The sequence below is a fragment of the Shewanella sp. Isolate7 genome, assembly GCF_022398425.1.
Classification (GTDB): Bacteria; Pseudomonadota; Gammaproteobacteria; order Enterobacterales; family Shewanellaceae; genus Shewanella.
Genome location: NZ_JAKEVJ010000020.1, coordinates 1 through 49,222, shown reverse-complemented (window position 1 = coordinate 49,222; position 49,222 = coordinate 1). Strand labels below are relative to the sequence as shown.

General features: G+C 54.0%; 40 protein-coding genes. 27 read left to right on the top strand and 13 right to left on the bottom strand.

What is annotated here, in order from left to right:
* Positions 1-155 (top strand): transposase (locus L1D47_RS06955; RefSeq protein WP_239883442.1); only part of this gene is annotated, 155 nt, incomplete at its 5' end.
* Between the two features lie 71 nt (positions 156-226).
* Here L1D47_RS06955 and L1D47_RS06950 read toward each other — a convergent pair.
* The 4 genes from L1D47_RS06950 to L1D47_RS06935 form a co-directional block, all read right to left on the bottom strand.
* Positions 227-3,274, bottom strand: a complete 3,048-nt coding sequence (locus L1D47_RS06950) for an efflux RND transporter permease subunit (RefSeq protein ID WP_239883438.1) — start codon at positions 3,272-3,274, stop codon at positions 227-229.
* Positions 3,271-6,519 carry an efflux RND transporter permease subunit gene (locus tag L1D47_RS06945; RefSeq protein ID WP_239883435.1) on the bottom strand — a complete coding sequence of 1,083 codons (3,249 nt, stop codon included), beginning with the start codon at positions 6,517-6,519 and terminating at the stop codon, positions 3,271-3,273. The genes L1D47_RS06950 and L1D47_RS06945 overlap by 4 nt, the downstream gene beginning before the upstream one ends.
* Positions 6,520-6,533: 14 nt before the next feature.
* Positions 6,534-7,598: an efflux RND transporter periplasmic adaptor subunit gene (locus L1D47_RS06940; protein WP_041511552.1), complete on the bottom strand. Its 1,065-nt coding sequence runs from the start codon at positions 7,596-7,598 to the stop codon at positions 6,534-6,536.
* A 583-nt stretch (positions 7,599-8,181) separates the two neighbouring features.
* Positions 8,182-9,468, bottom strand: coding sequence for a citrate synthase (locus L1D47_RS06935; RefSeq protein WP_041511551.1), 1,287 nt, complete (start codon positions 9,466-9,468; stop codon positions 8,182-8,184).
* A 412-nt stretch (positions 9,469-9,880) separates the two neighbouring features.
* On the opposite strand from L1D47_RS06935, the gene sdhC reads away from it, so the two are divergent.
* The 8 genes from sdhC to sucD all read left to right on the top strand — a co-directional run bounded on the left by sdhC (position 9,881) and on the right by sucD (position 19,504).
* Entirely contained in the window at positions 9,881-10,276 is a 396-nt protein-coding gene (sdhC, locus tag L1D47_RS06930) for a succinate dehydrogenase cytochrome b556 subunit (protein WP_041511550.1), read from the top strand.
* Positions 10,270-10,617 (top strand): succinate dehydrogenase, hydrophobic membrane anchor protein, encoded by a 348-nt coding sequence (gene sdhD, locus L1D47_RS06925; RefSeq protein ID WP_041511549.1) that lies wholly within the window; start codon positions 10,270-10,272, stop codon positions 10,615-10,617. The genes sdhC and sdhD overlap by 7 nt, the downstream gene beginning before the upstream one ends.
* On the top strand, positions 10,618-12,384 hold the full coding sequence (gene sdhA, locus L1D47_RS06920) for a succinate dehydrogenase flavoprotein subunit (protein WP_041511548.1): 1,767 nt from the start codon (positions 10,618-10,620) through the stop codon (positions 12,382-12,384).
* Between the two features lie 10 nt (positions 12,385-12,394).
* The gene (locus L1D47_RS06915; RefSeq protein WP_041511547.1) at positions 12,395-13,102 is read left to right on the top strand and encodes a succinate dehydrogenase iron-sulfur subunit; all 708 of its coding nucleotides are present in this window, start codon (positions 12,395-12,397) and stop codon (positions 13,100-13,102) included.
* A gap of 214 nt (positions 13,103-13,316) precedes the next feature.
* A complete protein-coding gene (gene sucA / locus L1D47_RS06910) occupies positions 13,317-16,139 on the top strand; it encodes a 2-oxoglutarate dehydrogenase E1 component (protein ID WP_041511546.1) in 2,823 nt (940 codons plus the stop codon).
* A gap of 32 nt (positions 16,140-16,171) precedes the next feature.
* Entirely contained in the window at positions 16,172-17,362 is a 1,191-nt protein-coding gene (gene odhB, locus L1D47_RS06905; protein ID WP_041511545.1) for a 2-oxoglutarate dehydrogenase complex dihydrolipoyllysine-residue succinyltransferase, read from the top strand.
* Between the two features lie 103 nt (positions 17,363-17,465).
* Positions 17,466-18,632, top strand: coding sequence for an ADP-forming succinate--CoA ligase subunit beta (sucC, locus tag L1D47_RS06900; protein WP_239883433.1), 1,167 nt, complete (start codon positions 17,466-17,468; stop codon positions 18,630-18,632).
* Entirely contained in the window at positions 18,632-19,504 is an 873-nt protein-coding gene (sucD, locus tag L1D47_RS06895) for a succinate--CoA ligase subunit alpha (RefSeq protein WP_011865457.1), read from the top strand. The genes sucC and sucD overlap by 1 nt, the downstream gene beginning before the upstream one ends.
* A 70-nt stretch (positions 19,505-19,574) precedes the next feature.
* Here sucD and L1D47_RS06890 read toward each other — a convergent pair whose 3' ends face one another.
* Complete coding sequence (locus tag L1D47_RS06890) at positions 19,575-21,248, bottom strand: FMN-binding glutamate synthase family protein (protein ID WP_239883431.1); 1,674 nt, start codon at positions 21,246-21,248, stop codon at positions 19,575-19,577.
* Positions 21,249-21,467: 219 nt separating this feature from the next.
* Between L1D47_RS06890 and L1D47_RS06885 the strand changes: the two genes are divergently transcribed.
* Positions 21,468-21,968: a GNAT family N-acetyltransferase gene (locus L1D47_RS06885; protein WP_239883429.1), complete on the top strand. Its 501-nt coding sequence runs from the start codon at positions 21,468-21,470 to the stop codon at positions 21,966-21,968.
* A 104-nt stretch (positions 21,969-22,072) separates the two neighbouring features.
* Here the strand turns inward: L1D47_RS06885 and fur are convergent, their stop codons facing one another.
* Entirely contained in the window at positions 22,073-22,504 is a 432-nt protein-coding gene (gene fur, locus L1D47_RS06880) for a ferric iron uptake transcriptional regulator (RefSeq protein WP_041511619.1), read from the bottom strand.
* A gap of 311 nt (positions 22,505-22,815) precedes the next feature.
* On the opposite strand from fur, the gene cobB reads away from it, so the two are divergent.
* The 4 genes from cobB (at position 22,816) to L1D47_RS06860 (ending at position 25,169) form a co-directional block, all read left to right on the top strand.
* A complete protein-coding gene (gene cobB, locus L1D47_RS06875) occupies positions 22,816-23,562 on the top strand; it encodes a Sir2 family NAD+-dependent deacetylase (protein WP_239883427.1) in 747 nt (248 codons plus the stop codon).
* Between the two features lie 146 nt (positions 23,563-23,708).
* Positions 23,709-24,128, top strand: coding sequence for an ATP-binding protein (locus L1D47_RS06870; RefSeq protein ID WP_239883441.1), 420 nt, complete (start codon positions 23,709-23,711; stop codon positions 24,126-24,128).
* Between the two features lie 40 nt (positions 24,129-24,168).
* Positions 24,169-24,456 carry an antibiotic biosynthesis monooxygenase gene (locus tag L1D47_RS06865; RefSeq protein ID WP_239883425.1) on the top strand — a complete coding sequence of 96 codons (288 nt, stop codon included), beginning with the start codon at positions 24,169-24,171 and terminating at the stop codon, positions 24,454-24,456.
* 53 nt (positions 24,457-24,509) lie between these two features.
* On the top strand, positions 24,510-25,169 hold the full coding sequence (locus L1D47_RS06860) for a Type 1 glutamine amidotransferase-like domain-containing protein (protein WP_239883423.1): 660 nt from the start codon (positions 24,510-24,512) through the stop codon (positions 25,167-25,169).
* A 31-nt stretch (positions 25,170-25,200) separates the two neighbouring features.
* Here L1D47_RS06860 and L1D47_RS06855 read toward each other — a convergent pair whose 3' ends face one another.
* Positions 25,201-26,427 (bottom strand): alpha/beta hydrolase-fold protein, encoded by a 1,227-nt coding sequence (locus L1D47_RS06855; RefSeq protein ID WP_239883413.1) that lies wholly within the window; start codon positions 26,425-26,427, stop codon positions 25,201-25,203.
* A 472-nt stretch (positions 26,428-26,899) separates the two neighbouring features.
* Between L1D47_RS06855 and L1D47_RS06850 the strand changes: the two genes are divergently transcribed.
* From L1D47_RS06850 to L1D47_RS06805, 10 genes are all read left to right on the top strand, one after another.
* Positions 26,900-28,090: an acetyl-CoA C-acyltransferase gene (locus L1D47_RS06850; protein WP_239883404.1), complete on the top strand. Its 1,191-nt coding sequence runs from the start codon at positions 26,900-26,902 to the stop codon at positions 28,088-28,090.
* 136 nt (positions 28,091-28,226) lie between these two features.
* Positions 28,227-29,732: a CoA-acylating methylmalonate-semialdehyde dehydrogenase gene (locus L1D47_RS06845; RefSeq protein ID WP_239883401.1), complete on the top strand. Its 1,506-nt coding sequence runs from the start codon at positions 28,227-28,229 to the stop codon at positions 29,730-29,732.
* Positions 29,733-29,873: 141 nt separating this feature from the next.
* The gene (locus tag L1D47_RS06840; RefSeq protein ID WP_239883399.1) at positions 29,874-31,031 is read left to right on the top strand and encodes an acyl-CoA dehydrogenase family protein; all 1,158 of its coding nucleotides are present in this window, start codon (positions 29,874-29,876) and stop codon (positions 31,029-31,031) included.
* Positions 31,032-31,046: 15 nt separating this feature from the next.
* On the top strand, positions 31,047-31,820 hold the full coding sequence (locus tag L1D47_RS06835) for an enoyl-CoA hydratase (protein WP_239883389.1): 774 nt from the start codon (positions 31,047-31,049) through the stop codon (positions 31,818-31,820).
* A complete protein-coding gene (locus tag L1D47_RS06830) occupies positions 31,820-32,950 on the top strand; it encodes an enoyl-CoA hydratase/isomerase family protein (protein ID WP_239883387.1) in 1,131 nt (376 codons plus the stop codon). Before L1D47_RS06835 ends, L1D47_RS06830 begins: the two co-directional genes overlap by 1 nt.
* Before the next feature lie 35 nt (positions 32,951-32,985).
* Positions 32,986-33,885: a 3-hydroxyisobutyrate dehydrogenase gene (gene mmsB / locus L1D47_RS06825; protein WP_239883385.1), complete on the top strand. Its 900-nt coding sequence runs from the start codon at positions 32,986-32,988 to the stop codon at positions 33,883-33,885.
* Positions 33,886-33,889: 4 nt separating this feature from the next.
* Positions 33,890-34,648 carry an SDR family oxidoreductase gene (locus L1D47_RS06820; protein ID WP_011865472.1) on the top strand — a complete coding sequence of 253 codons (759 nt, stop codon included), beginning with the start codon at positions 33,890-33,892 and terminating at the stop codon, positions 34,646-34,648.
* A 121-nt stretch (positions 34,649-34,769) separates the two neighbouring features.
* The gene (locus L1D47_RS06815) at positions 34,770-35,027 is read left to right on the top strand and encodes a hypothetical protein (protein WP_239883379.1); all 258 of its coding nucleotides are present in this window, start codon (positions 34,770-34,772) and stop codon (positions 35,025-35,027) included.
* A gap of 9 nt (positions 35,028-35,036) precedes the next feature.
* Positions 35,037-37,088, top strand: a complete 2,052-nt coding sequence (locus tag L1D47_RS06810) for a S9 family peptidase (protein ID WP_239883377.1) — start codon at positions 35,037-35,039, stop codon at positions 37,086-37,088.
* 214 nt (positions 37,089-37,302) lie between these two features.
* Complete coding sequence (locus tag L1D47_RS06805; protein ID WP_041511532.1) at positions 37,303-38,898, top strand: ABC-F family ATPase; 1,596 nt, start codon at positions 37,303-37,305, stop codon at positions 38,896-38,898.
* 117 nt (positions 38,899-39,015) lie between these two features.
* On the opposite strand, the gene L1D47_RS06800 is transcribed toward L1D47_RS06805, so the two are convergent.
* The 3 genes from L1D47_RS06800 to L1D47_RS06790 all read right to left on the bottom strand — a co-directional run bounded on the left by L1D47_RS06800 (position 39,016) and on the right by L1D47_RS06790 (position 41,495).
* Complete coding sequence (locus tag L1D47_RS06800; protein ID WP_239883375.1) at positions 39,016-40,377, bottom strand: leucyl aminopeptidase family protein; 1,362 nt, start codon at positions 40,375-40,377, stop codon at positions 39,016-39,018.
* Positions 40,378-40,449: 72 nt separating this feature from the next.
* Positions 40,450-40,878 (bottom strand): LETM1 domain-containing protein, encoded by a 429-nt coding sequence (locus L1D47_RS06795; RefSeq protein ID WP_041511530.1) that lies wholly within the window; start codon positions 40,876-40,878, stop codon positions 40,450-40,452.
* 59 nt (positions 40,879-40,937) lie between these two features.
* On the bottom strand, positions 40,938-41,495 hold the full coding sequence (locus tag L1D47_RS06790; protein ID WP_239883373.1) for a TetR/AcrR family transcriptional regulator: 558 nt from the start codon (positions 41,493-41,495) through the stop codon (positions 40,938-40,940).
* Positions 41,496-41,566: 71 nt separating this feature from the next.
* On the opposite strand from L1D47_RS06790, the gene L1D47_RS06785 reads away from it, so the two are divergent.
* Positions 41,567-42,037 (top strand): HPP family protein, encoded by a 471-nt coding sequence (locus tag L1D47_RS06785; protein ID WP_239883371.1) that lies wholly within the window; start codon positions 41,567-41,569, stop codon positions 42,035-42,037.
* 196 nt (positions 42,038-42,233) lie between these two features.
* A complete protein-coding gene (locus L1D47_RS06780) occupies positions 42,234-43,724 on the top strand; it encodes a sensor domain-containing diguanylate cyclase (protein ID WP_239883369.1) in 1,491 nt (496 codons plus the stop codon).
* Between the two features lie 23 nt (positions 43,725-43,747).
* Here the strand turns inward: L1D47_RS06780 and L1D47_RS06775 are convergent, their stop codons facing one another.
* The 3 genes from L1D47_RS06775 to L1D47_RS06765 are packed head-to-tail and all read right to left on the bottom strand — an operon-like array spanning position 43,748 to position 45,760.
* Positions 43,748-44,536: a ribonuclease H family protein gene (locus tag L1D47_RS06775; RefSeq protein ID WP_239883368.1), complete on the bottom strand. Its 789-nt coding sequence runs from the start codon at positions 44,534-44,536 to the stop codon at positions 43,748-43,750.
* 19 nt (positions 44,537-44,555) lie between these two features.
* Positions 44,556-45,131 carry a DUF1415 domain-containing protein gene (locus L1D47_RS06770; protein ID WP_345778759.1) on the bottom strand — a complete coding sequence of 192 codons (576 nt, stop codon included), beginning with the start codon at positions 45,129-45,131 and terminating at the stop codon, positions 44,556-44,558.
* A gap of 32 nt (positions 45,132-45,163) precedes the next feature.
* Positions 45,164-45,760, bottom strand: a complete 597-nt coding sequence (locus L1D47_RS06765; protein ID WP_239883365.1) for a LysE family translocator — start codon at positions 45,758-45,760, stop codon at positions 45,164-45,166.
* Positions 45,761-46,120: 360 nt separating this feature from the next.
* On the opposite strand from L1D47_RS06765, the gene L1D47_RS06760 reads away from it, so the two are divergent.
* Entirely contained in the window at positions 46,121-49,027 is a 2,907-nt protein-coding gene (locus L1D47_RS06760; RefSeq protein WP_239883364.1) for a M9 family metallopeptidase, read from the top strand.
* Positions 49,028-49,222: the final 195 nt, after the last annotated feature.

Below are 49,222 nucleotides of genomic sequence, written 5' to 3'. Positions count from 1 at the left end.
GAAAGAAGAAGTTGTGGGGTAATCATTTCTGGCAACGTGGTTACTTTGTGGATTCGGTAGGAGCGAATGAGGAAATAATTAGGCGATACGTGCGGCATCAAGACAGACAAGAGAAGGAAGAGGCCGAGCGTCAATTACAATTGAACGTTGATTAATAAATAAGCCCCCTTATAGGGGGCCAATCAAAGCCACCTTCTATGAAGGTGGATTCTTTACTGGGGAGTCTTTAGTGCGCCCAGGGCATGATGCGCCGGGTGAACCTGTCGGCGTTACCTAGCTTGATCGCAGCCTGATGTCGCATGCGATACAAGGCCTGATAGCAGAGTGGCACCAGATAGAGACTGGTAAGCGTCGAGAAGCACAAGCCGCCAATGATGGCGATCGCCATAGGCGAATAGGGTGGGCCACCACCACCAATCTGGGTATCACCCATGGCCAGTGGGATAAGGCCCAGCACTGTGGTACCCACAGTCATGAGTACGGGACGCAGACGTGTGATACACACGGCCTCTATGGTGGCCGACAGGCGATCCAGCTCGGGTGTCTTCTGGTTGATCTGGTCGACTAACACTATGCCGTTGTTCACCACGATACCCATCAAGATCAGAATCCCTATCATCGCCATGATCGACATATTGGTGCCCGTCAGCAGCAGCGCCCAGAACACCCCAGTGATGGAGAAGAGGATAGAGGTGATGATGGCCGTTGGCAGCAGCAGTGATTCGAACAGGGCGGCCATGACGATATAGATCATGGCGATGGCCAAGATCATGTTAGTTGCCATGATGGCCTGATCTTCATCCTGACGCTGGAATCCACCGCGTAGCGAGTAACCATAGCCTGCGGGGAACTGCACCGCATCCATCACTTGGGTGATTGCTTTTTGGGCCTCTTCCGTGGTCATCTCATCCAGGTTGGCGCCGATTGAGAGCGCGGTCTGACGATCATAGTGACGGATAGTATCGAAGCGCGGACGAATCGAGATCTCGGCCAGACTCTGCAGGGTATAGACGCGATTGTCCTGACGCACTATGGGCAACTCTTTCAGTCTTTCGAGCGACTCACGCCACTGTTTATCGTAGGCCAGCTCGATACGCAGCTCACCGCTGGGATCGTGTCTGAAGGAGCGCAGCGGCGATCCCCGCAGGGCCATGGACACGCTGCGGGCAAGCTCACTCAGGCTGAGATCCAGTCTCGCCGCCATGGTGCGGTCGAGCTCGATGATCACCTCCTGCTGTGTGCTGTTAAGCTCAGAGCGCACATCGATGAGGCCATCTATTTTAGAGAGTAGAGGTACAACTTGCTCACTGATGGTGATCAGTTCGCTAGTGGAGCGGCCCGTGAGGGTGACGCGTATGCCGTTGTTGTCGTTACCCCAGCCAAATTGTGGCTTGGCGATGGAGAACTTGGGGAACCCGTCGCGGATCTTGCGCTTAAGCGCCTTGATATCTATGTCGGCATCTTCCTGCAGCAGCAGGGTCGACTGACCTCTGTCGGCCGAGAAGTAGCTGTAGACAGAATCGATATAGAACTCCTCTTTATTGGCGTAGAGGTAATCTTCCATGTGGTTGATCATCGCCTCGGTGACGTCCAGGCTGTGACGCCCCTCCACCTGATAGTTGATGTAGAGACGGTTGTTGCCCTCGCCGTCGCTTTGATCTTGTTGGACCATGCTCAGCGGTAGCGCCGTCGAGGCCAGGATGATCACGGCAATCAGCCCTGAGCGTTTGGGTCTGTGTAAGATCCACGCCAGGCTGCGCTCGTAGAAAGACTCGAGCTTGCTCTGCTTTGGGTTGGTGTCGATGTCAAAATGCAGCTTAGTTAACATCAAGGGGATTAATGTTTTCGCCACTAACAGCGATGCTGCCAGCGAGATACAGATGGCAATGGCCACATGCTCCAGGAAGATGGTCAGCTCTACCTTGACGCCGAAGATATTAGGCAGAAACACAATGGCCGTGGTGAGTGTGCCGGCCAGTACTGCCAGGGCAACCTTATTCACCCCTGTGAGTACGGCTTCGGATGTCGAGGCCTTGCCTTGATGCTGTTTCTCCTGCAGCACGCTCTCACTGACCACCACCGCATTGTCGATCAGCATACCCACCGCCAGCAGTAGCCCCATCATGGAGAGAATGTTCAGGCTGTAACCTAAGAAATACATGCCCGCCAGTGTCATACACAGGGAGATGGGCACAGAAGAGACCACAACCAGGGTCATCTTAAGGTTGCGCAAAAACAGATAGAGCACGGCAAAGGAAAGCAGGGCGCCGATAAGACCGGCCGCCAGCAGATCCGATAGCGAGGATTTCACCCCATAGGCCTGATCTTCCATGATGAACAGCTTGATGCCATTGAACTGCTGATCTTGTTTGGCCGCCTCGATCACCTTGAGCACACGCTCAGAGACATCCACCAGGTTGGCACCAGACTCTTTGAACACATCCAGGCCAACGGCGTACTTTTGATCTAAGTGTCGACCGTCTAGGCGCTCGGGCTGGGCATAGCGAATACTGGCGATTTCGCCCAGGGTGACGCCAGGGGTGAGCACTAGGGCAGAGATATCGTCGAGATCGCGAAACTCACCCTTTGGCGATACCTGATACACTCGGGTGTTGGCCCTGAGTGTCCCCGCGCTGACGATAAAGTTCTCCTGTCCCAGTCTCTGCTGCAGCATGGCACTGCTTATTCCTGTGGCACTGAGCTTATCGGCATCGATTCTGATCTCTATCTGTTTCTGCTCGACGCCATACAGGCTCACCTGAGAGACACCTTCGACTCTCTCTAACGGCTTCTTCAGCTGTTTATCCAGCAGATCGAAGGCGCCAGAGAGCTCTCGTTCACTTGAGATACGTATGGTCAGCACCGGCATGTCGGCGGTCGAGAACTGACGGATAAAGACGCGTTCGACATCTTTAGGCAGTAGGTGGCGCACCGCATCCACCTTTTCCCTGGCCTCCAGGCTCTTGGTGGAGACATTCTCGCCCCACTTCATTCTGAGTTCGATCTCTGCGCCGTTTTGCGACGAGCGGGATCTCAACTCCTCGATCCCCCCCATGGTGGCGAGGGACTCTTCTAGGACGTTGGTGATCTCACGTTCGACTTCAGCAGGGGTAGAGCCCTTGTAGGGGACTTCAATCAACACCTGGGGCATCTCGATGCCGGGAAACATCTCCAGCGGTAGCAGGCGACTCGAGGCCAGACCAAAGAGCAGTATGGCCACGAAGAACATGCTGGTGGTCACGGGTCTGGCAAGGGCTAATCGGGTGATATTCATGCTGATTCTCCCTCTTGAGCCACTTCGGCCGGCGCGTCAAAGGCCTTGCGATCGAACAGGGCGTATAGCGCCGGGATCACCACTAGTGTCAGCAGGGTGGCCAGTGACAGACCGAAGATAACGGTGATCGCCATGGGCGCGCGTACTTCGCTGCCATCGCCTAAGCCCAGTGCCATTGGCGCCAGACCCAGAGCCGTCGTCATAGTGGTCATGACGATAGGGCGCAGACGTGACTTGGCGGCCTCTTCGATGGCGCTGAGTTTTTCGATGCCTTGCTGACGGAGCTGATTGATGCGATCGACCAGGACGATGGCGTTGTTAACGACGATACCCGCCAGCATGATAAGCCCGATGAAGACCACCACACTCAGGTGGGTCTGAGTAATGAACAGGCCAAAGATGCTACCACCTACCGCCATAGGCACGGCGATAAGAATAAGCAGCGGATGTACCAGGGACTCGAACTGACTCGCCATCACCAGGTACACCAGGAAGACGGCCAAGATCAGCGCGATCTGTAGCGACTGGAACGAGTGCTCCATCTCTTCATTTTGGCCGCCGAAGCGTACCTGAATCGAGCTAGGCAGGTTCTGTTGATCTATGATGCTTCTCGCCTCCAGCACGGCGTCGTTAAGATCGCCATAGGCGAGGTTAGCCGACACGATAGCCACGCGTTGCTGGCTGATACGGTTGATCGCTGATGGTCCCAGGTTTAGCGAGACATCGGCTACCGCGCTCAGCGGGATAGGCTGATTGCTGTTGGGGTTGATGATCATCGAATCGATATCGCTTATCTGGTCGCGCTCCTCGAGTTCGCTGCGCACCAGGATGTCGATCTTTCTGTCGCGTACCGTGTATTGGCTGGCCACAGTGCCACCGATGCGCTGGGCGATGCGGTTAGCGACGGTTGGCGCGTCCATGCCCAACGCGGCGAGACGAGCATGATCGAAGCGGATGCTAAGCTCTGGCTGGCCATCACGCAGGCTGGTGTTGAGGTCGGCGAAACGATCCGAGTCCGACAGGGCGCTGATGAGGTTATCCGCGGTCTGTTTTAGCTGGGTTAGATCATAACCAATCACTTCAATCTCCAGCGGTGTCTTGAAGCTAAACAGCTCTGGATGTTGGATCTTAGCCTCCAGCTCAGGGATACGCATAGCCGTGGTGCGCAGCACATGGGTGACTGCATCGAAGGCTTGATGATCGGCAAGCACCACCTGCAGACGGCCCCAGTTTTCGCCGCCGCGCGAGGTATCTGAGGTCATCAGACCGCCGCTACCGGCTTGGCTGTAGGCATGTTTAACATCCTCTCTGTCCTTGATGGACAACGCCAGCTTCTGCAGGACTCTGTCTGTCTCACTCACCTCTGTGCCCGGTGGCAACAAGACCTCGACATAAAACTCACCCTGGTTCATGGGGGGAATTAGCTCCATGCCCAGTTTTGGCACTAGGCTCATGGTGCCCACAGTGAGAGTGAGGGCGATGGCCATTGTTAGCCAGCTGAATTTCAGCGCCTGGCGCAGCAGCTTGTGATAAACACTCTCGAGCAAATTATAGAACCAGTTAAATGCCGCGCTGATAGGGCGCATCACCAGGCCTGCAAGCCAGGAGAATGCGCGGCTAAGCATCAATACCAGCGTCAGCAGTAGTGATGGTAAGTAGCTAAACAGCAGCACGAAGGGGAAAGAGCAGACGGTGGCGCCATAGTGTTTTACCTTGGCAAACTTAGTGTCGAGAACCGGCTTTTCGCGTTTCTGCACCAGATGCGGCAGAGACTTAAAGCCTTCGCGCGATGCCAGCATAGGAATCGTGGTCAGCGCAACCAGCAGCGAGGCGAGTAGGGCAAAGGTCACTGTTAAGGCTTGGTCAGAGAAGAGGGCGCCGGCAACACCGTCGACAAATACCAGTGGCACAAATACCGCCAGCGTCGTCATGGTGGAGGCGAAGATAGCCCCAGCCACCTCTTTAGTGCCTGTCACCGCGGCGTCGAGCTTGTTCATGCCTAGCTTGCGGCAGCGGTCGATGTTTTCCAGCACCACGATGGCATTATCTACCAAAAGGCCCACCGCCAACGCGATACCGCCCAGCGACATGATGTTGAGACTGATGTCGGCGAAATACATCATGTTAAAGGTGGCGATAACCGAAAACGGAATCGAGATGGAGATGATAAGGGTCGGCACTATGTCCCTGAGGAACAGGTAGATCACCAGCATAGACAGCAGACTACCTATCAGCGCCGCCGAGGTCACCTCGCTCACGGCGCTCTCGATAAACTCTGACTGGTCATAGATCACCTTAAGCTCCGCCTTCTCGTTGAGCTTCTTCAGGGCATCGAGCTTATCGGTGACTTTGCGGGCCACGGCAACCGTGTTGGCATCACCCTCCTTATAGATGGCCAGCTCGATAGACTCGGCCGAGCCGATACGGGTGATGTCGTTGCGCTCCTTATGGGCGTCGATGATGTCGGCCACCTCGAACAGGCGTACCAGAGTCTGGTTATCGCGATAGACGATGATCTGACCCAATTCATCTAAGGAGTTGAACTGGTTGAGGGTACGAACCAGGTACTCTTTCTCGCCCTGTACTACCTTACCGGCAGAGAGGTTGATATTTTCGGCAGCGATACGCTCGCGGATCTTGTCGGCGTTCAGATTAAGCTGAGTTAGCTTCTCCTGATTGAGCTGAATATGCACCTCTTGCTCCAGACCGCCCGAGAGTCTGACGGCGGCGACACCGCTGAGTGACTCCAGCTGACGCTTAAGCTCCTCCTCGGCAAAGGTGCGCATCTGCTTGAGTGACTGATCATCGGCGTCGGGTAGGGAGAGCGCCAGACGCACGATTGGGTCTAAGTTAGGGTTAAAGCGCAGCAAGAGTGGCTTCTTCACATCAAGTGGCAGCTCTATGGTATCTAGCTTTTCCCTGACCTCTAGGCTGGCCATATCCATGTCTGTGCCCCATTCAAATTCGAGCACCACATCAGACATGCCTGAGCGGGAGATGGAGCTAATCTTGCGCAGCCCCTTAACGATACCGGCGGCTTCTTCGATAGGCTTAGAGACCAGCTGTTCTACCTCTACCGGCGCTGCGCCTTCATATTGGGTGCGTATGGTGATGGTGGGATAGCTGAGATCCGGCAGCAGTTTCACCGCCAGGCGAGAGAAGCCCACCATGCCAAACAGGATCACCGCCAGCATAAACATCCACACGGATACCGGCCGTTTAACGGAAGTATTAATAATCGACATAAGCTAAGTTCCCGTTATTGTTGTGCGCGAGCAACGTCTAGTTGGCTGATCACTTCAACTAACGACTGATCTTTCAGGTTTTGTTGACCGCGGATCACTATCTGCTCGCCCGGCTCTAGCCCTGAGACCACCTCAACGGTATCGGCCTCGCGATAACCCAGGGCGACTTCGCGGCGCAGGGCATTCTCACCCTGCACGACATACAGGGCGTATTGGTTGTCCTGATTGACTACGGCGTTGTAGGGCACAGTGATCACATTGCTGTGGGTGTCGTATCGCAACTCTACGCGAGTAAACATACCCGCCTTAAGCTGTGCGTTTTGGTTGGGAACCGATAGAGTGACCTTAAAGGTACCGCTTTGGGGATCCACTATGGGGCTGATCCGCAGCACCTTGGCATGTATGGTTTCTTTGGTATGCTTGTTGGCATAAAGCTCCGCCTCTTGGCCTAAACGCAGGCTTTGCAGCTGCGCCTCTGGCAGGTGCACTATGCCGTATAGCTCGTCTTGATTGACCACATAGAATAGCTGCTCAAACTCTTTAGCCATGTTGCCGGCCTTTACGTAGCGCTTGGCGACTACACCGTCGATAGGGGAGCGTACCATGCTCTCCTGAACCTGAAGTGCGGCAAGGTCGCGCTTGGCAATGGCGGCTTGTAGGTTATATTCGAGTTTGGCCATGGAGTCGGCGCTGATGAACTCTTTATTGCTCATCTTCTTCAAACGGTTGAGCTCCTGCTCGATGATCTCCACTTCGGCCTGCGAACGGGCCAGATCGTAGCGTTGGCGCTTGGCATCGATAACCGCTAACAGCTGTCCCTTGGTGACGCGATCGCCCTCTTCTACCTTAATGGATTCGATAAGCCCGGCAATGCGGCTGACCACGTCGGCTTCTTGAGGGGCTTCCAGGGTAGCTGTAGTGCTATAAAAAGAGGAGACATCACCTTGTATGACGGTCGTGGTTTCAACGGGGACGGCGTACTTTTCTTCTTCTTTCTTTGTTTCCTCATTACCACATGCACTGAGTACGGCAACAAAAAGTAGGGGGAGTGCCAACTTAAACTTTGAAAAAGATTCCATGTGAGGATACCTATGTTATTTATCCAATTAGCCTTAGTAAGCACAAGATGTGCCAAAATGTTAAATCCATTTATATCAATTTCTTACGTTAAAACCTGCCAGGGTGCGGTGAGTTTGTTAACTGGTTTGTAGCGAAAATGTTTAACATGTGATGCTTTTGACTAATCTACAGTTAAGACCTATTGCCAAGGTCAGTGCAAATTGGATTTGATACAAAATGTATCTCAAGTGTTAACCCTATCTTGCATGGCGACGATGACACAAACCAAAGGACGCACGGGAGTCAGTCGTCGATAAAACTCAAGGCACCAAATTTTAGTCATTTAACTTTAGTCATATAACTTTAGTCATATAAAGTGGGGGTTTAACACTCGTCATATAAGCATCGGCGTTTAAGGCCAGGTATAAAAGGTCAGCGATAGAAGGGCCGGCATCAGAAGGCGCGGAAGTCAGGACGATGTGGGATGAAAGGGGAGAAGAAGGAGGGATGAAGGTGCCAAGCGGGCCGAGCGGGATACGGGATGAAAGAGAGGCATAAAAAAAAGCACCCCTAGGGATGCTTTTTAAGATTAGGCCGCAGTGATTAACGCTGGTCCAGTTTGACGAAGTCACGTTCTGCTGAACCTGTGTAGAGCTGGCGTGGACGGCTGATCTTGTGACCAGGCTGATCCAGCATCTCTTTCCAGTGAGCAATCCAACCAACGGTACGCGCAAGGGCGAACAGTACGGTGAACATGCTTGTTGGAATGCCGATAGCCTTCATGATGATGCCTGAGTAGAAATCGACGTTTGGATAGAGCTTCTTCGATACGAAGTACTCATCTTCCAGTGCGATACGCTCAAGTTCCATCGCGACATCCAGTAGTGGGTCATTAACCTTAAGCTCTGCAAGTACTTCGTGACAGGTTTCGCGCATCACCTTGGCGCGAGGGTCGAAGTTCTTGTAGACGCGGTGACCGAAGCCCATCAGACGGAAAGGATCTTCCTTATCTTTAGCACGAGCGATGAACTCAGGAATACGATCGACAGTACCGATCTCTTCCAGCATGTTCAGGCAAGCTTCGTTAGCGCCGCCGTGTGCAGGGCCCCATAGTGAAGCTATACCCGCTGCGATACATGCAAATGGGTTGGCACCCGATGAACCGGCTAGACGCACGGTAGAAGTCGAGGCGTTTTGCTCGTGATCTGCGTGCAGAATAAAGATACGGTCCATGGCGCGCTCAATGATTGGGTTAACCTTGTACTCTTCACAAGGTACCGCAAACATCATGCTGAGGAAGTTGCCCGCATAGCTTAGGTCGTTACGTGGGTAAACAAATGGCTGACCAATTGAATACTTGTAACACATGGCGGCGATAGTCGGCATCTTAGAGACTAAACGGAACGCCGCAATTTCGCGGTGATGTTCGTCGTTAACGTCAAGAGAGTCTTGGTAGAATGCAGACAATGCGCCTGTCACACCACATAGCATGGCCATTGGGTGAGCGTCACGGCGGAAACCACGGAAGAACGAAGCCAGTTGCTCGTTAACCATAGTGTGAGTCTTAACCGTGTAAACAAATTTGTCGTATTGAGCCTTGTTAGGTAACTCACCGTAAAGCAGTAGATAACAAAGATCTAAATAGTCTGAATCGACGGCAAGTTCGTCGATCGCGTAACCACGGTGTAAAAGTATACCTTGGGCGCCATCAATGTAAGTGATAGCTGATTCGCAGGATGCTGTCGCTAGGAATCCTGGGTCAAATGTAAAATGACCTTTGCTACCGAGTTTGCTGATGTCGATAACATCAAATCCCGCCGTTCCTTTCTTGATTGGCAGGTCAATCGAATCGTTCCCTGGTAGTTCCAATTTGGCTATATTATCAGCCATACCCCGTTCTCCTTACTTCATTCTTATGTGAGTGCGGCTTTGTCAAACGCCAATACTTTACAGTGAATCTAGATCACATTTCAATTTAAATAAGCGTTTAAATTCGTTAGACCATGGTCTTAATTTGACGTAAGTGCCCGCCAATACAGTGACTTGGCAGATTTTTTTACCAAAAAAACAAAATTTGCATAATGTGATGTTTGTATTTGACATTTGTGGGGCGTATACTTGCTTCGGCTCGAAAGAGCTGCAAACAAACCAATTCGAAGACCATTATTTACATACTTATTTAGTGATTTTTGAATTAGTTAACTGTTTGTTTCAACTTTCCTTTTGAGGCGAGAGGAGGTGGTAAGTTTGCTTGCTGGTCAAATTTCGTTCGAAAGAGGTTCAATAACAAAAATAATGCTCAATGGAGCAGAGTGAGCAGAACGTGAAAAAGCAAAGACCTGTCCATCTAGATCTGCAGACCATTCGCTTTCCTGCAACAGCGATTGCGTCAATCCTACACCGTGTCTCCGGTGTCATCATGCTGTTTGCCGTCGGCATTCTTATCTGGATGTTGAGTGAATCACTCGCATCTGCTGAGAGTTTCGCAGGCATTCAATCTCTATTTGATACCTTTATCGTTAAGTTCGTTGTCTGGGGAATTCTGACCGCACTGGGTTACCACCTGATTGTTGGCGTACGCCATCTGATTATGGATACCGGTCGTTGGGAAGAGTTGGAATCGGGTAACGCTTCAGCGAAAGCCGCCTTCGTTATTGCTGCGGCATGGTCAATCATTGCGGGGATTTGGGTATGGTAACAAATGCAGCGAGTCTTGGACGCAGTGGCGTTCATGATTTTATTCTTCTTCGTGCTAGTGCCGTGATCCTTACTTGTTACACCATTTTCTTAGTAGGATTCATCGCAGCTAGTTCGCCTCTCACTTATGACGTATGGCACGGTTTGTTCAGTGCTTTGCCGATGAAAGTGTTTACGCTTCTTGCCCTGGTGGCCATCCTGGTTCACGCCTGGATCGGTATCTGGCAGGTGCTTACCGACTATGTTAAGCCGGTAGCCCTTCGTGGCGTACTCCAATTCGTCTTCGTCGTAGCAGCACTTTCTTACCTGGCTGCTGGCATTGTTATTGTGTGGGGTGTTTAAGTGAGTATTCCAGTACGTGAGTTTGATGCAGTCGTCATTGGCGCCGGTGGCGCGGGTATGCGAGCTGCACTACAGATTTCTAAAGAAGGTAAGAGCTGCGCGCTGTTATCTAAAGTATTCCCAACCCGTTCTCATACGGTTTCGGCCCAGGGGGGTATTACCGTCGCCCTAGGCAACGCCCATGAAGACCATTGGGAACAACACATGTACGATACCGTTAAGGGGTCCGATTTCATCGGCGACCAAGACGCGATCGAATTTATGTGTCAAACCGGTCCTGAAGCCATTATCGAGCTAGAGCATATGGGTCTGCCATTCTCTCGTTTCGAAAACGGTAAAATTTATCAGCGTCCTTTCGGCGGCCAATCGAAAAACTTCGGTGGCGAGCAGGCGGCACGTACCGCTGCGGCGGCTGACCGTACCGGTCACGCCTTGCTGCACTGCCTATACCAGCAGAACGTTAAGCATAAGACTGAAGTCTTCTCTGAGTGGTATGCACTGGATTTAGTGAAGAACGAAGACGGCGCCATCGTAGGTTGTACTGCAATCGAAATCGAAACCGGCGAGATCGTTTACTTCAAGTCTAAGGCCACTATTCTGGCTACTGGTGGTGCGGGTCGTATTTACGCCTCTACTACCAACGCCCACATCAATACCGGTGACGGTGTTGGTATGGCGATGCGCGCTGGCGTGCAGATGCAAGACATGGAGATGTGGCAGTTCCACCCAACCGGTATCGCCGGCGCGGGTGTACTGGTTACCGAAGGTTGTCGTGGTGAAGGCGGATACCTGCTGAACAAAGATGGCGAGCGCTTCATGGAGCGTTATGCGCCAAACGCGAAAGACCTGGCATCACGTGACGTGGTAGCACGTTCTATGATGACCGAGATCCGTGAAGGTCGCGGCCTTGACGGCCCACTAGGCCCTCACTGTCTACTTAAGCTAGATCACTTAGGTAAAGAGACCCTGGAAGCACGTCTACCAGGCGTTTGCGAACTGTCTCGTACCTTCGCGCACATCGATCCGGCTGACGGTCCAATCCCTGTACTGCCAACCTGTCACTACATGATGGGTGGTCTGCCTGCTAAGGTTAGCGGTCAGGTGATCCGTAAGAACGAAGATGGCAGCGAAAGCGATGTGGTTGGTCTGTTTGCCGTGGGTGAGATTGCCTGTGTATCGGTACACGGTGCGAACCGCCTAGGTGGTAACTCACTACTCGACCTCGTGGTCTTCGGCCGCGCAGCTGGTCAGCACCTGGGTAAGGCGCTGGATGAGACTGCAACACCGAAAGATGCGAGCGATGCAGATATTGCTAAGTCACTTGAGCGTCTTAATCGTTGGGAAAGCAACAAAGACGGTGAAGACCCTGCGCAGATCCGTAAAGATCTTCAGCTTTGTATGCAGCTTAACTTCTCGGTATTCCGTACCGGTGAGGCGATGGCAGAAGGCCTCGAAGAGCTTAAGGCGATTCGTGAGCGTCTGGCTAATGCCAAGCTGTCTGACAACTCGAAAGAGTTCAATACTCAGCGTATCGAGTGTCTAGAGCTAGACAACCTGATGGCGACAGCGATTGCAACGGCCTACGCGGCGAACTTCCGTCAAGAGAGTCGTGGTGCGCATTCACGTGAAGACTTCCTCGAGCGTGATGATGAGAACTGGTTATGCCACAGCCTATTCAATCCTGAGACTGAGCAGATGACCAAGCGTGCGGTGAACATGGAGCCTAAGCTTCGTGAAGCCTTCCCGCCGATCAAGCGTACCTACTAAGGAAGATAAGATGAATTTGAAGATTGCTATTTATCGCTATAATCCTGAAGTAGACGCAAAGCCTTACATGAAGGATTACACGCTGGAAGTGGCAGAAGGTACCGATATGATGGTGCTGGATGTCCTGATGCAGCTAAAGATACAAGACCCAACGTTGGCGTTCCGTCGCTCATGCCGTGAAGGTGTATGTGGTAGTGATGGCGTTAACATGAACGGTAAGAACGGTCTGGCCTGTATCACGCCTATTTCTACCTTCAAGGGTAAGAAGCTGGAGATACGTCCACTACCTGGTATGCCTGTGGTTCGCGACCTGATTGTTGACCTGACTCAGTTCTACAAGCAGTACGAGAAGATCAAGCCATACCTGATCAACGATGACAAGACACCAGCCCGTGAACACCTGCAATCGCCAGAAGAGCGTGCGCACCTGGACGGTCTGTATGAATGTATCATGTGTGCTTGTTGTTCGACGGCTTGTCCATCATTCTGGTGGAACCCAGACAAGTTCGTCGGTCCAAGCGGCCTGTTGCACGCCTATCGTTTCCTTATCGATAGCCGTGACACCGCGACCGAAGAGCGTCTGTCTGAGCTCGATGATGCTTACAGCGTATTCCGTTGCCATGGCATCATGAACTGTGTTGACGTTTGTCCAAAAGGACTCAACCCGACTAAAGCAATTGGACACATCAAGTCTATGTTGCTTAAGCGAGCTGTATAAATGCAACACACTGAGCTGATTTTAATAATTATATAGCTCATTGAGAGTCACTTCTCCCATGTGAGAAGTGGCTCTTTTATGTAATGGAACTACACATGCCGTGAAATCTGGACTCTAGGGGCGGCAGATATTTTGCAATTGCAGTACATTTGACTGAATTGCATTTTCAATACTTTGGCTAAAAACACGTGTATAAAGTTTGAAAGGAATAGAAATGCACCAAGGCATCATGAAAGCCTGGCTCGAATCGTCTCATTTAAACGGGGCTAATTCGACCTATGTAGAAGAGATGTATGAAGCCTATCAAGAGGACCCTCAGTCAGTATCAGACGACTGGCGAGCGGTGTTTGATAACCTCCCATATGCCAACGGTGCAACAGCAGATGTGCCCGAAGCTGCCCACTCTAAAGTACGTGAATATTTCCGTAGTTTGGCGCTAGACGGTCGTCATAAGAGCGCTGCTCGTGTGACCGATCCCGAAGTCGATGCCAAACAGGTTAAAGTTCTTCAGCTGATCAACGCCTACCGTTTCCGCGGCCACCAGAATGCGAATCTGGATCCCCTCGGGCTATGGAAGCGCGATACCGTCTCTGAATTGGACCCGGCCTTCCACGGCCTAACCAGCGAAGATATGGAGCGTGAATTCAACACAGGTTCATTCGCTCACGGTGGTGACACCATGAAGCTAGGTGACCTGGTTAAAGCACTGAAAGCGACCTATGGTGGTGCTATCGGTGCTGAATACATGCACATCACAGATACCGATGAGAAGCGTTGGATCCAACAACGCTTGGAGCCATCATTAGGTAGAGCGAATTACGATAAGAATACCAAGACTCGCATCCTCGAGGGCCTCAACGCCGCCGAAGGTATGGAGAAGTATCTCGGTGCCAAGTTCCCCGGCGCAAAACGTTTCTCACTGGAAGGTGGTGACGCGCTCGTCCCTATGATGCGTGAAATCATCTACCGTGGTGGTGAAGCAGGTACCAAAGAGATCGTCGTGGGCATGGCTCACCGTGGTCGTCTTAACCTGCTGGTTAACATCCTAGGTAAGAAGCCATCTGAGCTGTTCGACGAGTTTGCCGGTAAGCACAGCGATGAGCTTAACGGTTCGGGTGACGTTAAGTATCACCAAGGTTTCTCTTCAGATTTCGAAACCCCCGGTGGCAACGTGCACCTGGCACTGGCCTTCAACCCGTCTCACCTTGAGATCGTTAACCCTGTGGTCATGGGCTCGGTAAGAGCACGTCTGGACCGCCGCGGTTGTAAGACGGGCCTTCAGGTCATGCCGATCACCATTCATGGTGACAGCGCCATCGCAGGTCAGGGCATAGTACAAGAGACATTCAACATGTCTCAGACCCGTGCCTTTAAGGTAGGTGGCAGTATCCGCATCGTGGTCAACAACCAGGTGGGCTTTACCACTAACCTGACCGAAGATACCCGTTCTACAGAATACTGTACCGATATCGCTAAGATGGTACAGGCGCCTATCTTCCACGTGAATGCAGACGACCCTGAGTCGGTCGCCTTCGTTGCTCAGTTGGCGGTTGATTACCGTAACGAGTTTAAGCGTGACGTAGTGATCGATCTGGTATGTTACCGTCGTCACGGCCACAACGAGGCCGATGAGCCGAGTGCAACTCAGCCGCTGATGTATGCCAAGATCAAGAAGCATCCTACGCCACGTAAGATCTATGCCGACCGTCTGATCGAAGAGAAGGCGCTAGGTGCCGATGACGTGACCGCGATGATCAACGACTACCGTGACGCCTTGGATAAAGGCGATTGCGTGGTGAAAGAGTGGCGCCCAATGACGCTGCATACCGTTGACTGGACTCCTTATCTCAACCGCGAGTGGGACGAGGCTTATCCTGCCGAGCTACCGCTAGCGCGTGTGAAGGCGTTGGCTGAGAAGATCAGCTATGTGCCTGAGAGTCATAAGCTACAGTCGCGCGTTGCTAAGATCTACAAAGACCGTGTGGCCATGGCCGCCGGTGATAAGCTAGTGGACTGGGGCTTTGCCGAGACCTTGGCTTACGCCTCTATTTTGGATGACAACAAGCGCGTGCGTATCACAGGTCAAGACTCTGGCCGTGGTACCTTCTTCCACCGTCACGCCGTGTTGCACAACCAAAATGACGCCACCGCTTATCTGCCGCTGCGTCACCTGTCTGACATGCAAGGCCCTATCGATATCTCTGACTCGGTATTGTCTGAAGCCTCAGTATTGGCGTTCGAATACGGCTATGCGACGGCTGAGCCGGGAGGCCTGACCATCTGGGAAGCCCAGTTCGGTGACTTCGCTAACTGTGCCCAGGTGGTGATCGACCAGTTCCTCTCATCCGGCGAGCAGAAGTGGGGCCGTCTGTGTGGCTTGACTATGCTACTGCCACATGGCTATGAAGGTCAGGGGCCAGAGCACTCGAGTGCACGTCTGGAGCGTTTCCTGCAGCTATGTGCTAACCACAATATGCAGGTGTGTGTCCCATCGACGCCGGCGCAGGTTTACCACATGCTACGCCGTCAGGTGGTGCGTCCTATGCGTCGTCCTCTGGTGGTGATGTCACCTAAGTCATTGCTGCGTCATCCGCTGGCCGTGTCTAGCCTGGATGAGCTTGCCGAAGGCACCTTCCAAAACGTGATTGGTGAAATCGATGAACTCGATAGCAGCAAGGTAGATCGCGTAGTCTTCTGTAGTGGTAAGGTTTACTTCGAACTGCTCGAGAAGCGTCGTAAAGAGAAGCTGGATAATGTTGCTCTGATCCGTGTCGAACAACTGTACCCGTTCCCACACGAAGATATGGCAAAAATCCTCGCCCAGTATCAGCACGTTAAAGATTTCGTTTGGTGTCAGGAAGAGCCTCAGAACCAGGGCGCTTGGTATTGCAGCCAGCACCACTTCTGGGCAGCCATTCCTGCCGGTGCTCAATTAACCTATGCGGGTCGTGAAGCCTCGGCCGCGCCAGCATGTGGTTATCCGGCCCTGCACGCCCAGCAGCAAGAATCTTTAATCAATAGCGCATTAAAACTGTAGTAATAGACAATTTATAAAAAGGATAGCTTTCCATGAGTATCGAAATTAAGGTACCCGTACTGCCAGAATCCGTTGCTGATGCAACCATCGCCACATGGCATGTTAAAGCTGGCGAGCAAGTGTCTCGTGATCAAAACCTGGTCGATATCGAAACCGACAAGGTCGTTTTAGAAGTGGTTGCGCCAGAAGATGGTTCAATCGTTGAGTTCCTGGCGGAAGAAGGCGACACAGTGTTGGCCGAAGCCGTTATCGCGAAGTTTGTTGCTGGTGCGGTTGCCGGTCAGGAAGTTTCTAAGGAACAAGCCGAAGCGGCAGCGCCTCAGGCAGCTGAGAGCGAAGAGACTAACGATGCCCTAAGCCCATCTGTTCGTCGTCTGATTGCCGAGCACAACCTGGACGCTGCTAAGATCAAGGGCACAGGTGTTGGCGGTCGTATCACTAAAGAAGATGTGGAAGCCTTCATCAAGTCGGCACCTGCGGCTAAGCCTGCTGACGCGCCTGCAGTTGTTGCGCCACTGGGTGAGCGTAGCCAGAAGCGTGTCCCTATGACGCGTCTGCGTAAGACCATTGCTAACCGTCTGCTGGAAGCGAAGAACTCAACGGCTATGTTGACGACCTTCAACGAAGTGAACATGAAGCCTATCATGGACATTCGTAAGCAGTATCAAGAGCTGTTCGAGAAGAAGCACGGCATTCGCCTTGGTTTCATGTCTTTCTACGTGAAAGCCGTGACCGAAGCCCTGAAGCGTTTCCCTGAAGTAAACGCCTCTATCGACGGTGATGATATCGTTTACCACAACTACTTCGATGTAAGCATCGCGGTATCGACTCCTCGCGGCCTGGTAACTCCAGTACTGCGTGACACAGATACCATGAGCCTGGCCGACATCGAGCGTAACGTACGCGAGCTGGCTATCAAGGGCCGCGATGGTAAGCTGACCGTTGACGACATGACTGGCGGTAACTTCACCGTGACTAACGGCGGTGTATTTGGCTCGCTGATGTCTACCCCTATCCTTAACCTGCCACAAAGTGCGATCCTGGGCATGCATGCCATCAAAGATCGTCCAATGGCGGTTAATGGTCAGGTAGAAATTCTACCTATGATGTACCTAGCACTCTCTTATGACCACCGTATCATCGATGGTCGTGAGTCTGTTGGCTTCCTGGTTGCCATTAAGGACTTCCTGGAAGACCCAACTCGTCTACTATTAGACCTGTAAGACGATGTTGTTTCGATGCCTGTCGGTAACGGTAGGCATCACCCCTCGCTACCGACTCAACTGAGCCGGTTGGATTAGATTAGAAGTATACGGATAGATCATCATGAATTTGCATGAGTATCAGGCAAAAGCCCTATTTGCCGAATATGGTTTACCAGTGTCAGAAGGTTATGCTTGTGATACCCCTCAAGAGGCGGTAGAAGCGGCTGGCCATATTGGCGGAGATATGTGGGTTGTTAAGTGTCAAGTACACGCAGGAGGCCGTGGTAAAGCAGGTGGCGTAAAAGTTACCGGCGATAAAGAAGAGATCAGAGCATTTGCTGAGCATTGGTTAGGCAAGAACCTGGTGACTTATCAGACTGACGAAAAAGGTCAGCCAGTTGCTAAGATCCTAGTCGAAAGCTGCACTGATATCGCAAACGAACTGTACCTTGGTGCCGTTGTTGACCGTGCGACCCGTCGCGTTGTTTTCATGGCGTCTACCGAAGGTGGCATTGAGATTGAAACTGTTGCCGAAGAGACACCTGAGCTGATCCACAAGGCGATTATTGATCCTTTGACTGGTCCTCAGCCATACCAGGCACGTGATCTTGGCTTCAAGTTGGGTCTAAACCCAACTCAGATGAAGCAGTTCACTAAAGTCTTCATGGGTCTGGCGACTATGTTCACCGACCATGATTTCGCACTGCTTGAGATCAACCCTCTGGTTATCACTACCGAAGGTAACATCCACTGTCTAGACGGTAAGATTGGTATCGATGGCAATGCACTGTTCCGTCAACCAAAGATCCGTGACATGCACGATCCATCACAGGATGACGCTCGTGAAGCACACGCGGCGAAATTCGAGCTGAACTATGTTGCCCTAGACGGTAACGTAGGTTGCATGGTAAACGGTGCCGGCCTAGCAATGGGTACTATGGACATCGTTAACCTGCATGGCGGCAAGCCAGCTAACTTCCTTGACGTTGGCGGCGGCGCGACTAAAGAGCGTGTTGCTGAAGCATTCAAGATCATCTTGTCTGACGCAAACGTTAAAGCAGTGCTAGTAAACATCTTCGGCGGTATCGTACGTTGTGACATGATCGCAGAAGGTATCATCGGCGCTGTTAAAGAAGTGGGTGTTGAAGTGCCAGTGGTTGTTCGTCTTGAAGGTACTAACGCAGATCTAGGTCGCGAAGTATTGGCTAACTCTGGTCTTGACATTATTGCAGCCGAGTCGCTAACTGACGCTGCTGTTAAAGTTGTTGCTGCTGCGGAGGGCAAATAATGTCTGTATTAATTAACAAAGATACCAAGGTTATCTGTCAGGGTTTCACTGGCGGTCAAGGTACTTTCCACTCTGAGCAAGCGATCGCATACGGCACGCAAATGGTTGGCGGTGTTTCGCCAGGCAAGGGCGGTCAGGTTCACCTGGGTCTGCCAGTGTTCAACACTGTTAAAGACGCTGTGGCTGAAACTGGTGCAACTGCTACCGTTATCTACGTACCAGCGCCTTTCTGTAAGGATGCAATCCTAGAAGCTATCGACGGCGGCATCGAGCTAATCGTTTGTATTACTGAAGGTATTCCTACTCTGGATATGCTGGAAGTTAAGGTTAAGCTGGAAGAGACTGGCGTTCGTATGATCGGTCCAAACTGCCCAGGTGTTATCACTCCAGGCGAATGTAAGATCGGTATTATGCCAGGTCACATCCACAAGCCAGGTAAAGTGGGCATCGTTTCTCGCTCTGGTACTCTGACCTATGAAGCGGTTAAGCAAACTACCGATGAAGGTTTCGGCCAATCAACTTGTGTTGGTATCGGTGGTGACCCAATTCCAGGCACTAACTTCATCGACGTATTGGAAATGTTCCAAAACGATCCACAGACCGAAGCCATCGTGATGATTGGCGAGATCGGTGGTACTGCTGAAGAAGAAGCAGCGGCCTACATCAAGGCTAACGTGACTAAGCCTGTCGTCTCTTACATTGCCGGTGTGACTGCACCTGCTGGTAAGCGTATGGGCCACGCTGGCGCTATCATCGCTGGCGGTAAAGGTACGGCTGAAGACAAGTTTGCTGCACTAGAAGCGGCAGGCGTGACCACCGTACGTTCACTGGCCGACATCGGCAGTGCACTGCGTGCTAAGACCGGTTGGTAATCAAGCGAGTCGGTAAGCATTAAAAAAAGGCGCCCTAGGGCGCCTTTTTTGATCGCCGTAAAAATATCGCTCAAGCCCTGTCTTTGAGTGTGCTGTCTCTGCGGCGAGAGAGGCCAAACTCGGCCGGGGTCAGGATATAGGTGTCCTCGCAGTAGAAGTCTTCGGCGGTGCACTGTTGCCACCATGACGCCCAGGCGGTGCCTTGCAGCTTCTCTTCTATGATGGCGTTGTGGGTGAGGGGAGCCACCAGGCTGCCGGTGGAGATGAGCAGTCCATAGGGCGAGCGGCGTTTGATCATCCTCGGCTTTAGCTTGTTGGGGTTATCCAGTCCCATGCTGCCTACCAGTTCATAGAAGGCTTTTAAGGTGTTGTGGTGGAAGTTCTTTACCCGCTCACTCTTCACCTCGACATCCAGAGCCTTGGAACGGGCCGGATCTTGGGTGGCTATGCCCGTGGGGCACATGTTGGTGTTGCAATGTCTCGACTGAATACAACCCAGAGACAGCATCATGGTGCGGGCGGCGTTGACTAAGTCTGCGCCCATGGCAATCTTGGTCAGCAGATCGAAGCTGGAGGCCGTCTTGCCCGAGGCGATAAGAGCTATCTTGTGTCTCAGCCCCACGCCAACCAGGGCATTATTGGCAAAGTAGACTCCTTCGAGGCACATCATGCCCAGACGGTTGCTGAACTCTACCGGCGCCGCCCCGGTGCCACCCTCGGCGCCATCTATGGTGATGAAATCTGGCGTGATACCTGTCTTTAGCATCGCCTTACAGATGGCGAGAAACTCAGCCGGATTACCGATACAGAGCTTGAAGCCCACTGGCTTGCCGCCACTGAGCTCCCGCAGGCGTTTGACGAAGTTAAGCAGGGCGATGGGCGTGGTGCACTCAGGGTTAACCGCCGGAGAGACACAGTCTCTGTCCATGGGGATATGGCGGATCATGGCGATCTCCGGGGTGATCTTCGCCTTGGGTAGCACGCCTCCATGGCCGGGTTTAGCGCCCTGGCTGAGTTTTATCTCTATCATCTTGACCTGTGGACGCTTGGCCATCTTCTCGAAGCTGTCCGGATTAAAGTTACCCTCATCGTCACGACAGCCAAACAGGCCAGAGCCTATCTGCCATACCAGATCGCCGCCATGTTTGAGGTGATAGGGACTGGTCCCGCCTTCGCCCGTGTTGTGATAGCAACCCGCCTTCTTGGCGCCCAGGTTGAGTGCCTCGATGGCATTGGCGCTGAGGGAGCCAAAGCTCATGGCCGAGATATTAAAGTAGGAGGCGTCATAAGGCTGGGTGCAGTCAGGTCCGCCGATACGCACCCGCTTGGCCTGCTCGTCGATATGTTTCGGTGACAGCGAGTGCCACAGGCTGAGGTAGTTCTCCTCTAACAGATCCCTTTGGGTACCGAAGGCGATGGTATCGCGGACATTCTTGGCCCGCTGATAGACGAGTGATCGCTGCTCGCGGTTAAAGGGGGCCTCCTCAGTATCGCTGGCGATAAAATACTGCTGTATCTCAACCCGGTAAGACTCGAGAAAGTAGCGCAGATAGGCAACCACAGGATAGAGGCGGTTAAGCGTGTGCGAGCTAAATTGCAGATCATAGGCGCCGACTAAGGTGTAGAGCAGGGTAAAGCCCAGAAAAATGGCCGCGCCCATGCCGCCGTCATTGAGATAGAAATAGAGCCCGGCGCCATTGCCTAGGGTGGCGATAAGCCAAAAGACCTTTTGCATGATTGTCATAACGCATTCCTGTATTGCAGACACTTATCATTTATCCATCTATTGAACGTTATTGCGGCGGCTTTGGCAATCGGCCATGGCGTAGGTGATTGATGAATTTTGCTTATTTTAAGAGGGCTTAGTGTAAAGCAGTGTCGACAAAAGCTTAGATTAATACTTTCTAATCTACCCTGTAGTGGGTATATTGGTGAGCTGGATGGGAGAAAAAAGGAGTAAGTTGTGTTCATCGCGGAAACAGAGAGGCTGATATTACGTCGATTCGAGGCCAAGGATGTGGAGAGCCTATTCCTGCTCAATAGCATTCCTGAGGTGCTGACCTATATTCCTGGCGCGCCCATGACCTGTCGCTCACAGGCAGAGGATATTCTTGAAAACGTGTTGCTCAAAAATTATCGTGAGCGTGGCTTTGGCCGCTGGGCGGTGGAGCATAAGGCCGATAACAAGGTAATAGGTTTCTGTGGCCCGACTTACATTAAAGAATTTGATGAGGTGGAGCTGGGTTATCGCTACTTGCCTGAATATTGGGGCAAGGGGATAGGTAGCGAGGCCGGGCAGGCGGCGCTGTCACGCTTTAAGGATCACGGCATCGATGAGGCGATAGCGCTTATTCTACTTGGCAACAAAGGCTCCGAAGGGGTGGTGCGAAAGCTGGGTATGACTGAGCGTGAACGCAGTAAATTCATGGGTCATAAGGTGAACGTGTTTCATAAGGTGTTATAAAACGGATTTATCAGGCATTTGCCCAAGCCTGATAACAGTTTCAAAAACCAGCGTCAGAAACAAAAAAAAACCAGCATAACGCTGGTTTTTTAGTGTCTAGCGGATTATTCGTCGCCGTGGTCGCACTCATCATTGGTGCAGACACCATAGAGGTACAGGCTGTGATTGGTCAGCTTGATGTTGTGCTTCATGGCGATCTCGTCTTGGCGTCTCTCGATCACTTCATCAGAAAACTCAATTACTTTACCGCAAGAGAGGCACACAAGGTGATCATGATGATGGGTAGAGGAGAGTTCAAACACCGCCTTGCCGCTTTCGAAGTGGTGACGGGTAACGATACCCGCGTCGTCGAACTGGTTCAGTACACGGTAAACCGTTGCCAGTCCTATCTCTTCGCCAATATCGAGCAGTTTCTTATATAGTTCTTCTGCACTGATATGCTGGTTTTCGGGCTCCTGCATCAGCTCGAGGATCTTGACTCGTGGTAAGGTGACCTTTAATCCCGCTTTCTTTAGCGCTTGATTTCCATCTGTCATCATTAATCTCTGGATTGAAGAACCATTAGCAATGCCAATAGTGGTTCAGGTAGTTGATGTTGAGAACCATTATAGGGGGTGAAATTGAAAACTTAAACCTTTGATCTTGCATATTGTTCGCATCGGCAGAAATTTGTTCTAAATTGGCCCTACCTGTGTGATTTAGGCTGAATTTAACGCGTACTTTTTGTAATGTTATTGAGACTAATGCCTAATAGCCCAACGGCGACTTATCAGGCAGGATGAAATCTGGTTAACCTGTATCCTGTGGGTGCCAGCCGCCCGCATAAGCATAAAAATAAGGAAGAGGGATGTATCGGCAGATCGTAGTGTTAACTGGGGCAGGGATCTCAGCAGAATCTGGCTTGAGAACCTTTAGGGATCAAGATGGGCTCTGGGAAGAGCATAAAATTGAAGACGTGGCGACGCCTGAAGGCTATGCCCGCGACCCAGAAATGGTGGAGCGCTTCTATAACGAGCGCTGGCAGCAGCTCCATAATGGTGAAATAGAACCCAACGCCGCCCATAAGGCGCTAGCGAGGCTAGAGCAGGAGTTCGATGGTCAGCTATTGGTGGTGACGCAAAATATCGACGATCTCCATGAACGCGCCGGCTCGCGTCGCCTGCTGCACATGCATGGTGAGTTAACTAAAGGGCGTTGCCCACGTTCTCACCAAACCTTTCTGTTGACCGATCACTTCGGCGTAAACCACACCTGTACCTGTTGTATACCCGCCCAGCGCCTGCGCCCCCACGTGGTCTGGTTTGGCGAGATGCCTATCGGCCTAGATCGCATACAGCATGCGCTGGATACCTGCGATCTCTTTATCGCCATCGGCACCTCGGGCACCGTCTATCCCGCGGCCGGCTTTGTCGATACCGCCAATCATCATGGCGCCCAGACGGTTGAGGTTAACCTGGTGCCAGCCGATCGTCACAGCCAGTTTCAGTATCATCTGCAGGGTAAGGCCAGCGAGATAGTGCCACAACTGGTGGAGCAGATCCTCGCAGGCGAGGTGATAAGCGACCAGCCCTTACCGGGTGTCTCCAAGGCGTGAGTCATCGCGTGATCACAGAGGTGAGCCCAGCAGAGGAATTGTCGCAGGTAGAAGCTGCGCAAACACCTGAAGAGAAGGCACAAGAAGCGCAGACACAAGAAGCGACAAGGGGCGAAGACGGTCCTAAACGCCCACTTGCCATCATCATGCGGGGACTGCCGGGCAGCGGCAAGAGCCATTGGGTCAACGCCTTCCTTGCCAGCCATAGTGATGGCGAGGCGATTCGTCGTCGCGGCTACTTCTCTACCGACGATCGCTTTATCTGTGAGGGTGAGTACCGTTTCGACGCCAGTAAGCTGTCTGAATATCATCAGCTTAATCTCACCGGATTCATTCAGGCATTGTCTCGCCGTGAACCTGTGGTGATCTGCGATAACACCAACATGGCCCATTGGGAGTTTATGGCCTACGATGCCGCCGCCAAGGCGATGGGTTACCAGGTGCGCATCTTGTTGATCGGTGATCCTCTCAATAAGGCTCATCAAGCACTATGCGCCGAGCGTAATCAACATGGTCTGGGGCTCAGGCAGATCCAGGCGATGGCGAGTCAATTCCAGCAGCTGTAATTGCTGCTATCTTCTATTTTTAATCCATTGAGGGAGCAAGATGTTTGCCGTGATATTTCGGGCCAAGGTGGCCAAGTTAGATGCCAGATACTCAGAGATGGCCGCCAAGATGCGTCAGTTGGCGATGGATAAATATCATTGCGTCGATTTTGTCGCCGTAACCGAAGGGGAGCAGGAGATCGCCATCTCCTATTGGCAAAATGAGGCCGACATTTTGGCCTGGAAACAAGACAGCGAACATCAAATCGCCCAACAACTCGGCCGCAGCTCCTGGTATGAGCGTTATCAGGTCGAGGTGGTCGAGATAAAGCGTCAATATCAGGGCTAACCTAGAAGTCGAAGTCGCGCTGGGAAGGCAAATAACTTACAAGGAGAAGTCAGATGACACTGGTATTGATGAGCGATCTTCGCGGCGCAGCAAGTCAGGCCGCGATAACAGAAGTGCTCGGCGAAGGCACCAGTCTGGGCTATTTGGCCTCAGGCCATGAACCAGAGCTAAGTTACTACGGTGCGACTCAGAAACAATATGCCGAATTGGGGATGAGCCTGTGCCATTATCTGGATCTGGAGCAGGGCTATACGCTGGCGGGGCTGGATACACTGCTGAGTTGCCAGGCTATCCACCTTGCCGGTGGCGATACCTTTCAATTTTTAGCTCAGCTGCAGGCGCGCGGCCTGATGGAGTCGTTTAAGGCCTATCTTAATCGCGGCGGGATCTTAATTGGTCTGAGCGCCGGGGCCATGCTGATGACGCCGACCATCGCCTGTGCGTCCCTGTGCGGTGATGTGAATCATCTGGGACTGAGCGACTTGCGGGCTTTAGCCTTGCTTCCTTATCAATTCCTGCCCCATAGCGATCTCAGCGATGGCGGGGTAGCACTTAGCGTGCAGGCCGCCAGCCTACTGGAGGCATCGACGCTGGCCGAGTATCCCTTGATTCTGTGTAGCGATGAGGACGCGGTCATCGCCACTAAGACAGGGCTGCGCGGTTTCGGGCAGCCACTGCTGTTCGACGGTGTGGGCTTAATGGCACTCGCCTAGCACAAAGCTAGGCTATCGGCGGATAGGCGCGCTACTGCAGCTCCCAAAGTTCCCAGGTGTTAAGCCGATACTCCTCGGCGAGTGCTAAGGCTTTGTCCTGATGGCGCTTGGCATTCGCCTCGTCCCCCATCCCTTGATAGTAGAGGCTCATCTCTCTGTGCCAGTAGGGCGAGGCCTCTCCCTGTTTGGCCACGCTATCGAGCATGGCCTTGGCCTTTTCGGCTTGCCCCTTGATGTTAAAGCCCTTGGCAACCTGAACCGTCACTATGGTGAGCGAGTCGGGAAACTCGGCCTTTACCGCCTGTAAAACCTCATCGAGTCTATCGAGCTGCTTGGACCAGAACAGATACTTGGCAAATTGGTAGGCCTGTAGCCACTCGATATGAAAGCCGGCCCAGTTAGCCTTGCGCTTGGCAAAATAATCCAGCACTGCCCGGTAGTCGCCAAGGGCCAGCATCTCACCGCCATCCAAACCATAGTCGGGGGATAAGAATAGCAGGCCGTCATTGAGTGCCGGCAGGGCGGTGGTGAAATGGTTCTCGTCGGGGTAGTGCTTAAATTGCCAGCGGATCTTTTGTGCGTCATAGCCTTTGAGTGCGCTTACCAGTTCATCCACGCCCATCTCTTGCTCGTTGGCCAAGGTCAGAAAGAGTGGCGCCGTTATCGCACCTTGCTTGAGCCGCTCATCGAGTCGCTCGATATAACTCATCTTGTCATACCAAACACTCGGGCTCATGGCCAGATAGGCATCGAAGGGGCTGTTTGCTTGTGTCATGGCATAGAGAGTAAATAGGCCGCCCATGGAGTAGCCCGCCAGGGCCTTATGGGGGTTGGTGCGAAACTGACCGTCTATGGTGGGCACCAGCTCTGTGGTCAGATAACGGTAGAAGGTGTCTGCACCGCCGAAGGCCTCGCCTTCGTCACTCTTCCAGGTGGTGCTGTAGAGGTAGTCTCCCTGGCCTTGATTGGCGATTCCCACCACTATCATGGGGGCTATCTTGCCCATGCGTGCCAGATGCAATGCTAATGCCGAGACATGCTGAAACTGAAAATCGGCGTCCACCACATAGAGCACAGGGTAGCGCCGCGCGTTGCCATAATAGCCCTCGGGCAGAGAGACCATGTAGCGTCTCGGCGCCTTAAACTGACTCGAGTCATGGCTGAACTCATGTCCCGCGATGATGGGCTTGGCGCCGGTATACGCATCTGCAGGTGATTGTGATTGATTTACAGGCGACGCAGCCCATGCCTGGTTCAAGCTTAGTAACAGGGTGATGCTAAGTGAGATGCAAAGAGAGAAGCAAAGGGAGAAACATCTCCCAGGGGCAGAAGCGGTATTGTGTGTCATTGTGTGTCTCGTCCATGTCAAACTGCTAGGGCCTTATATTTTTAACCCTATTTCTACCAAAAATTGGTCGGATATGTCTTGCTGAAAAATGCACCAGCCTTGGCTTAAGCTTAGTTAATCCTTGTTTTTATTTGTTTTAGTCCTACTTTCTTATTATTCGCATCGGCGAGTTCGTGATGGTAGGGCTGGCGAAAAACAGCATCTTGTCTCCACGCTGTAAATGCAGCCTGACAAGACATTAGACTAAAGTTAGTGAAATTCGACCAGTTAATGCTTGCTTTACGTTCGCGTAAACGTCAGAGTGATATTATTTGAACATGATCACGCTTCCCAGAGGGAGTCGTGTGATGTGAGCGCATAAGTACCTTGAATGGAGCGGAAGATGAGTACAGAGCAAAATAACCAAGAAATCGTGATTGTCGCGGCAAAGCGCACCCCTATGGGCGGATTCCAGGGAGCCCTTTCCAGCGTGCCGTCACCGACACTCGCCGCCACGGCGATCAAGGGACTGATGACTCAAGCGGGTGTTCAGGGCGATGAGGTTAACGAAGTCTTGATGGGCTGCGTATTGCCGGCAGGCCTGGGTCAGGCCCCTGCGCGTCAGGCAACCTTAGGTGCGGATCTTCCTTTGTCTGTTGGCGCCACAACGGTCAACAAGGTGTGCGGTTCAGGCATGAAGACCGTCATGATGGCTCATGATTTGATTAAGGCCGGCAGCGCCGAAATAGTGATTGCCGGTGGCATGGAGAGCATGAGCCAGGCGCCTTACCTGCTGGATAAGGCTCGCGGCGGCATGCGTATGGGTCACGGGAAGGTGCTGGATCACATGTTCTTAGATGGCCTCGAAGATGCCTACACAGGCGGTGCCATGGGCACCTTCGCCCAGAAGACGGCTGATGATTTCGGTATTACCCGTGAGGCGATGGATAACTTTGCCCTCGGCTCGCTGCAAAAAGCCAACGCCGCCATCGAATCTGGCGCCTTTAAGGACGAGATAGTGCCCGTGACAGTGGCAAGCCGCAAAGGCGATCTCGTGGTGGATACCGACGAACAGCCTGGCAACGCCAGACCCGAGAAGATCCCAAGCCTGCGTCCCGCTTTTGCCAAAGATGGCACCATCACGGCCGCTAACTCTAGCTCTATCTCAGATGGCGCGGCCGTGTTGATGCTGATGAGCGCCGAAGAGGCCAGCAAGCGCGGCCTGGAGGTGCTGGCCACCATCAAGGGGCACACCACACATTCACAAGAGCCTTCGATGTTCACCACGGCCCCGGTCGGCGCCATGAACAAGCTACTGGATAAGGTGAACTGGTCGAAAGACGAGGTGGACCTGTTTGAGATCAACGAAGCCTTCGCCATGGTCACCATGCTGGCTATCTCTGAGCTGGGCCTAGACGAGACTAAGGTCAACGTCAACGGCGGCGCCTGTGCCCTGGGTCATCCTATCGGCTGCTCAGGTGCCCGCGTGCTGGTCACCCTCATCCATGCCATGAAGGCCAGAGGCCTTAAGCGCGGCGTGGCCTCGCTCTGTATCGGTGGCGGCGAAGCCACTGCCATGGCAATCGAAGTTTAATCCCGTTATTTGGGCTCGCAGTCGTGAGCCCAATGCATTCACCCATGATTATGTGAGTTTTTTGCTGTCACTTACATAGCAGATCATCAGGCAGCGGCATTCGCCCGGGCCTGTTAGACGTATTTAGGAAAGCGATATGACAACTCAAGTAAAACATTACATCGACGGTCAGTTTATCTTAGGTAGCGGCCAGCAACAGATCTCTGTCACCAACCCGGCAAACAACGAGGTGATTGCCACCATCAACGCCGCCACGGTCGAAGAGGTTGAAACCGCCATCGCCAGTGCCAAGCAAGCCTTTGCTACCTGGAAAGAGGTGCCTGTGTCTGAGCGTGCGCGTGTGATGTTCCGCTACCAGCATCTGCTCAAGGCGCATCATGATGAGATCGCCACCATCCTGGCTCAGGAAACCGGTAAGACGTTCGAAGATGCCAAGGGTGATGTATGGCGCGGTATCGAGGTGGCCGAGCATGCCTGTAATATCGCTAGCCTGATCATGGGTGAAACCGTTGAAAACGTTGCCCGCAGCATAGATACCTATAGCTACACTCAGCCCCTGGGTGTGTGCGCCGGTATTACCCCTTTTAACTTCCCTGCGATGATCCCGTTGTGGATGTTCCCGCTGGCTATCGCCTGTGGTAACACCTTCGTACTTAAGCCGTCTGAGCAAGATCCTATGACGCCGCAGCGTCTGGTTGAGTTGTTCGAAGAGGCTGGCGCACCTAAGGGCGTGTTGCAGCTGGTGCATGGTGACAAGACGGCCGTAGACGTGCTGCTGAGTCATCAGGATATCAAGGCGATCTCTTTCGTCGGCTCTGTGGGTGTGGGTCAGTACATCTATAAGACAGGTACCGACAACCTCAAGCGCGTACAGGCCTTCGCCGGTGCCAAGAACCACTGTGTCATCATGCCAGATGCCAACAAGCAGCAGGTGATCAACAACCTGGTAGGCGCCTCTGTGGGCGCGGCCGGTCAGCGCTGTATGGCGCTGTCGGTAGCGGTATTTGTCGGCGAAGCCAAGAAGTGGATCCCAGAGCTGCGTGATGCCATCGCCAAGGTTAGCCCCGGCGTGTGGGACGATAAAGATGCGGCCTATGGTCCGGTTATCAGCCCGGCGGCCAAGGAGCGCGTGCTTAAGCTGATCGCCCAAGGTAAGGAAGAGGGCGCCGAGTGTCTGCTGGACGGCAGCGACTTTACCGTCGAAGGCTATGAAAACGGCAACTGGGTTGGCCCAACCATGTTTACCAATGTGACTACCGACATGAGCATCTACAAGGAAGAGATCTTCGGCCCTGTACTGTGCTGTATGGAAGCCGAGACGCTTGAGGAGGCTATCGAGGTCGTCAATGCCAGCCCATACGGTAACGGCACCTCAATCTTTACCGCTTGCGGCGCCGCGGCCCGTAAGTACCAACACAACATCGAAGTGGGTCAGGTGGGGATCAACGTGCCTATTCCTGTGCCACTGCCTTTCTTCTCGTTCACCGGTTGGAAGGGCAGCTTCTACGGCGATCAACACGCCTACGGTAAGCAGGCGGTGCGTTTCTATACAGAAACCAAGACGATCACCGCTCGTTGGTTCGAGACAGATATCGTCGAGGCGGAGCACCATGCGCCTAACATGACCATTGCCCTGAAATAAGGGATAGCAAGAGACCTTGCAAGGTAAAAGCGATAAGGCCGGGGCCGAATCGCTTTTCTCATTACTAGCCTACAACAAGTTAACGCGCCGCCATAAATAAGCCGACTAAGGCAAATACAAAGGCGCGAAAGGAGAGATCAGATGGATTTTAATCTGAATGACGACCAACGTCAGTTTGCCGAACTGGCTACCCAATTTGCCCAGGAAGAGCTGGCACCCTTTGCCGCCAAGTGGGATGAAGAACATCATTTTCCCAAAGACGTGATTCAAAAGGCCGGTGAGCTGGGCTTCTGCTCACTCTACTCGCCCGAGTCGGAAGGGGGCATGGGCCTGTCGCGTCTGGACTCTTCCATTATTTTCGAGCAGCTCGCCATGGGCTGTACCGCCACCACCGCCATGCTGACGATTCACAACATGGCCACCTGGATGGTGACCAGCTTCGGTTCTCAGACACTGCGTGATGAGTGGTCTGAGGCGCTGACCACAGGTAACAAGCTGGCCTCATACTGCTTGACCGAGGCGGGTGCGGGCAGCGATGCGGCATCACTCAAGACCAAGGCGGTGCGCGAAGGCGACGAGTATGTGATCTCAGGTGCCAAGATGTTTATCTCGGGTGCAGGCTCTACCGAGCTATTGGTCGTCATGTGCCGCACAGGCGGCGCCGGCCCTAAGGGGATCTCGGCGATTGCTATTCCAGCCGATGCCGCGGGCATCAGCTACGGCAAGGCGGAAGACAAGATGGGCTGGAACGCCCAGCCGACTCGCGAGATCACCTTCGACAAGGTGCGCGTGCCAGTGACTAACCTCCTGGGTGAAGAGGGCCAGGGCTTTACCTTCGCCATGAAGGGGCTCGACGGTGGTCGTATCAACATCGCGACCTGCTCGGTCGGTACCGCTCAGGCAGCGCTGGAGCGTGCCCAGCAATATATGAACGAGCGTCAGCAGTTTGGTAAGCCGATTGCCGCCTTCCAGGCGCTGCAATTTAAGCTGGCCGATATGGCAACCGAGCTGGTGGCCGCCCGTCAGATGGTGCGTCTGGCCGCCTTCAAACTCGACTCTGGCGATCCAGAGGCGACCGCCTACTGCGCCATGGCTAAACGCTTTGCCACCGACGTAGGCTTCAAGGTGTGTGACAGCGCGCTGCAGCTACACGGTGGCTATGGCTATATCCGCGAATACCCGCTTGAGCGTCACTTCCGCGACGTGCGCGTCCACCAGATCCTAGAGGGCACCAATGAGATCATGCGTCTCATCATCGCCCGCCGTCTACTCGACGAAAACGCCAGCCCAATCTTATAGTCAGGGAGAACAAAGATGACAGCGATAGTTGAACAGATCATCGGCCATACCGCCGTACTGACCATGAACAACCCTCCAGCCAATACTTGGACGGCCGATAGCCTGGCGCTACTCAAGCAGAAGGTGACCGAGCTTAACGCCAACAAGGAGATCTATGCCCTGGTACTGACAGGGGAAGGCGAGAAGTTTTTCAGCGCCGGCGCCGATCTCAAGCTGTTTGCCGACGGTAACAAGGGTAACGCGGCCACCATGGCAAAACATTTTGGCGAGGCCTTCGAGACGCTGAGCGCATTTCGCGGCGTCTCTATTGCGGCTATCAATGGTTACGCCATGGGCGGCGGCCTGGAGGTTGCCCTGGCCTGTGATATCCGCATCGCCGAGGCGCAGGCCGTGATGGCGCTGCCTGAAGCCACTGTCGGCCTGCTGCCTTGTGCCGGCGGCACCCAAAACCTCACCGCCATGGTAGGTGAGGGCTGGGCCAAGCGCATGATCTTGTGCGGCGAGCGGGTGAACGCCGACAAGGCGCTCAGCATAGGGCTTATCGAAGAGGTGGTCGAAAAGGGTCAAGCCTTAGATGCCGCCATGGCGCTGGCCGAGAAGGTGGCTAATCAGAGCCCAAGCAGCGTGACAGTATGTAAGCAGCTGATCCAATCTGGCCGCGCCATGCCGCGCACCCAGGCCCTGCCGCTAGAGCGTGAGCTGTTTGTCGGCCTGTTCGACACAGAAGATCAAGCTGAAGGGGTTAACGCCTTCCTGGAGAAGCGCAAAGCAAACTGGAAGAATCGCTAATGACTGAACAGACAAATTGTGTGGTCTTTCAGACCTTAGGCACCCTCTCGGGCAAGCTGGTGGGCGTTGCGACCCTCAACATGGAGAAGGCGCTCAACGCCCTCAACATGGATATGGTGCGCGCGCTGACTACTCAGCTGACCGCCTGGGCCGACGATGACGCCATCGCCATGGTGGTGCTGGACGGTGCGGGCGAGAAGGCCTTCTGCGCTGGTGGCGATGTACGCGCCCTCTATCAGGCGGCCCGTGAGTTGTCCGGTGAGATCCCTGAGGTGACCCAGGACTTCTTTACCCGAGAGTATTTCCTCGATCATCTGCTGCATACCTTCGACAAGCCAGTCTTGGTATGGGGCGACGGCATCGTCATGGGTGGCGGTCTGGGCCTGATGGCCGGTGCCAGCCACCGCGTGGTGACTGAGCGTTCGCGTATCGCCATGCCAGAGGTGACCATAGGCCTCTATCCCGACGTGGGCGGTAGCTATTTCCTCAACCGTATGCCGGGTCATATGGGGCGTTTCTTGGGCATGACCGCCTACAACATGGATGGCGCCGACGCCTTTTACGTGGGCCTGGGTAATCATTACCTCAACTCGGCCGACAAGCAGCCGCTGTTTGACGCGCTTTCAAGCATCGATTGGGAGAGCGATGTCTGTGCCAACCACGGCAAGCTAAACGCCCTGCTGGAGGCGATGTCGAGCCGCTGCGCCGAGCCCATGGGCGAGAGCATTCTCGAGCAGCATCAAGGCGAGATCGATGTCCTGATGGCGGGTGAGCTTAACGATATCATGACCAGGGTGAAGGCGGTAGAAGATGCCGAGCCTTGGCTGGCGCGCGCCCTCAGCACTATGCTGGCCGGCAGCCCGCTGAGTCTGCACCTGGTGTATCAGCAGTCCCTGCTGGGGACTGAGCTAAGTCTGAGCCAGGTGTTCCAACTGGAATTGGGATTAAGCTGTAACTGCTGCGCTATCGGCGATTTTGCCGAAGGGGTTAGAGCGTTGCTTATCGACAAAGACCGTCAGCCAAACTGGTTATATGAGACCGTCGAGGTGGTGCCTCAAGAGATGGTCAAGTCACTGATGACCTCGCCATGGGATCCGCAAAACGATCCACTGCGCACCTTAGGCCAATAATTTTTCAGGCAAAGCCTGAGGAAAAGGAGCAAAACATGAATACAGTTGCATTTATCGGATTAGGTAACATGGGTGGCCCTATGGCGGTCAACCTGGTGAAGGCTGGCTATACGGTCAAGGCCTTCGATCTCTCTCAGGCGGCCCTGAACCATGTGGTCGAGCAGGGGGCCATGCAGGCACCCAGCGCCTGCGCCGCGGCGGCTGCGGCCGATGTGGTGATCACCATGTTGCCTGCGGGTAAGCATGTTCGCAGTCTCTACCTAGGAGACGAACAGAATAAGGGGATCATCGACGTAGTGGCCGATGGCACCCTGTTTATCGATTGTTCTACCATAGACGCCGAGAGTGCACGTTTCGTCGCCGAGCAGGCCAAGGCCAAGGGACTCGAATTTATCGATGCGCCGGTATCGGGCGGCACTGCAGGTGCGGCGGCCGGCACCCTGACCTTTATCTGCGGCGGCAGCGATGCCGCCTTCGAGCAGGCCCAAGGCGTGCTTAACGTGATGGGTGCCAATATCTTCCATGCCGGCGGCCCGGGTGCCGGTCAGGTGGCCAAGATCTGTAACAACATGCTGCTGTCTGTGCTCATGGTTGGCACCAGCGAGTCAATCCAGATGGGGATAGACCATGGACTGGATCCTAAGGTGCTTTCTGAGATCATGAAGGTCAGTAGTGGTGGTAATTGGACGCTAGATAAATATAATCCTTGTCCAGATGTGATGGAAAACGTGCCATCATCAAATGGTTACCAGGGTGGATTTATGGTTGATCTCATGGTGAAAGACTTAGGTCTGTCCCAGGAGGCGGCCCTGCTCTCTAATTCGAGCACCCCGATGGGCGCCTTGGCCCGTAGCCTGTACGTGAATCATGCCCGTCAGGGAAATGGTAAGCGTGATTTCTCCAGTATTTTTGAGCAGTTTAATAAAAAAGGGTAAGTTGATGGATTTAAAAGATAAGGTTGTAGTCATCACAGGTGGTGCCGGTGGTTTAGGTTTTGCGATGGCACAAGAACTTGCCGCTGCGGGTGCCAAGTTGGCGCTTATCGATGTGGATCAGGAGAAGTTAGAGCGCGCCTGTGCCGATATCGGCGATACCACCGAGGTGCAAGGCTACGCCTTCGACATCACAGATGAAGAAGATGTGGTAGCGGGTTTCGGTTACATCCTCGAAGATTTCGGCCAGGTCAACGTGCTGGTCAACAACGCGGGTATCCTGCTCGACGGCATGTTGGTGAAGGCCAAAGAGGGTGAGGTAACAGATCGCATGTCGCTGGCGCAGTTCCAGGCGGTGATCAATGTTAACCTGACGGGGTCATTCCTCTGCGGTCGTGAAGCGGCGGCGGCCATGATCACCTCGAAGCAGCAAGGTGTGATCGTCAACATCTCTAGCCTGGCGAAGGCGGGCAATATCGGCCAGACCAACTACGCGGCCTCTAAGGCGGGCGTTGCAGCCATGTCTGTGGGTTGGGCGAAGGAGCTGGCGCGCTACAACATTCGTAGTGCAGCGGTTGCGCCGGGTGTGATCGAGACAGAGATGACGGCGGCCATGAAGCCTGAGGCGCTAGAGCGTCTTGAGAAGATGGTACCGGTTGGACGTCTGGGCCAGGCAAGCGAAATCGCCTCTACCGTTAAGTTCATCATCGAAAACGACTATGTCAACGGTCGTGTGTTCGAGATCGACGGTGGTATCCGCATCTAATCGCTGGCTTATCCCAGTGCAAAACGGGCCCAGTGCCCGTTTTTTTATGGTGGCCCCTATCCCTAATCATTGTGGGAAATTGCAATGTGCGAAGGTGCGCCACTTGATGTAATCTAACCTTATGAGTAAGAAAAGAAAGATGATATGGTTTGAACAAGCAACCAAGACGCTGATGTTGATTGTGGGTGTCCTTGGGGTGGTGGTGATCTACACGGGCTTCTTCTTTCTGCTGGTTACTCAGTCTTCGGCCAGTTTCTTACCCTGGTATATTCTGATCTCCCCCTGGCTGTGCATCTACTTTGGCCTGAGCGCAGAGAAGCAGAGGCTCACGCTTCTGTGGTTGCGACGTAAGTTATTCTTTTGGCGTAAATTCAAGTGAACTAAGTTTATGACGCGGCGGTTCAAAAAACTGATTCTGGTGCTGGTAATGGTGGCCGTGGCCGTCATGCTTGTGATGCATCTTTTTCGGGTGGAGACTCTCGAGCTGCCTCGTGATAAGCGTAGCGGCAGGCTTATCGCCGACTACGGCAGCTGGCATTCAGTGCTCTCGGCCAAACAGGTCTACGCCCCCTCAGACAGCTTTGGCGTGCTGCGACCCATAGAGGGCGGCCTCTATTTCACCCAGAACGACGCCAGTCACGGCGGTAAGGTGGGGGTCAATAAGCTTACTCCAGAGGGTGAGGTGACACGTATCATCAATCCCGAATTCGATGTGAAAAGCCGGGTGCATGAGTATGGTGGTGCGCCTATGCTGGCCATAGGCAGTACATTATTTGCGGTGAAGCGCGACGATCAGCGCCTATACCGTATCGCCCCCAATCAGGCGCCTGTGGTCTTAACTCCTATTAATACTCGCCACGCCGATTGTGTCTCTTACCCTAAGGGCTCACGGATTATCTGTGTGCGCGAAGATCACCGCCAGACGGGCGAGCCCACCGCCAGCATAGTGGCCTTAAACCTCAACTTTGAAAACGAAGGCGAGACCCTGGTCAGCGGCAGCGACTTCTACGCCGCGCCGCGGGTCTCACCGGATAATCGTCAGCTGACCTGGATCAGCTGGCAACAGCCCAACATGCCCTGGGACAATACCGAGCTCTGGGTGGCCGATCTCGACCCTAAGGGCGGCATCACGCAGCCGAGACGACTGCTGAACGATTTGCAAGGCGCGATTACTCAGCCTGTTTACAGCCCAAGTGGCGAGCTCTTTGTGGTGGCCGATTTCAATAACTGGTGGAACCTCTATCGGGTAACGCCCGAGGGCAAGGCCGAAGCTGTGCTCGAGCTGGCGGGGGAGTTTGCCAAGCCAGATTGGCAGCTGGGTAATCACAGCTATGCATTTGAGACAGAGGATCAACTGATCGTCAGCGTGCAGCATGAAGGTAAGACTGATTTGCTGCGCTTCTATATGAAACTTGGGGTCACAGAGTCGATCGCCGCCGAATTTGCCGAGGTGAAACAGCTGGTCAAGGGGCCGGACGGCATCTATTTCATCGGCAGCAAGACAACGCCGGAGAAGGGGATCTATCGCATTCGCGGCCGGGGCGTCGAGCTGGTGTATGCGCCTAAGGTCACGGCGCTGGATCCCCGCTATATCTCCCGCGCCGAGCCGATTCAGTTTATCTCCGACATCAGTGGACTGCCCGTCTATGGCTACTTTTATGGTCCCATGAATCCAGAGTATATTGCGCCAAACGACCAGCGTCCGCCCTTGATCGTCATGCTGCACGGCGGCCCGACCTGGCAGGCCAGCCTGAGTTTTCGCCGCGACATTCAATTTTGGACCAGTCGTGGCTTTGCCGTGCTGGATGTCAATTATCGCGGCAGCTCGGGTTTTGGCCGGGCCTATCGTCAGAGCCTCTATGGTTTGTGGGGCCGGGCAGAGGTGGAAGATTCCATCGAGGCGGCCGAATATCTGACTGACAGGGGCTGGGTCGATGCGGATAAGGTGGCCATTCGTGGCATGAGTGCCGGCGGCTTCAGCGTGCTGTCGGCGCTGGCCTTCTACCAGACCTTTAAGGCCGGCGTGGTCTATTCGGGGATCAGCGATCTCGAGGCGCTGGAGAGAGAAACCCATAAGTTTGAGCAGGGTTACCTGCATCATCTGGTGGGCGAGCTAACGCCTAATTCTCCTCTGTATCGCCAGCGATCGCCCCTTTATCATCTGGACGACCTCAAGGTGCCGCTGCTGCTGGTGCAGGGCGCGAAAGACCCTATCGTGCCGGCGAGTCAGTCAGAGGCCATCTACACCTCCCTCAAGGGGCGCGGCGTGCCTGTGGCCTATCTGGAATTTGATGATGAGGGCCATGGGGTGAAGAAACCCCTGAATCGTATCGCCGCGCTCAACGCAGAATTATCGTTCTACAGTCAGGTGTTTGGCTTTATGCCTGTTGATGAACAGACCCGATTAGCTATAGACAACGCATCTGCCCTGGCGCAATAAGAGCACCGCCGTTTTCACCCATGTTAGCGGCGGAAAATCGCCCGCTTAAGTTGATAAAATGCCCCAAAGTGGCTATAGTAGCGCGCTTTAAAATATCCCTTTAGCGCAGTTTTTCATCAGCTTGTCATCGGCAGCCGATAGGGTGTTTGTTGAGGCTGGGTACTAGACTCAAACAGGCGTCACTTCGCTTAACTACTATTTTCGGAATTTCACATTGATCACGACAGCTAACATCACCATGCAGTTTGGCTCTAAGCCGCTGTTTGAAAACATCTCAGTAAAATTTGGCGGCGGTAACCGCTACGGCCTTATCGGTGCCAACGGTTGTGGTAAATCAACCTTCATGAAGATCCTTGGCGGTGAACTCGAGCCAACATCGGGCAACGTCTCTCTGGATGTGAACGAGCGCCTGGGTAAGCTGAGTCAGAACCAGTTTGGTTACGAAGAGTTTAACGTGGTCGATACCGTGATCATGGGCCATACCGAGCTGTGGAAGGTGAAGCAAGAGCGTGACCGCATCTATTCGCTACCTGAGATGAGCGAAGAAGATGGTATCAAGGTGGCCGAGCTTGAGATGGAGTTTGCCGAGATGGACGGTTACACCGCCGAAAGCCGCGCCGGTGAACTGCTGTTGGGTGTGGGTATTCCACTGGAGCAACACTTCGGCCTGATGAGCGAAATTGCCCCTGGTTTCAAGCTGCGTGTGCTGCTGGCTCAGGCGCTGTTTAGCGATCCCGATGTGCTGCTGCTCGACGAACCGACCAACAACCTGGATATCGACACCATCCGCTGGCTGCAAGAGATGCTTAACCAGCGTAACAGCACAATGATCATCATCTCGCACGACAGATACTTCCTCAACTCTGTGTGTACCCATATGGCGGATCTCGACTATGGTGAGCTGCGCATCTATCCGGGTAACTATGATGAATATATGACGGCGGCGACCCAGGCTCGCGAGCGTCTGTTGTCTGACAACGCCAAGAAGAAGGCGCAGATCGCCGAGCTACAGGGCTTCGTGGCGCGCTTCTCGGCTAACGCCTCTAAGGCGAAACAGGCGACCTCTCGTGCCAAGCAGATCGAGAAGATCAAGCTTGATGAGGTTAAGGCCTCTAGCCGTGTTAACCCCTTCATCCGTTTCGAGCAAGAGAAGAAACTCTTCCGTAACGCCTTGGTGGTTGAGGATCTCTCTAAGGGATATGACGAAGGCCCGCTGTTTAAAGATTTTAACCTGATCGCCGAAGTGGGCGAGCGTATCGCCGTGCTGGGTGAAAACGGTGTGGGTAAGACTACCATGCTGCGTACCCTGATCCACGACATCCCTCAGGACACAGGTACCATTCAATGGTCTGAAAACTCATCCATTGGTTACTATGCTCAGGATCACGAAGCCGATTTCGAAAACGACATGACACTGTTTGAGTGGATGAGTCAGTGGCGTAAACCGGAAGATGACGATCAGAGCGTGCGTGGCTACCTAGGTCGCATGCTGTTTAGCGCCGACGACATCAAGAAGTCGGTACGCGTGCTTTCGGGTGGTGAGAAGGGCCGTATGCTGTTTGGTAAGCTGATCATGCAAAAGCCGAACATTCTGGTGATGGACGAGCCAACCAACCACTTGGATATGGAATCGATCGAGTCACTCAACAACGCGCTCGAGATGTACCAGGGCACGCTGATCTTTGTCAGCCATGACCGCGCCTTCGTGTCTTCACTGGCGACTCGTATCATAGAGATCACCCCGCAGGGCGTGAACGACTTCAAGGGAAGCTATGATGAGTTCCTGCGCAGCAAGGGCGTCGAAGAGTAATAACGCCGTTAGAGGTTTCTAAATAAAAAGCCCGAGTCATAGCTCGGGCTTTTTTGATCTCACTCTAGTCACTGAGAGTGCGACTAGAGCACGACTAGAGCGCGATTAGAGTGGACGTTACTTGCCGAAGCGCTCTGCTAGGTAGTCGAACACGGCGCGGATGCCGAATGCCTCACCGCCGATGGGGCGACCCGGTAGCTTGCGGGTGTTCCAGGCCATGACGTCGAAATGGGTCCAGCTGATCTCCTCATCGACGAAGGCTTCCAAGTAAAGCGCCGCCGTGATGGCTCCGCCAAAAGGCACCTTGCCGCAGTTGGCCAGATCGGCGATATCGCTGCCGGTCAGCTCGAAATAGGGCTTGTGCAGCGGCATGCGCCATACAGGATCTTCAACGTTCAGGCCTGAGGCGGTGATGCCCGCGGCGACGTCATCGTCGTTGCTGAAGAAGCCAGGCAGCTCAGTGCCCAGGGCGATACGCATGGCACCTGTCAGGGTGGCAAAATCGATCAGCAGCTCAGGCTTGTCGCTGTTGGCCTCGGCCAGGGCATCACACAGCACCAGACGGCCTTCGGCGTCAGTATTGTCTATCTCAACCGTGAGGCCCTTGCGGGTGGTGATCACATCGCCAGGACGGAAGGCGTTCGCCGAGACGGCGTTTTCTACCGCAGGCACCAATACGCGCAGGCGCACCGGCAGCTTGGCGGCCATGATCTGATGGGCCAGACCGATAACATGTGCGGCGCCGCCCATATCTTTCTTCATCAGGCGCATGCCGGCACCTGGTTTAAGGTCCAGGCCGCCCGAGTCGAAACAGACGCCTTTACCGACCAGAGTCACCTTAGGGGCATCTTCATCACCCCAGGTAAGGTCGATGAGGCGCGGCGCGTTATGGCTGGCGCGGCCAACCATGTGGATAGTGGGGTAGTTGTGGGTCAGCAGGTCGTCGCCGACGATCTGGGTGACCTTGGCGCCAAACTCGGCCGCCAGTGACTCCATGGTTTCGCCCAGGTGCTGTGGCATCATATCGGCGGCAGGGGTGTTGACCAGATCGCGCACGATAGCGACCGAGCGCACCATCTTAAGTGTCTGCTCAACCAGCTCGGCGTCACGCAGCACCAGTTGAGGGTAAACCTTTTCGTAAGCCTTGTAGCGGTCGAACTTGTAGGCGCCCATGGCCCAGCTAAAGGCCGCCAGCTTGCAGGTCTGGCTGTCGCTGTCGAGCAGGTACTGGCCCTCTGGTAGCTCGTTGACCAGATCGCCACACATCCAGTGGGAGTCTTTGTTCTCGGTGACAAATAGCACCTGACTGAGGGCGCCGTCACTGCCTGGGATCAGGCTCAGGCCTTTGCCTTGATATTGGGTGCTTGAAAGCCAGTTTTGTACCGGTTTTTCCTGGCTGTTTAGCCAGTCGTTGTAGCCACTTGCCGCCAGCAGCGTCAGTGGGATCCCTTCGGAACCAGAGAGGAGTAATTGAGTCATTGGGCATCATCTTGTTGAGGTCAAAATTCAACTTAGATTAGCATGTTAGCCCCTGTCGGTGAAAGCGGCGCCTTATTCGTTGCTGGCTTTTTCGACAGCCTCCAGGGCACGCTTGTTGGCCTGGGCTTCACGGCTCAGCTGGGCCTTGCGCTCGGAGAGATTGTTAAAGGAGCTGGGGAGTACCTCGACGCCGACCAGCTTACCCAGTTTGACGACCACGGGGATGGTGATGGGGGCAAAGGGCAGCACGGCAAACACGCCAAGGCCCAGGCCCTTGATGAGGTCTGCCAGTTGCTGGTTGGCCAGTCGCAGTTCTTCCTTGCTGGCCTGCTTGCGGGTGTAGCGGCCATAGGCGACCAGCATATCCTTGGTCTCCTGTTTCTCCTGGGCCAGGGCATCTTTAAGCACCAACATGTCACGTTTTAAACGCAGACCGAAGCGGCGGCGACTGATGCGCAGCACCCTGAAGGGGGCCTTGTGTAATTTACGATAAATTTTCATGGCGCGATTGTCTCACAAGCCCAGCTTAAGACCTATCTTTTCCTGACGCACTTTTATGCCTAAATAAGGGAGGGTGCCAGTCGTTTCAAGAGGGCCTGGCTGCGAAGAGCGGCGGCCTTGTCCTGGCTCACCATGGCAGAGACGATGGCCCCTTCTTTCATCAGGCAGATCAGATCCATCAGGGCCTCATTTGGCTGGCTAAGACGCTGCTCAATCAACTCTCTGACGGCCTGTTTGTGAAACTTGGCGAAGCGTGACACCTGGCAGCGACAGTCGCCACATTCGATGGCCGAGTTGATAAACAGGCAGCCGTGAAACTGGCTCAGTTGCGGCACGCGGTCGTTGAACCAGTCATCCAGTGCGCTAAACAGCGCGTCGATCAGGCTAAGATCGTCCTGCGCCTGTGCCAATCGCTCCTCCAGCCAGTGGATGAAGATCTGGTGGCGTGTCTCCAGTACCGCCACGATCAAGGCTTCTTTACTGCTGAAGTGATGGTACAGGGTCTTCTTGGCGACCCCTGATACCTTAAGCACCTCGTTGATCCCCACCAGATTGATGCCCCGCTCGGTAAAGAGGCTGAGGGCGGTGTCGATTAGCAGTTGTCTCTTATCTGTCATTTTTTCCTCGCTTTTTTATATCTTGATATTGGTAGACAGACTTGTCTACATCAGGGAGTAAAAAGATCAAGATGAATAAACTGGCATTTGCGTTAATCTCCGGCCTGGGCGCCGCCTTAGCCATAGGGCTATTATCCTTCGCGGAAACCTTGCAGTCGGAGATTGTGTTGCTCATGGTGCCCTTCGGCGCCACCGCGGTATTGGTGTTTGGGGGGCCGGACAGCCCCCTGGCTCAGCCGAAGAATGTGATTTTCGGTCACCTGTTGACCTGCGCCATCGGCCTCTATTTCGTCCATTTCGTCGGCGTGACCCCGCTGACCCTGGCGCTGGCGGCAGGCCTCGCGGTCAGTGGCATGCTGCTGACCAAGACGACTCACCCACCGGCAGGTGCCACGCCGCTGCTAGTGATGTTGACGGGTCAGGACTGGGATTTTCTGATCTCGCCCGTGTTATCCGGCGCCTTGATTATCGTGGCTGTGGGTAAGCTTATCGCCCTGATGCACAAGCGTCTCGAACGGCAACAGCGTGCGGCACTGGACTAGTTTTTTCTTATGAATCCTACTTGTTACAACTTTTGTGCGTAATTTCAGTAGGCTAGATTGGTATAGACTATACTTTTCATTCGTGAGCAGTGAGTGGTTCGGGCCTGACGTCGAGCTTGGGTGGGGCTGAGTGTACCCAGGCTCGTTAGGGATGAGCGTGTCAGCGCGGGTTGCTTGGCAAAAGGATGAAGAGTGAATGCGTCACCCATTTAAGCCGTTCAAAATCTTTAGTCTGGCCATCTTGTATGTCGTCTTTCTTGTGGCGGCCTTCTATATTCTGATGGCCAGCATCAATCAGTCTCAGCAGGATTGGAAACGCCATACCTATGAGGCCCTGGAAAAGACCGCCTATTTCAATGACGCCATGGTGGCCTTGGGTTATGGCGGCTTTATTCATGACTTTAAGAATGCGGTGATTCGCCGGGACTTAAGTTACCTGAGAAGGGCCGAAACCGAGATTGAAGTCGGGTTAGACTCGCTGCAAAAGTACCTGCAACACTCGCCTGAGCATGAGGCCGAGGTAAGAGCCATACAGTCTGTGGTGAGTCAGTACCGTAACAACCTGCCACGTCTGAGGCATATGCTGGAGGAAAAGCAGTCGGCGGAGGCGATCGACGCCGTGGTCAGGGTCGAGGATGCCCCGGCAATAGCGGCGATAGAGACCATACTTGCCAGTCATGCCCAGCGCCCTAATCAGCTTTTTGCCCATGCCGACAGCGCCCACCAGAGGGTGAATCAGATGCTGCTGGTGATCCTCTGCGCCTTAGTGTTGGTGAGCATCCTGGTGTTTAGTTTTATTCGTTATGTCAACAAACGACTGGCGATTAAGCTTAAGGATCTCGAGGTGATCTTTAGCTGCGCGCCTAACGCCATCTTTTCGGTCGATGAGCACGGCACCATCATCTCAGCCAATCGCGAGACCATGCGCCTATTTGGCTTCTCTAAGCGGGCGCTGAACAGGATTAATGTGGACGATCTGGTGCCCAGCGGCACTAAGGAGAAACATAAGAAGCTGCGCCTGGAGTTTCAAAAGTCCGACAGGGTACAGCCCATGTCTCAACGCAATACCATCTTCTACGGCAAGAAGCTCAATGGCGACGTGTTTCCCGCCAGCATCTCCATCGCCACCTATGGGGTGGGGGATGAGAAGCACAGCATTGTAGTGATCAAAGATCTCAGCGACGAGATGCAATATAAGTCCCAGGCCAATACCGACCCACTCACTAAGGTCGCCAATCGACGTGCCATCAACCGCCAGCTGTCGGCGGCCGTCAGTCGCAGCAATCGTCAGCAGACCCCGCTCGCCGTGTGTATCTTCGATATCGATCACTTCAAATCGGTCAATGATAAACATGGTCACCTGGTGGGGGACGATGTGTTGCAGCGAGTGGCCAAGATCTTCAGCGATGCCGTGCGTAAGACCGACTTTGTCGGCCGCTGGGGGGGCGAGGAGTTTGTGATCATCCTGGAGGACACAGACAGAGACGGCGCCTTGCACTTTGCCGATAAGCTCAGAGAAGAGGTGAAGCGCCGCAGCCTAGAGAGCGACTTCCCCGTTGCCATAACCTTAAGCGCCGGGGTGTCTGTCTATTGCCGCGATGATAACAAGGAGTGCCTGTTTAATCATGCCGATCAGGCACTCTACCGCGCCAAGGAGAGTGGCCGCGACTGTGTGGTCGTGATTTAAAACGACCGCTTAGAGCAATATGGCTATCCGGCGCGCAGCGCCAGCAGGGCTGGGATATCCAGCGGCTCCTGGTAGCGACAGAATTGGGCTTGTTTGGTTTCCAGGGTGTAGATAGACATGCGATCGGCCAGCTCATTCCCCTCGATGCCCACATGGGCCGCCACATGACTGAGTTTCAGCTTGGCCTTTAAGCTATCGTAAAGCGCGTGGGCCTCCTGGATCACGCTTAAGTTGGCGATCTCCCCCGTCTTGCGACGCCAGCCGTTGGCCTTCCAGCCATAGGCCCACACAGAGATACACTTGATGGCATATTGGGAGTCGCTGTGAATATGCACGCTGAGCCCCTGCTGCAAATAATGCTTTGCCATCAACAGCGCCTGATGCAGGGCGTTGAGCTCCGCGGTGTTGTTGGTGCCCATGGGGTGATAGAGTCCATACCAGAGCTCGGCCAACTCGCCTTGGCGATAGAGTGCCAGACCAGAACCGGCCTCACCGGGGTTGGGCTCACAGCCGCCGTCGGTATAGATATCGATATCGCTGTCGGGATGTTCGCTCGTGCTTTGCAGACTGCTCGCGCTCGATGTTGGCTTACTTTTTGTTGAGTTGGCTGTTGAACTGGCCTTGTAGGAGGCCGATTTTGCACTGGTGGCCTTACTCTGTCCGCCCTTAAAGGCGGCCTCGGCTTCGGCCTGTGTCTTAAAGGATTTGTAGCGCGCGCCGGCAAAGCCGTCGACCAAGGCCTTGGTCTGGGGCCAACTGGTGAATATGCCTGTCTCGCGTCCCGCCCACACCACATAATATTTGCTTGCCATCGGATGCTCTTCCCTTGAATTAATCGGCCTGTTTGCAGCTTTGTAGCAGCTTGACGAAGAAGGCCTCGCCCTTACGTTCGGCGAAGGCGATGTTGCGCTCGGGGATCGACTCTGGGTCGTCATAGTCGGCTAGCGCACGCTCCATACTGGCCTCACGTATGATATGCAAGGTGGGATAGGGCGCGCGGTTGGTGTAGTTGGCGGCGCTGGATGACTCTTCGCCCTCGAAGCAGTAGTCGGGGTGGAAGCTGGCCAGCTGGAATACCCCTTCGAAACCCTGATCGATCAGCAGGGCATCGGCGATATCCACGAGATCCAGGTACTGATAAAACCCCTCGAAGCCACGCGGCAGAATAAACAGCGTGGTCTCGGTTTGCGGATGCTCCTCGAGGTAGTGGCATTCGTTGATCAGCTCGTTTAACACGGCCTCCAGCTGATGCTGCTCGGCCACCCTGTAGCGTATGGTGTTGCGCTCCACTTCTCGGCGGGCGAAGGGGCAAATATTGTATTTCATGATCACCTTCTCGACCCAATTCTGGGTGGCTAAGGCGACGCCTCTATCTTCGGCGTTGTGATTGCACTCTGTCGCTGCCACGGCTGCTCCGTATGATGTGGTTTTTGTATGAGTTATTGAGGAGCGATCATAGGGATGATAGAGGCCACAAGCAAGAGCGCCATGGTGATGTTAAAGGCTTTTTGCTGGCGTTGATGCTTAAGTAGTCGCTTGAGCGCTACCCCAAACCCCAGCCATACCAAGGCACAGGGCAGGGCCACACTCAGGAAGACGCTGGCGATGGTGAGCACCTGGGGGTTGAGCGGCTTGTCCATCACCGTATAGGTGGCGATGGCGCCGACGGCCATGATCCAGCCCTTAGGGTTGACCCATTGAAAGGCTGCGGCCTGCAGAAAAGAGAGCGGTTTTGCCGTCTGTTTCCCCTCCATACGACTGCTGCTGTTGGCGATCAGCCACGCCAGATAGAGCAGATAAGCGATGCCGACATACTTGATGACCAGGTGCAACAGGGGATAAGTCTGAAACACGGCGCTCAGTCCCAGGCCGATGGCCAGCACCATACAGGGAAAGCCGATGCAGATCCCCGCCAGGTGGGGCAGGCTCAGGCGGATGCCAAAGTTTGCCCCAGAGGTCATCAACATGATGTTGTTGGGGCCTGGGGTGATGCCAGAGGAGAAGGCAAACAGGGCGATGGCGAAAACCAGTTCCATTAACGGCGTGTCTCTCGGGTGATGAGTCGAATCGCTATGATCTCAGGCGGCGTCTCTGCTGACCAGCAAATTTTTTTCATTATCTAAATTTCGTTATAACTCACTGTGAAAATTGACTTTGTCAGATTACTCCCTAGGTAATTTGCACTTTGCTAAAGTAAATCTCCTGCTGAGCACTTGCAATAATATATTGTATAAAATATAACAGTATTGCCATAAATTGTTAGCTCTAGGTTAACAAGGATGTGCTAATCGCTCGGCAGGACGCCTCGAAGAAGGTGAGTCGAGTCTCATCAACCTGAGTAATGTCAGGCCTTAATGGGCCTGTCGGTCTGGAGACCACCTACTATGACAACCACTATGACAATCAACAATTTAGCCCGCGGCGCGCATGCAAGCCGCTTCACGCCCACGGCGCTCGCCCTGGCCTGTTCGCTGCTGGCCACACCCTGGGCGCTTCAAGCCCAAGACTCGCACTCGGCAAAGCTAGCGCCGCCGACTCAAGCCGCTCCGCTTAAGGCGCAGCAGTCGCCAAGCAACCAAGGTAAGAATAGGGCTCGCGCCATTCATGCCGCTGACAAGGCGGCGCCTCAGCCCGCTGGCGCACGGGATGTTGTCGTCGGCGAGCAAGCGCCCTCGGTACTTAAGAAAGCCAGCCCTCAAAATGCCGATAAGATCAGCGAGCACGGAGTGGAGGGCGGCTCGGGGCCAATGGGTATGCAGGGCAGCTTGGGGCTAATGGGTATGCAAGGCAACCAGGGAGCCAAGGGGCCAGCGGCGGAGGCCGATCCCTGTAACGGTTACAGTCAGTTCGATAACCTAAGCGGCCAGGCGCTGTATGACTTTGTGCGTCAGGCGGAGTTTTCCTGCATCTCCGCGCTCTATTCCCGTAACGATGCCACCGCGGTCAAGGTCTATCAGGCGGACAATGTGGTGGCGGTGGCGAACTTGGCCAAGGCAGACGCGGCCAGCTACGACAGTAGCACGGGCAGTGAATTTCTTAACCTGTTCTATTTTCTGCGCGGCGCCTTCTACATAGAGTATTACAACGACAGCCTTAACTATGGCGACAGTCGTGCCAGCAATGCCATGCGCGACCTGTTGCTGGAATATGCCAAGAACCCGGTCTTTAACAGCCTGAGCGACATGCAGGGCAACACGTTGCAGGAGTATTTTATCGCCTGGGACAGCTCCTATAACTATTATGATTCGGCGGCGGTGATCACCGACTACCTCAATCGATTCAGCGAGCAGCACCTGGCCTCTTGGTATCACAGGACGGCGCTGACCAAGGCGCTGACCACCCTCTATCGTGGCAGCTGGAACGAGACTTATACCAAGGCCGCCATGGAGTTTGACGACCTGCGTCAGGCGCTGCTTAAGGTGGCGACCTCAGACTATATCATCAACTCAAGCTATGCCTTCGAGTCGACCGATGCCTTCCACGAGTTTGGCCGATTCTATGAGTATCAGTCCTACTGGCAGCTTCCCGAAAGCCTTAAAACCAGCCTTAACACGGGTGTGCAGCAATATATGGCTAAGTTCACCCGTCTGTCGAAGCAGTGGGCCGATGGCGCCGGCTATCTGGATGACTACAACCCGGGTCAGTGTGACAGCTTCGGGATCTGTGGCTGGCAGGATGAGCTGGAGAGCAGCGTACTGGGGATTCACTACAGCTGCTCGGATACCATCAAGATCCGCGCCCAGCAGCTGACCGACCCTGAGCTGCAAGCCTCTTGCGATCTCATGGGTGAGGAAGAGGGCCTGTTTCATCAGATCCTGGCGACCGGTGGGGTGCCCGTGGTCGATGACTATAACGAGGATCTACAGGTCAACATCTTCGACAGCTATGACGACTATGATGCCTATGCGGGGATCATCTTCGGCATCAATACCGATAACGGCGGCATGTATCTGGAGGGGACACCGTCGGCTCCCAACAACCAGGCCCGTTTCATCGCCCATGAGGCGACCTGGACAGACGACATTTTGGTATGGAACCTGAGACACGAATATGTGCACTATCTAGATGGTCGCTTCAACCTCTATGGCGCGTTTAACTACTTCGATATCGATACCGGCAAGTCAGTTTGGTGGGCCGAGGGCCTGGCCGAATATATCTCTCATCAGAATCGCTACGATGAGGCGATCGACATAGGCCGTAGCCAGGCCTTCAGCCTGAGTGAGATCCTGGCCAACACCTATGATAGCGGCACCGACAGAGTCTATCGCTGGGGTTACCTTGCCGTGCGCTTCCTGTTTGAGCAGCACAGAAGCGATGTCGATGCGCTGCTGGTGCATGCCCGTGCCGGTGATAGCGCTGGCTGGCTCAGCTATATCGATAACACCATAGGCACAAACTATGACGCCCAGTGGAACAGTTGGCTGCTGACGGTGACCAGCAACGACACGCCGCTCGAAGGGGGCGTGGTGCCGCCGGTCGACAGCGATGGCGATGGCGTCATAGACAGTGAAGATGCCTTCCCGAACGATCCGACCGAGTGGGCCGATGAAAATGGCAATGGTATAGGCGACAACGCCGATGCGGCCAATGGCGGCGGAGAGGTGAGCCATTGCGGCGCGGCGACTATCAGCGACGGTAACCTCACTCAGGAGCAGGCCGAGTGTGTGGCGGGCACTGGGGTGAATTACTACTACACCTATGTAGAGCAGGACAATACCCAGCTCTACATCAGCACCACGGGTGGCGAGGGGGATCTGGATATCTACTTTAACCAGCAGACCTGGGCGAGCCCGAGCGACTATGAGGTGAAGTCACAAAACAGCGGCAACGAAGAGCTGATCAGTGTAGTGGCCAATCGTGGCTGGGTGTATCTCTCCACAGTAGCGGTTACCCCGTTCGAAGGCGTTAGCCTCAAGATAAGCCAAAGTGCGGGCGGCGCGCCGGATAACGGTTCGCCCCAGGTAGCCGATGCCTGCCTAAGTCAAAGCCCATACAGCTATGGTGGGGTCGAGTTTGGCGAGGCGGTGTGTGTGGCCGACGGGCATTCGAGTTATTACTTCTATGTGCCGGCCAATGCCTCGGCTATCGAGATCGACACGGCCCATGGTAGCGGCGATCTGAATCTCTATGCTAATGCCACCACATGGGCGAGCCCGACGGCCTATCAGGTTAAGTCGGAAAATGTCGGCAACCGGGAGCATATTCGTGTCGAATCACCCGCCGAAGGTTGGTTCTATGTTAGTGCCGATGGCGCGCCTTCTAGCAGCGGTGCCAGCCTGGTGGTGACCATAGAGGCTAACTAATACCAATCGTAATAAATAATTGATCATTCTAGCTTGTTAAAACGCTCGATAACTGTATTAGTATTTTTAATTGTAGAATAACTACTTATCTAAAAATCCTGCTTTGTTCTCAAGCGTTTTTCCTGCGCTATTTCTGATCACATGTTTACTGTGATTGGTATAACCGATCACATGTTTACTGTGATTGGTATAACC

Excerpts from the sequence above, each read along its gene's own strand:
- L1D47_RS06950 (WP_239883438.1), bottom strand. The coding sequence starts at position 3,274 with ATGAATATCACCCGATTAGCCCTTGCCAGACCCGTGACCACCAGCATG.
- L1D47_RS06945 (WP_239883435.1), bottom strand. The coding sequence starts at position 6,519 with ATGTCGATTATTAATACTTCCGTTAAACGGCCGGTATCCGTGTGGATG.
- L1D47_RS06940 (WP_041511552.1), bottom strand. The coding sequence starts at position 7,598 with ATGGAATCTTTTTCAAAGTTTAAGTTGGCACTCCCCCTACTTTTTGTT.
- L1D47_RS06935 (WP_041511551.1), bottom strand. The coding sequence starts at position 9,468 with ATGGCTGATAATATAGCCAAATTGGAACTACCAGGGAACGATTCGATT.
- sdhC (WP_041511550.1), top strand. The coding sequence starts at position 9,881 with ATGGAGCAGAGTGAGCAGAACGTGAAAAAGCAAAGACCTGTCCATCTA.
- sdhD (WP_041511549.1), top strand. The coding sequence starts at position 10,270 with ATGGTAACAAATGCAGCGAGTCTTGGACGCAGTGGCGTTCATGATTTT.
- L1D47_RS06915 (WP_041511547.1), top strand. The coding sequence starts at position 12,395 with ATGAATTTGAAGATTGCTATTTATCGCTATAATCCTGAAGTAGACGCA.
- sucA (WP_041511546.1), top strand. The coding sequence starts at position 13,317 with ATGCACCAAGGCATCATGAAAGCCTGGCTCGAATCGTCTCATTTAAAC.
- odhB (WP_041511545.1), top strand. The coding sequence starts at position 16,172 with ATGAGTATCGAAATTAAGGTACCCGTACTGCCAGAATCCGTTGCTGAT.
- sucC (WP_239883433.1), top strand. The coding sequence starts at position 17,466 with ATGAATTTGCATGAGTATCAGGCAAAAGCCCTATTTGCCGAATATGGT.
- sucD (WP_011865457.1), top strand. The coding sequence starts at position 18,632 with ATGTCTGTATTAATTAACAAAGATACCAAGGTTATCTGTCAGGGTTTC.
- L1D47_RS06890 (WP_239883431.1), bottom strand. The coding sequence starts at position 21,248 with ATGACAATCATGCAAAAGGTCTTTTGGCTTATCGCCACCCTAGGCAAT.
- fur (WP_041511619.1), bottom strand. The coding sequence starts at position 22,504 with ATGACAGATGGAAATCAAGCGCTAAAGAAAGCGGGATTAAAGGTCACC.
- cobB (WP_239883427.1), top strand. The coding sequence starts at position 22,816 with ATGTATCGGCAGATCGTAGTGTTAACTGGGGCAGGGATCTCAGCAGAA.
- L1D47_RS06870 (WP_239883441.1), top strand. The coding sequence starts at position 23,709 with ATGCGGGGACTGCCGGGCAGCGGCAAGAGCCATTGGGTCAACGCCTTC.
- L1D47_RS06865 (WP_239883425.1), top strand. The coding sequence starts at position 24,169 with ATGTTTGCCGTGATATTTCGGGCCAAGGTGGCCAAGTTAGATGCCAGA.
- L1D47_RS06860 (WP_239883423.1), top strand. The coding sequence starts at position 24,510 with ATGACACTGGTATTGATGAGCGATCTTCGCGGCGCAGCAAGTCAGGCC.
- L1D47_RS06850 (WP_239883404.1), top strand. The coding sequence starts at position 26,900 with ATGAGTACAGAGCAAAATAACCAAGAAATCGTGATTGTCGCGGCAAAG.
- L1D47_RS06845 (WP_239883401.1), top strand. The coding sequence starts at position 28,227 with ATGACAACTCAAGTAAAACATTACATCGACGGTCAGTTTATCTTAGGT.
- L1D47_RS06840 (WP_239883399.1), top strand. The coding sequence starts at position 29,874 with ATGGATTTTAATCTGAATGACGACCAACGTCAGTTTGCCGAACTGGCT.
- L1D47_RS06835 (WP_239883389.1), top strand. The coding sequence starts at position 31,047 with ATGACAGCGATAGTTGAACAGATCATCGGCCATACCGCCGTACTGACC.
- L1D47_RS06830 (WP_239883387.1), top strand. The coding sequence starts at position 31,820 with ATGACTGAACAGACAAATTGTGTGGTCTTTCAGACCTTAGGCACCCTC.
- mmsB (WP_239883385.1), top strand. The coding sequence starts at position 32,986 with ATGAATACAGTTGCATTTATCGGATTAGGTAACATGGGTGGCCCTATG.
- L1D47_RS06820 (WP_011865472.1), top strand. The coding sequence starts at position 33,890 with ATGGATTTAAAAGATAAGGTTGTAGTCATCACAGGTGGTGCCGGTGGT.
- L1D47_RS06815 (WP_239883379.1), top strand. The coding sequence starts at position 34,770 with ATGAGTAAGAAAAGAAAGATGATATGGTTTGAACAAGCAACCAAGACG.
- L1D47_RS06810 (WP_239883377.1), top strand. The coding sequence starts at position 35,037 with ATGACGCGGCGGTTCAAAAAACTGATTCTGGTGCTGGTAATGGTGGCC.
- L1D47_RS06800 (WP_239883375.1), bottom strand. The coding sequence starts at position 40,377 with ATGACTCAATTACTCCTCTCTGGTTCCGAAGGGATCCCACTGACGCTG.
- L1D47_RS06795 (WP_041511530.1), bottom strand. The coding sequence starts at position 40,878 with ATGAAAATTTATCGTAAATTACACAAGGCCCCCTTCAGGGTGCTGCGC.
- L1D47_RS06790 (WP_239883373.1), bottom strand. The coding sequence starts at position 41,495 with ATGACAGATAAGAGACAACTGCTAATCGACACCGCCCTCAGCCTCTTT.
- L1D47_RS06785 (WP_239883371.1), top strand. The coding sequence starts at position 41,567 with ATGAATAAACTGGCATTTGCGTTAATCTCCGGCCTGGGCGCCGCCTTA.
- L1D47_RS06780 (WP_239883369.1), top strand. The coding sequence starts at position 42,234 with ATGCGTCACCCATTTAAGCCGTTCAAAATCTTTAGTCTGGCCATCTTG.
- L1D47_RS06775 (WP_239883368.1), bottom strand. The coding sequence starts at position 44,536 with ATGGCAAGCAAATATTATGTGGTGTGGGCGGGACGCGAGACAGGCATA.
- L1D47_RS06765 (WP_239883365.1), bottom strand. The coding sequence starts at position 45,760 with ATGGAACTGGTTTTCGCCATCGCCCTGTTTGCCTTCTCCTCTGGCATC.
- L1D47_RS06760 (WP_239883364.1), top strand. The coding sequence starts at position 46,121 with ATGACAATCAACAATTTAGCCCGCGGCGCGCATGCAAGCCGCTTCACG.